The 57,671-nt window shown below is 39.8% G+C and carries 54 protein-coding genes and 1 tRNA gene (2 of these 55 running past the window's edge); 25 read left to right on the top strand and 30 right to left on the bottom strand.

The features are described 5' to 3' along the window. The 8 genes from ABD769_RS04955 to ABD769_RS04920 all read right to left on the bottom strand — a co-directional run. Nucleotides 1-748: the 5' portion of a TerC family protein gene (locus ABD769_RS04955; protein ID WP_344849892.1), read on the bottom strand. Its footprint begins 68 nt before the window's first position; only the first 748 of its 816 coding nucleotides appear in the window; its start codon is at nt 746-748; its stop codon lies off the left edge, out of view. A 139-nt stretch (nt 749-887) separates the two neighbouring features. Then, entirely contained in the window at nt 888-1,907 is a 1,020-nt protein-coding gene (locus ABD769_RS04950) for a WD40/YVTN/BNR-like repeat-containing protein (protein WP_344849890.1), read from the bottom strand. Nucleotides 1,908-1,913: 6 nt separating this feature from the next. After that, nucleotides 1,914-2,345 (bottom strand): DUF2147 domain-containing protein, encoded by a 432-nt coding sequence (locus tag ABD769_RS04945; protein ID WP_344849889.1) that lies wholly within the window; start codon nt 2,343-2,345, stop codon nt 1,914-1,916. A gap of 101 nt (nt 2,346-2,446) precedes the next feature. Next, a complete protein-coding gene (locus ABD769_RS04940) occupies nt 2,447-2,824 on the bottom strand; it encodes a DoxX family membrane protein (RefSeq protein WP_344849888.1) in 378 nt (125 codons plus the stop codon). A gap of 392 nt (nt 2,825-3,216) precedes the next feature. Beyond that, nucleotides 3,217-3,633 (bottom strand): VOC family protein, encoded by a 417-nt coding sequence (locus ABD769_RS04935; protein ID WP_344849886.1) that lies wholly within the window; start codon nt 3,631-3,633, stop codon nt 3,217-3,219. A gap of 132 nt (nt 3,634-3,765) precedes the next feature. Next, nucleotides 3,766-4,173, bottom strand: a complete 408-nt coding sequence (locus tag ABD769_RS04930; protein ID WP_344849885.1) for a hypothetical protein — start codon at nt 4,171-4,173, stop codon at nt 3,766-3,768. Nucleotides 4,174-4,187: 14 nt separating this feature from the next. After that, complete coding sequence (locus ABD769_RS04925; protein WP_344849884.1) at nt 4,188-4,694, bottom strand: DinB family protein; 507 nt, start codon at nt 4,692-4,694, stop codon at nt 4,188-4,190. Between the two features lie 131 nt (nt 4,695-4,825). Then, a complete protein-coding gene (locus ABD769_RS04920) occupies nt 4,826-5,191 on the bottom strand; it encodes a hypothetical protein (RefSeq protein ID WP_344849883.1) in 366 nt (121 codons plus the stop codon). Nucleotides 5,192-5,324: 133 nt separating this feature from the next. On the opposite strand from ABD769_RS04920, the gene ABD769_RS04915 reads away from it, so the two are divergent. Beyond that, a complete protein-coding gene (locus tag ABD769_RS04915; RefSeq protein ID WP_344849882.1) occupies nt 5,325-6,284 on the top strand; it encodes a GlxA family transcriptional regulator in 960 nt (319 codons plus the stop codon). A 374-nt stretch (nt 6,285-6,658) separates the two neighbouring features. Here the strand turns inward: ABD769_RS04915 and ABD769_RS04910 are convergent, their stop codons facing one another. Further along, the gene (locus ABD769_RS04910; protein WP_344849880.1) at nt 6,659-7,528 is read right to left on the bottom strand and encodes an AraC family transcriptional regulator; all 870 of its coding nucleotides are present in this window, start codon (nt 7,526-7,528) and stop codon (nt 6,659-6,661) included. A 328-nt stretch (nt 7,529-7,856) separates the two neighbouring features. Between ABD769_RS04910 and fucP the strand changes: the two genes are divergently transcribed. The 3 genes from fucP to ABD769_RS04895 all read left to right on the top strand — a co-directional run bounded on the left by fucP (nt 7,857) and on the right by ABD769_RS04895 (nt 11,800). Continuing rightward, nucleotides 7,857-9,167, top strand: coding sequence for an L-fucose:H+ symporter permease (gene fucP, locus ABD769_RS04905; protein ID WP_344849879.1), 1,311 nt, complete (start codon nt 7,857-7,859; stop codon nt 9,165-9,167). Nucleotides 9,168-9,174: 7 nt separating this feature from the next. Continuing rightward, complete coding sequence (locus ABD769_RS04900; RefSeq protein ID WP_344849878.1) at nt 9,175-10,812, top strand: UxaA family hydrolase; 1,638 nt, start codon at nt 9,175-9,177, stop codon at nt 10,810-10,812. A gap of 205 nt (nt 10,813-11,017) precedes the next feature. Continuing rightward, complete coding sequence (locus ABD769_RS04895) at nt 11,018-11,800, top strand: L-fucose dehydrogenase (protein ID WP_344849877.1); 783 nt, start codon at nt 11,018-11,020, stop codon at nt 11,798-11,800. 418 nt (nt 11,801-12,218) lie between these two features. Here ABD769_RS04895 and ABD769_RS04890 read toward each other — a convergent pair whose 3' ends face one another. Beyond that, nucleotides 12,219-12,848: a DNA-3-methyladenine glycosylase family protein gene (locus ABD769_RS04890; RefSeq protein WP_344849875.1), complete on the bottom strand. Its 630-nt coding sequence runs from the start codon at nt 12,846-12,848 to the stop codon at nt 12,219-12,221. A 331-nt stretch (nt 12,849-13,179) separates the two neighbouring features. Here ABD769_RS04890 and ABD769_RS04885 point away from each other — a divergent pair, with 331 nt between their 5' ends. The 5 genes from ABD769_RS04885 to ABD769_RS04865 all read left to right on the top strand — a co-directional run bounded on the left by ABD769_RS04885 (nt 13,180) and on the right by ABD769_RS04865 (nt 21,125). Next, the gene (locus tag ABD769_RS04885; RefSeq protein ID WP_344849873.1) at nt 13,180-13,857 is read left to right on the top strand and encodes a response regulator transcription factor; all 678 of its coding nucleotides are present in this window, start codon (nt 13,180-13,182) and stop codon (nt 13,855-13,857) included. Beyond that, nucleotides 13,858-15,210, top strand: coding sequence for a HAMP domain-containing sensor histidine kinase (locus ABD769_RS04880; protein ID WP_344849871.1), 1,353 nt, complete (start codon nt 13,858-13,860; stop codon nt 15,208-15,210). Between the two features lie 414 nt (nt 15,211-15,624). After that, nucleotides 15,625-16,890, top strand: coding sequence for a TolC family protein (locus ABD769_RS04875; protein WP_344849870.1), 1,266 nt, complete (start codon nt 15,625-15,627; stop codon nt 16,888-16,890). A gap of 5 nt (nt 16,891-16,895) precedes the next feature. Beyond that, on the top strand, nt 16,896-17,984 hold the full coding sequence (locus tag ABD769_RS04870; protein WP_344849869.1) for an efflux RND transporter periplasmic adaptor subunit: 1,089 nt from the start codon (nt 16,896-16,898) through the stop codon (nt 17,982-17,984). A 27-nt stretch (nt 17,985-18,011) separates the two neighbouring features. Then, complete coding sequence (locus ABD769_RS04865; protein WP_344849868.1) at nt 18,012-21,125, top strand: efflux RND transporter permease subunit; 3,114 nt, start codon at nt 18,012-18,014, stop codon at nt 21,123-21,125. An 88-nt stretch (nt 21,126-21,213) separates the two neighbouring features. Here the strand turns inward: ABD769_RS04865 and ABD769_RS04860 are convergent, their stop codons facing one another. Continuing rightward, on the bottom strand, nt 21,214-21,795 hold the full coding sequence (locus tag ABD769_RS04860; protein WP_344849867.1) for an outer membrane beta-barrel protein: 582 nt from the start codon (nt 21,793-21,795) through the stop codon (nt 21,214-21,216). 275 nt (nt 21,796-22,070) lie between these two features. Here ABD769_RS04860 and ABD769_RS04855 point away from each other — a divergent pair, with 275 nt between their 5' ends. The 4 genes from ABD769_RS04855 to ABD769_RS04840 all read left to right on the top strand — a co-directional run bounded on the left by ABD769_RS04855 (nt 22,071) and on the right by ABD769_RS04840 (nt 25,216). Beyond that, nucleotides 22,071-22,808 (top strand): hypothetical protein, encoded by a 738-nt coding sequence (locus tag ABD769_RS04855; RefSeq protein WP_344849866.1) that lies wholly within the window; start codon nt 22,071-22,073, stop codon nt 22,806-22,808. Between the two features lie 111 nt (nt 22,809-22,919). Continuing rightward, nucleotides 22,920-23,780, top strand: a complete 861-nt coding sequence (locus tag ABD769_RS04850) for an SDR family NAD(P)-dependent oxidoreductase (RefSeq protein ID WP_344849864.1) — start codon at nt 22,920-22,922, stop codon at nt 23,778-23,780. Between the two features lie 66 nt (nt 23,781-23,846). After that, nucleotides 23,847-24,770, top strand: a complete 924-nt coding sequence (locus ABD769_RS04845; protein WP_344849862.1) for a helix-turn-helix domain-containing protein — start codon at nt 23,847-23,849, stop codon at nt 24,768-24,770. A gap of 47 nt (nt 24,771-24,817) precedes the next feature. After that, nucleotides 24,818-25,216, top strand: coding sequence for a hypothetical protein (locus ABD769_RS04840; protein ID WP_344849861.1), 399 nt, complete (start codon nt 24,818-24,820; stop codon nt 25,214-25,216). 6 nt (nt 25,217-25,222) lie between these two features. Here ABD769_RS04840 and ABD769_RS04835 read toward each other — a convergent pair whose 3' ends face one another. After that, the gene (locus ABD769_RS04835) at nt 25,223-26,035 is read right to left on the bottom strand and encodes a helix-turn-helix domain-containing protein (RefSeq protein WP_344849860.1); all 813 of its coding nucleotides are present in this window, start codon (nt 26,033-26,035) and stop codon (nt 25,223-25,225) included. Between the two features lie 118 nt (nt 26,036-26,153). On the opposite strand from ABD769_RS04835, the gene ABD769_RS04830 reads away from it, so the two are divergent. After that, nucleotides 26,154-26,465 carry a hypothetical protein gene (locus ABD769_RS04830; protein ID WP_344849859.1) on the top strand — a complete coding sequence of 104 codons (312 nt, stop codon included), beginning with the start codon at nt 26,154-26,156 and terminating at the stop codon, nt 26,463-26,465. On the opposite strand, the gene ABD769_RS04825 is transcribed toward ABD769_RS04830, so the two are convergent. The 10 genes from ABD769_RS04825 to ABD769_RS04780 all read right to left on the bottom strand — a co-directional run bounded on the left by ABD769_RS04825 (nt 26,458) and on the right by ABD769_RS04780 (nt 37,081). After that, nucleotides 26,458-27,372 (bottom strand): AraC family transcriptional regulator, encoded by a 915-nt coding sequence (locus ABD769_RS04825; protein ID WP_344849858.1) that lies wholly within the window; start codon nt 27,370-27,372, stop codon nt 26,458-26,460. The two genes, ABD769_RS04830 and ABD769_RS04825, sit on opposite strands and share 8 nt — an antisense overlap. Nucleotides 27,373-28,237: 865 nt before the next feature. After that, nucleotides 28,238-29,590, bottom strand: coding sequence for an alkaline phosphatase family protein (locus tag ABD769_RS04820; protein ID WP_344849856.1), 1,353 nt, complete (start codon nt 29,588-29,590; stop codon nt 28,238-28,240). 4 nt (nt 29,591-29,594) lie between these two features. After that, nucleotides 29,595-30,767 carry a metabolite traffic protein EboE gene (gene eboE / locus ABD769_RS04815; protein ID WP_344849855.1) on the bottom strand — a complete coding sequence of 391 codons (1,173 nt, stop codon included), beginning with the start codon at nt 30,765-30,767 and terminating at the stop codon, nt 29,595-29,597. Nucleotides 30,768-30,770: 3 nt separating this feature from the next. Further along, complete coding sequence (locus ABD769_RS04810) at nt 30,771-31,934, bottom strand: 3-dehydroquinate synthase (RefSeq protein WP_344849854.1); 1,164 nt, start codon at nt 31,932-31,934, stop codon at nt 30,771-30,773. A gap of 24 nt (nt 31,935-31,958) precedes the next feature. Beyond that, complete coding sequence (eboC, locus tag ABD769_RS04805) at nt 31,959-32,843, bottom strand: UbiA-like protein EboC (RefSeq protein ID WP_344849853.1); 885 nt, start codon at nt 32,841-32,843, stop codon at nt 31,959-31,961. Between the two features lie 6 nt (nt 32,844-32,849). Further along, nucleotides 32,850-33,830 (bottom strand): TatD family hydrolase, encoded by a 981-nt coding sequence (locus ABD769_RS04800; RefSeq protein ID WP_344849852.1) that lies wholly within the window; start codon nt 33,828-33,830, stop codon nt 32,850-32,852. Nucleotides 33,831-33,849: 19 nt separating this feature from the next. Continuing rightward, nucleotides 33,850-34,728 (bottom strand): EboA domain-containing protein, encoded by an 879-nt coding sequence (locus ABD769_RS04795; RefSeq protein WP_344849850.1) that lies wholly within the window; start codon nt 34,726-34,728, stop codon nt 33,850-33,852. Next, a complete protein-coding gene (locus ABD769_RS04790) occupies nt 34,729-35,109 on the bottom strand; it encodes a transmembrane 220 family protein (RefSeq protein ID WP_344849848.1) in 381 nt (126 codons plus the stop codon). Between the two features lie 204 nt (nt 35,110-35,313). Then, complete coding sequence (locus ABD769_RS04785; RefSeq protein ID WP_344849847.1) at nt 35,314-35,568, bottom strand: hypothetical protein; 255 nt, start codon at nt 35,566-35,568, stop codon at nt 35,314-35,316. 646 nt (nt 35,569-36,214) lie between these two features. Continuing rightward, nucleotides 36,215-37,081, bottom strand: a complete 867-nt coding sequence (locus ABD769_RS04780; protein ID WP_344849846.1) for a LysR family transcriptional regulator — start codon at nt 37,079-37,081, stop codon at nt 36,215-36,217. Between the two features lie 72 nt (nt 37,082-37,153). Between ABD769_RS04780 and ABD769_RS04775 the strand changes: the two genes are divergently transcribed. The 9 genes from ABD769_RS04775 to ABD769_RS04735 all read left to right on the top strand — a co-directional run bounded on the left by ABD769_RS04775 (nt 37,154) and on the right by ABD769_RS04735 (nt 49,581). Beyond that, nucleotides 37,154-37,699 carry a GNAT family N-acetyltransferase gene (locus tag ABD769_RS04775; RefSeq protein WP_344849844.1) on the top strand — a complete coding sequence of 182 codons (546 nt, stop codon included), beginning with the start codon at nt 37,154-37,156 and terminating at the stop codon, nt 37,697-37,699. After that, nucleotides 37,699-38,601: a DMT family transporter gene (locus ABD769_RS04770; RefSeq protein WP_344849842.1), complete on the top strand. Its 903-nt coding sequence runs from the start codon at nt 37,699-37,701 to the stop codon at nt 38,599-38,601. The genes ABD769_RS04775 and ABD769_RS04770 overlap by 1 nt, the downstream gene beginning before the upstream one ends. Before the next feature lie 43 nt (nt 38,602-38,644). Next, nucleotides 38,645-39,832: a winged helix-turn-helix domain-containing protein gene (locus ABD769_RS04765; protein WP_344849840.1), complete on the top strand. Its 1,188-nt coding sequence runs from the start codon at nt 38,645-38,647 to the stop codon at nt 39,830-39,832. Between the two features lie 267 nt (nt 39,833-40,099). Then, nucleotides 40,100-40,684, top strand: coding sequence for an RNA polymerase sigma factor (locus ABD769_RS04760; RefSeq protein WP_344849838.1), 585 nt, complete (start codon nt 40,100-40,102; stop codon nt 40,682-40,684). Nucleotides 40,685-40,736: 52 nt separating this feature from the next. Continuing rightward, complete coding sequence (locus ABD769_RS04755; RefSeq protein WP_344849836.1) at nt 40,737-41,627, top strand: FecR family protein; 891 nt, start codon at nt 40,737-40,739, stop codon at nt 41,625-41,627. Beyond that, complete coding sequence (locus ABD769_RS04750; RefSeq protein WP_344849835.1) at nt 41,617-41,967, top strand: hypothetical protein; 351 nt, start codon at nt 41,617-41,619, stop codon at nt 41,965-41,967. The genes ABD769_RS04755 and ABD769_RS04750 overlap by 11 nt, the downstream gene beginning before the upstream one ends. Nucleotides 41,968-41,971: 4 nt before the next feature. Continuing rightward, nucleotides 41,972-45,217 carry a TonB-dependent receptor gene (locus ABD769_RS04745; RefSeq protein ID WP_344849834.1) on the top strand — a complete coding sequence of 1,082 codons (3,246 nt, stop codon included), beginning with the start codon at nt 41,972-41,974 and terminating at the stop codon, nt 45,215-45,217. 88 nt (nt 45,218-45,305) lie between these two features. Continuing rightward, a complete protein-coding gene (locus ABD769_RS04740) occupies nt 45,306-48,542 on the top strand; it encodes a TonB-dependent receptor (protein WP_344849832.1) in 3,237 nt (1,078 codons plus the stop codon). A 160-nt stretch (nt 48,543-48,702) separates the two neighbouring features. Beyond that, nucleotides 48,703-49,581: a glycerophosphodiester phosphodiesterase family protein gene (locus tag ABD769_RS04735; RefSeq protein WP_344849831.1), complete on the top strand. Its 879-nt coding sequence runs from the start codon at nt 48,703-48,705 to the stop codon at nt 49,579-49,581. A 208-nt stretch (nt 49,582-49,789) separates the two neighbouring features. On the opposite strand, the gene ABD769_RS04730 is transcribed toward ABD769_RS04735, so the two are convergent. The 3 genes from ABD769_RS04730 to ABD769_RS04720 form a co-directional block, all read right to left on the bottom strand. Beyond that, nucleotides 49,790-49,873 (bottom strand) — tRNA-Leu (locus ABD769_RS04730). Between the two features lie 42 nt (nt 49,874-49,915). Continuing rightward, the gene (locus tag ABD769_RS04725; protein ID WP_344849830.1) at nt 49,916-50,680 is read right to left on the bottom strand and encodes an MBL fold metallo-hydrolase; all 765 of its coding nucleotides are present in this window, start codon (nt 50,678-50,680) and stop codon (nt 49,916-49,918) included. Between the two features lie 49 nt (nt 50,681-50,729). Then, nucleotides 50,730-51,002, bottom strand: coding sequence for a hypothetical protein (locus ABD769_RS04720; RefSeq protein ID WP_344849829.1), 273 nt, complete (start codon nt 51,000-51,002; stop codon nt 50,730-50,732). Between the two features lie 56 nt (nt 51,003-51,058). On the opposite strand from ABD769_RS04720, the gene ABD769_RS04715 reads away from it, so the two are divergent. Beyond that, the gene (locus ABD769_RS04715; protein WP_344849828.1) at nt 51,059-51,562 is read left to right on the top strand and encodes a hypothetical protein; all 504 of its coding nucleotides are present in this window, start codon (nt 51,059-51,061) and stop codon (nt 51,560-51,562) included. A 292-nt stretch (nt 51,563-51,854) separates the two neighbouring features. On the opposite strand, the gene lolA1 is transcribed toward ABD769_RS04715, so the two are convergent. Both lolA1 and ABD769_RS04705 read right to left on the bottom strand, forming a co-directional pair. Then, the gene (gene lolA1 / locus ABD769_RS04710) at nt 51,855-52,505 is read right to left on the bottom strand and encodes an outer membrane lipoprotein periplasmic chaperone LolA1 (protein WP_025142915.1); all 651 of its coding nucleotides are present in this window, start codon (nt 52,503-52,505) and stop codon (nt 51,855-51,857) included. Nucleotides 52,506-52,565: 60 nt separating this feature from the next. Further along, nucleotides 52,566-55,160: an FtsK/SpoIIIE family DNA translocase gene (locus tag ABD769_RS04705; protein WP_344849827.1), complete on the bottom strand. Its 2,595-nt coding sequence runs from the start codon at nt 55,158-55,160 to the stop codon at nt 52,566-52,568. A gap of 758 nt (nt 55,161-55,918) precedes the next feature. Between ABD769_RS04705 and ABD769_RS04700 the strand changes: the two genes are divergently transcribed. Then, nucleotides 55,919-56,575: an ankyrin repeat domain-containing protein gene (locus ABD769_RS04700; RefSeq protein WP_344849825.1), complete on the top strand. Its 657-nt coding sequence runs from the start codon at nt 55,919-55,921 to the stop codon at nt 56,573-56,575. A 98-nt stretch (nt 56,576-56,673) separates the two neighbouring features. Here the strand turns inward: ABD769_RS04700 and ABD769_RS04695 are convergent, their stop codons facing one another. From ABD769_RS04695 to ABD769_RS04685, 3 genes are all read right to left on the bottom strand, one after another. Next, complete coding sequence (locus ABD769_RS04695; RefSeq protein WP_086545426.1) at nt 56,674-56,892, bottom strand: PspC family transcriptional regulator; 219 nt, start codon at nt 56,890-56,892, stop codon at nt 56,674-56,676. A 116-nt stretch (nt 56,893-57,008) separates the two neighbouring features. Next, nucleotides 57,009-57,224, bottom strand: a complete 216-nt coding sequence (locus tag ABD769_RS04690) for a hypothetical protein (protein WP_344849823.1) — start codon at nt 57,222-57,224, stop codon at nt 57,009-57,011. Nucleotides 57,225-57,279: 55 nt separating this feature from the next. Then, nucleotides 57,280-57,671 carry the 3' portion of a DUF2851 family protein gene (locus ABD769_RS04685; RefSeq protein ID WP_344849822.1) on the bottom strand. It continues 892 nt past the right edge of the window, so only the last 392 of its 1,284 coding nucleotides appear in the window; the start codon falls outside the window, past its right edge; it ends in the stop codon at nt 57,280-57,282.

Genomic DNA, 57,671 nt, shown 5'->3' with positions numbered 1-57,671 from the left:
AGTTGAACAATAAAGAACTTAATACCGGCAAAATGAAAATGGCTACGGTAAAAATAGATACAAAAAGATCTGTTTTTTCGCCTTCTATAGCATGAGAAATGGGTGACTCGGGATAGAAATGCGTAAATAACGACGAAGTAAGTTTAATCCCCAAAACACCAATTACGATGAAAGCCACCGTTTCTAAAAAGGTGAATTTTTCCATTAATTTCACGAAAGCCTGTGCCACAAAACGCATGGCCAGAATACCGATAAAAACACCAATATAAATTAACCAGATGTGATCGGTAAAAGCAACCGCAGCAAAAACGTTATCGATAGAGAAGGCCAAATCCATTACTTCTACCAAAGCAACGGTTGCCCAAAAAGTACCTACTAAACCCACTGTAGATTTATAGATCCAGCTTTTGCTTTTATCTACTTCCTCTTCTTCCTCGTTGTTTTTACTGTTCTTTTTTCTGAAATAATCGAATGCGAGGTATAACAGATATAAACCGCCAAGTGGTTTTAACCACCAGATTTTTACCAGCCACGCCGCAAGGAACAAACAGATACCCCTAAAAACGTATGCACCGATAATTCCGTATTTTAATGCTTTATCGCGCTGGTTCTTTGGCAAATCCATTACCATGGTAGCCAAAACCGCAGCATTATCAACCGAGAGCAAACTTTCGATTACAATCAGGTTTAAAATAATTAATAATCCGGCCTGTATATCATCACCTAAAATTGTGTGCAGAAAATCCATTGAGCGTGTGTATTTTTAAATTAAAGTTTTAGTTTTCATAACAAAGAAACAAAATTTTATCATTTCTGCTGTTTATTTATGTTATTGTTTTATTGTTAGAATGACAATTGTTAGAATTGTTACGTATTGGCGCCAAATATTAGTTAGTGGCATCTAACTGATAAATTACACCTTTATCTCCTGCCAGTATAACTAGTTTACCTTTTTTTGCTTTTTGAACAGCATTAAAACTCTTATCAGAAATGTGTTTCCAGTTTTGGCCGCCATCGGTCGAGATATCTGTGCCAGATGTACCGGTTGCAACCAATGTTTTGGCATTGATGTAGGTTACTCCCGAACGAAAACCAAAAACTGGTGTATTTGGCTTTTGCCAGGTTTTACCACCGTCGCTGGTTAACAAGATGTTATTGGCATTTTCTTTATCTTTTACATAGTTTCCGCCAACCGTTACACCATTTTTATTATTCAAAAAATCGATAGAGAAAGGACCTGTGCTATTTTCGCCCTGTAAAATAGGGCATTTAAACATTTGCCAGGTTTGTCCATAATCAGGCGAGTAATAAATATTTGATACTGTTCCGCCTGTTGCAATCCATGTTTTGCCCCCTGGTAATGTTTTTATCGTGGTGCCACTGGCTGCAAAACTCGCTTCGCCTTTGGCTAAACTTGTTTTTAAATTTGCGGAAATATCCTGCCAGGTTTTACCGGCATCAACTGTTTTCAGGAGTTGCAGTTTATCATTGATGGGATCGCCGAAAATAATTCCTCTGTTTTTATCCCAAAAACTAACTCCATCTAAAAATATGGCAGAATCTACATTTTTATAGGTTTCTGTCCAGGTTTGGCCTCCGTCAACGGTTTTTAAGATATATGCCGGCGAAGCAATCCCCACAATAACGGCCTGTTGATCATCAAAAGCTTCTATATCCCTGAAATCGATTTTCTCATATCCTTTAGGTTTTACCCAAGTCCAGGTTTTGCCGCCATCGGTTGTTTTACCAATTGAGCCGTTGCTGCCACTTACCCACACCACCTGATCGGTTACCACACTTAAACCCCTTAAACTGGTTTTGGCAGCCTCATTTAAGGGTTTAACAACGTACGACTGCGCAGCGCAAAAAAAAGGTGCCATTAAAAGGCACCATATTAATTTCTTCATTGATTGTTATTTAACTCGTCTAAAAGTTTCCGATCGGCCCAAAAGTGAAATACCCACATAACCGCGGATGTTTAATACATCAGCACTTTTTAAGGTCATGTTACAGCTGTAGGTTTTACCGCTTTTTGGATCGTAGATGGTTCCATCGGTCCATTTGCCGTCATCGTATTTAAAATCCTTAAGTATTTCAAGGTTTAACAAAGCACGTTTCTGCAGGTTTTCATTCGGGTTTTTAACATCTAATTTAGGTTTTCCGTTAATGTTTGGCTCTTTAATCCAGGCCAGTTTCCCGTAAAATTTATCGCCTTTTTTGTAAATTTCTATTTGTCCCTCTCCTGATGGATTAAGCCATTTGCCTACAATGGCATCTTTGTTCTGCGCAAAGGCAGAAAATGATACCGCTACAAAGAGCAGCATTAAAAATGGTAGCTTTCTCATATTTTTTATTTCTAGTTAGTTTTTAAAGATAATGAATTACACCTTATACCGAAACACTAAATAAAGAGAAAAAGTATGAGAAAGTTTTTTAAAACTGAAATTTACTTTGAAACGATGGGCAGGTACTTCGCCCTGTAAGCATAAAACAAAAACAGATTGAACAATAACATTACAGCAACCATTGGTAATTCTTTCGGCCCCAAAAATGCATGATACAGAAAAACATTTAAAGTGACCGGAAAAATAATGATAGCAGCCAAAGGCGCGGTACGGTTAATGAGCAATAATACTCCCCCGATTAACTCTGTTATCTTAATTAACGGAAAGAGATACACCGATGCCATTACGCCTGTCATAAAGCTGGTTTGTGTAGCCGTCATCTCTGGTGCCTTAGGCATTAAGTTAAGAAAATAGCTCACCGAAGCAAATAAATACATGGCGGCCAAAAGTACACGTACAATAATTACAGCAATTTTCATATTGGTTAAGTTTTAGTTTGTATTTTAAAAATAATATTTTTTGTTCATTTAATGTTGGTCTGTTGGGTTATTAGTCATTGGTTAATTGTTTAAACCGGTTAATTGTTGATGAAACGCGGAACTTCAAACCACCTGTTTGGTCAATAGTTTAATAGTCCAGGGTTGATAGTCGCATAGCTTACAATGATTACTAAAACCTTAATTTCCTTAACTTCTTAATGGTCTAATTATTTATAGGGTTAACTGGTTAATTGTTTAAACCGGTTAACTGGCGCTGAAAGCCGAACTGCTACTGCCCTTCGACTCCGCTTAGGGTGACTAATCTAGATAATCGACTACGGACTAAAGACCCGGTACTAAGGACTCATGACTATAGACTTTGGACTACCTCCTTATTTAAAATCATAATTCACCATCCACTGGATCCCGAACTTATCGGTAGTCATGCCGAAAAGTGCATTCCAAAAGGTTTTTTCTAAAGCCATGGTTACCGTACCACCTGCAGACAGGCTATCAAATAAGTGTTTAGCTTCTTCTTCGCTTTGCGCATCAACAGAAAGCGAAATACCTGTGCCTAATGTGGCTGGTGGCATCGGATCAGTAATATCGGTTCCCATTAAAATGTTACCACCTATAGGTAAAGCAATATGCATCAATTTTTCCTGATCACTCGCAGGCATTCCATCGCAGCCGGGCGAATCCTTATAGCGTTGCACTACCAGAAACTCACCGCCAAAAACTGATTTGTAAAAGTTGAATGCTTCTTCGGTGTTACCGTTAAAATTTAAATACGTGTTAAGTGTTGCCATTTTTATTTAGTTAATTGGTTTATTAGTCATTGGTTTATTGGTCATTTGTCATTAGTCTAATGGTCATTGGTATAGCTTTGCTATTAGTTGGCTTCGGACTTCAGACTTGAGGCTTCCGACTTCCGACTTCATCTATATCCTGGTTAGTTTTATATCCATCCATTCTACCCAGTTTTTACCATCAAACTGCTCCCACAGTCCTTCTATTGTATCAGTCTTAAAATTCCCTTTAAACCTTTCTGTATCCGCAAATATTAAAATGATATCATCATAAATTTTAAGTGTAGAGATCGAAATATTTCCTTCGTTATCAAACGACTGCGACCTGAACACATCCTCCATATCATCATAATGGGTAATTTCTAAAGATTGCATTTTCTTTTTGTTAAACGTTACATCTACTTTATGTGTTAAAAAGAAACTGCCTTCAATCCATTCGTAGGTATCCGTTCCGGTAATTACTTCGCCCGATTTGGTTAAACCTTCGGTTTTCCATTTACCTATATAGGGATTGAGTAAATCAAGCCTGTTGTTTCTCATAAATTTAGTTAAAATCAATTGGGATTTAAGCCACTATAAATATTTTTTAATTGGTGTACATGTCTTTGTGTATGATAAATCACAAAATAAATTGCCTCTAAACGTGTTAAATAGCCATATCCCGGTAGTTCATAAGAAACACATGTTTTAGTTAAATCTAAACCAGTTGCGGCATTCGAAATTCCCGCCCTGATCTGCTTTAAATTTTCTAATAATTCCGGCTGGTTATAAGCTTTGTTTTCAGGATAAATCTCTTTGGGCGAATTGTACTTCACATTAAAATTTAAAAAATCACTTTTAATCTGACTTACCATTAAATCTGCAGGTTTATCGGTTTCCGTAACCGTTCCGTTAATTACCTGCAAAAAACCACCATTCGATAATATCAAATGTTCTGCAAGTTGTCCGGCAGTCCAGCTGCCTTCAAAAGGCACTTTGTTAACCAGATGGCCATCAAATTTTGAGAAAACGTTTTCCAGTGCCAATAAGGTTTCTTCGGTTTCTTTAATTAATTTTTCCATAGCCTACATATAATTCATTCCTGGATAGTTCAATAATCTTCGCCACAAGGCAATCTGCCCGATGCAGTTCGCATCGCGGTAAGTGCTAAAGCTGATCATTTCGAAAAGGGTAATTTCCATTCCCGGGATGGTTAACTTTTCCTCCAGCTTTTCATCCGTAGCTGCGTTAACGCTTCCTGCAGCCTTGGCGAAATGGCTAACCAGTCTTTTTTAAGGTCGGCAATCGATGGATACACCGCATCATCAACAATGCCCTTATTATTAGCAAAAAGTTCGTCGGTGATGGAAGGGAGATCAATTCCGAACGATTTAGCCAGAAAATACCTCCCCTGCACTACACTGCCCGTAATCCAGGCGATGTGGTTGGCCTTGGTTTCCAGTCTTTTCTGCGCATCCTTTTCATCTATACCATCTAAAGCCTTTAATAAAAAATCGGTATGCATTTCGTAGAGTACAATCAGGCCGTACATCCTGCTACTTTTTGGTGTGGTTTTCATGTTGTTTTGTTTAGGTGATTAACTTAAAATAAAGTTAAAGCTTAATATTGAGGCACACCCTTGCCGTAAAAGTCAATATTAAGGGGCATTTCAGACAATTTTTATATATTTACTATTCCCAAATTTTAACCAAATGATACAAATAGGTGTTTTAATGCCCCAAAACTTCAGATTATTAAGCGTAGCGGCTATTTTAGATGTTTTTGATACCGTAAATGGATTCTACAGGAAAGATGAGCTCGAAACACCCTTTAATATCAGTTTAATTACTGCTGATGATAAAAATTATAACTTTAGCGAACACCCCTGCATCTCCTTACAAAAGGCCACCGATCTTGATCTTATTTTGATTCCATCTTTTGCCACCAATGATATTAAGGAATGCATTTCGGCCAATAAAAGTTATATTCCATGGTTAAACAAACAGCATCACGCCGGGGCAGAAATCGCAACTTTTTGTACCGGTGCATTTTTACTGGCCGCATCGGGTTTGTTGGATGGTAAAGCTGCTACCACACATGTTGATGCCTGTCCTGCATTTTCGACCGCTTTTCCGCAGGTACATTTAAAAGCCGATAAAACCGTAACACAGGATGGAAAACTGTTTACCAGTGGCGGTGCAACCTCTACTTTTCATTTATTGTTGCACCTTTTACAGATCCACTGCGGAAAAGATATGGCGGTGAAAGTTGCCAAAGTTTTCGCCATCGATATGGACCGCGTAAACCAGTTGTACTTCAGCACTTTTCAGCCCATCCGTCACCATAACGACGACCTGGTAGCCTCGGCACAGGAAAAAATTGAAAGCAACTACCAGGATGTGGCTACTATTGAAGAAATGATCAAGGATATTCCTTCCAGCAGAAGAAATATTGTACGCCGTTTTAAGCAGGTTATTGGCATTACGCCCATCGAGTACCTGCAGCAAACCCGCATTGAAGCAGCTAAAAAACTTTTAGAACAAACGGCTCAGCAAATGACGGAAGTGATTTACAATTCGGGGTATAACGATCCAAAAGCATTCAGGAAAGTGTTCAGAAAATCAGTTGGGATGACGCCTACACAGTATCGGGATAAATTCCAGGCGAGGTAGGAAACGCCGTCATTTTGGCCGCAATAGAGAAATTTGTGCATTTATTTTAGGGTGAGCTATTTATTTTTTTGAAGCGCAAAGCCTGTGGTTCTTGGTCAACTGCAGTCCCGCTTTTACTCCAAGTCCTCACTACGCTCCGGGCTTTCCGTGCAATCGGGGCTATAAATGGTTGGTATTTGTTCCAAAATTTAAATTAGACATCAGGCTAATTTAAAGACATAAAAAATTCAGGGTGAATTATTTATTTTTTTTGAAGCGCAAAGCCTGTGGTTCTTGGTCAACTGCAGTCCCGCTTTTACTCCAAGTCCTCACTACGCTCCGGGCTTTCCGTGCAATCGGGGCTATACAGGGTTGGCCTGCTTTACTAAAAAACATTACTGCTTAGAAAAGGCCTGCTGATATTTAAGCGGGGTTTTTCCGGTTATCTCTCTAAAATATTTATGAAAACTGGTAAAATTATAAAAACCGCAATCATAACAGATTTCTTTTACCGTTAAATCATTTTCTATTAAGAGCTTACAGGCCTGCCCCACCCTAATCTCGTTCAGAAACTGCGTGTAGGTTTTCCGGCTTTTGGTTTTAAAGAACTTGCAAAACGAATTCGGACTGATTTTAGCCACTGCAGCGATTTCTTTCAGCTCTATTTTATTTTTGTAATTGCTGATGGTATAATTATAAATCGATTGAATTCTGTCTTTTTCGTTTTCCAGAAAATTAGGTTTAAAACCCAGCGAAACCAATGTTTTTTTCTCTTCGCAGCTGGCTATTTCAGTCAACACCTCTAACAGTCTGATAATCCGCATAGTACCCGTAGCCTCAATAATTAAAGGCACCAATCGGGCTATTTTTTCTTTCGCATTCCCTGATAGCTGGATTCCCTGTTTAGATTGTGCCAGCATCTTTTTAAGTTCCTGGTTTTCGGGAAGATCGATAAATCCAGCGCCTAAAAAATCTTCTTTAAAGTGGATGGCATACACATCAACAGATTCGCCCTCCTTTTTTTCGAAAAACTCAGGATCAAATCGCCAGTAATGAGGCAGGTTACTGCCAAGCAATACCACATCGCCCTCGCTAAAATTTTTAATGCTGTCGCCAATAAACTGCGTTCCCCTGCCTTTTTTGATGTAAATCAGCTCCAGAGCAGAATGGTAATGCCACAGGTTGTTCACATCTGGCATAATATCCCTCCGGGCGCTAAAAGAATCCACCGTATTGGTAGATACATTAAGTAAATGCGGTTTCATAAAATCTTAAAAAATCACTCTAATATGCAGTAATATTTCGCAATGTATAAATTAGAGACAATATCATTTAATAATTAGATCATAAAGTTAAATTTTTATTAGTACTTAAGGGCTTAATTTGTAATGCAACAACTAACCAATAACACATTTATGAAGGTAGATTATTTATTCCTTGTTATACCGAAAGATACCGGATACGGTGCATTTATAGCCTGACCTTCCAAAACAGCAGATATTGAACAATCTTTAGTAATTGGTGCAACGGAGCCCGAAGTTTAACTACTTTTATTTTGGCATAACCAGCTTCACCAATATAACCAAACCAAATATGAGCCACAACACCACAACGAATTTTCAGGTATCCGATACACCAAAAGGCGGCAAAGGGTACCTGTTTCCATTAATTTTAGTTACCAGCCTCTTTTTTTTCTGGGGTTTTGTACATAACCTCGATCCGGTTTTAATTCCACATTTACGCAAAGCCTTCCAGCTGAATGTTTTCGAATCTACCCTGGTCGATTCGTCTGTTTTTATCGCCTATTTTTTATTGGCACTTCCTGCAGGTTACATCATGCGCAAGTATGGCTATAAAAGCGGCATTATATTAGGACTTGTTTTATTTGCCATAGGTTGTTTGTTGTTTATCCCCGCAGCAAATACCGCACAATACATCTTTTTCTTAGGTGCACTTTTTATCATTGCCTGCGGTTTAACCTTTTTAGAAACAGCTGCAAATCCTTACGTTACCGTGCTTGGTCCGCCGGAAACGGCTACCCAACGTTTAAACTTCTCTCAATCTTTTAATGGTTTAGCAGCATTTTTAGCACCTGTAGTTGGAGGAAAATTGATTTTTACTGAAGCAAAATATACTGATGCGCAACTGGCGAAATTGCTTCCATTAGAAAAACAGGCTTATGTACTTGAGGAAGCTTCAACAGTAAAAGCGCCTTATTTAATTTTGGGTGTCCTGATTATTATAGTAGCTATCTTATTTATTTTTACCAAGCTGCCGGATATTAAAGAAGAAGAAAGTGCTAATGAAAAAAGCTCTTTTGGGCATGTTCTGGGGCACAGTCATTTACGTTGGGCAGTTATCGGGCAGTTTTTTTACGTTGGCGCACAGGTTTGTGTATTAAGCTTATTTATCAGTTTCGTAACCTCATCTGCTGGTATTACCCCGGCGCAGGCGGCATGGTATTCTGGCGCAGCAGGCTTGGCTTTTATGCTGGGTAGATTTGCCGGGACCTTCCTTATGCGATTTGTCGCTCCACACAAATTGTTAATGTTATATGCTTTAATCAGCGCGCTGCTTACACTGGTATCCATTTTTGCTACCGGAATGATTACTGTTTATGCATTAATAGGCGTGGCCTTTTTTATGTCGATTATGTTCCCAACCATATTTTCACTAGGAATAGCTGGTTTGGGTAAAGATACCAAGCTGGGTTCATCGCTAATTGTAATGTCGATAGTAGGTGGTGCATTTTTGCCGCCGGTATTGGGCTTAATATCAGATGCCACACACAATATACAATATGGTTATTTGGTTCCCTTTGTTTGCTTTTTAGTGGTATTCTACTTTGGCTGGAAAGGCTGGAAACCCAATCATATTGAAAAAGAAATAAGTTTAGAAGTATAAATTAACAATGAAAAAATTAGTCATCAGGATTAATAATGCCGATAATGTTTTGGTTGCATTACAGGATTTACCTCAGGGAACCGAAATTGTTTACGAAGGAATTGCCTACCTGACTGTTGATGAAATCCCCGCCAAGCATAAATTTTTTATGCAGGATATGAAAACCGGCGATGAAGTGATTATGTATGGTGTTCTAGTGGGGAAAATCCAGTTTGAGGTAAAAGCAGGTATGCGCATGAGTGTAGAGAACACCAAGCATGCAGCTGAGCCATTTGCCTACCGAAATGTTGATTTTAAGTGGGAAGCGCCCAATGTAAGTCAATATGCCGATCGCAAATTCTATGGTTATCACCGTAAAAACGGCGCGGTGGGCACTGCAAATTACTGGTTGTTTATCCCAACGGTTTTCTGCGAAAACAGAAACCTCGATATCATTAAAGAATCCCTTTATAGCGAACTCGGTTATGCGGTTGATGCGCAATATAAATCTTACACGCACAAACTTGTTCAGGCTTACGAAAGTGGTGAGAGTATTGATAACATCAGTTTCGAACCCAAAGTAAATAAAGCCAACCGAACCTTTAAAAATGTGGATGGTATTAAATTCCTCACACATAATGGTGGTTGTGGCGGCACGCGTCAGGATTCGAATACTTTGAGCAGATTGCTGGCCGCTTATGCCAATCACCCCAATGTGGCAGGTGTTACGGTTTTAAGCTTAGGTTGTCAGCATTTACAGGTAGACGATTTTAAACGCGATCTTTTGGCGCTTGATCCCAATTTTGATAAACCCTTATTAATTTTTGAACAGCAAAAAACACAGAGTGAAGAACATTTAATCCAGAATGCAATCAAAAGCACTTTTGAAGGCCTGATGCTTATCAATAAACAAGAACGTACAGAAGCCCCTTTAAGCAAATTATGCGTAGGCGTAAAATGTGGCGGCAGTGATGGTTTTAGTGGCATTTCTGCCAATCCGGCTGTAGGTTACTGTGCAGATTTATTGGTGGCATTGGGTGCAAAGGTGTTATCGGCAGAGTTTCCCGAACTTTGTGGCGTAGAGCAGGAAATGATCGACAGGTCTGTAGACCAGCCCACTGCCGAAAAATTTATCCGTTTAATGACAGAATACGATGACCTGGCACATAAAGTTGGCTCTGGTTTTTACATGAACCCTTCGCCAGGTAATATTAAAGATGGTTTAATTACCGACGCGATAAAATCAGCCGGGGCAGCACGTAAGGCGGGTTCTTCCCCTGTGGTTGATGTGTTGGATTATACCGAGCCTGCCACTAAACCGGGTTTAAGCCTGGTTTGTACGCCCGGAAATGATGTGGAAGCCACTACCGGTAAAGCGGCTGCCGGAGCCACGCTTATCCTGTTTACCACGGGTTTAGGTACACCAACCGGAAATCCGGTTTGCCCGACCATTAAAGTGGCCACAAATTCGATTCTGGCTAAACGCATGAGCGATATTATCGATATCGATACCGGAGCGGTGATTAACGGCGAAAAAACCATAAACGAAATGGGTGAAGATATTTTAGAATATTGCATTAAAGTAGCCAGCGGAGAAGAAATCCCTAAAGCAGTGCAGCTTAACCAGGATGATTTTATCCCCTGGAAAAGAGGAGTAAGTCTGTAGAGGATGGATGATGTGAAATGGAAGAGGTAAAATAGAAGATGGATGAGGTAAGATGGATAATGGGGGAAACACTAATTGGTCCGTCATTTCGACTGGAGTGAAATCCCGAGGTTAAGTCGGGAGAGAAATCTATACAGACAAAGTCTCTCTCTATGTCCTCAACTCCTGGCACTATACTTAAATAAAAACAAAAACATAACCGAATATGAATTTAAATTTAGACGGCAAAATAATACTGGTTAGTGGTGGTGCAAAAGGCATTGGAGCAGCAATTGTTAAAGCTTTGGCCATTGAAAACGCATTTCCAATCATCATCGGCAGAAATGAAGAAGATAACCAGAAAATGCTTCAGGAAGTAAAAAATTCAGGCTTAAAAGCCGATTATTTTACTGCAGAACTTACTGCACCAGAAAGCTGTAAATCTATTGTTGATGCCATTTTAGAAAAATATAACAGAATTGATGGCCTGGTGAATAATGCCGGTGTTAACGACGGCGTAGGCCTCGAAAGCGGCACTTATGAAGCTTTTATGGAATCGCTGCATAAAAATGTGGTGCACTATTATCTTTTAGCGAAGTACGCCTTACCTGCATTGAAAGAAAGTAAAGGTTCTATTTTGAATATCGGCAGTAAAACAGCAGAAACCGGACAAGGCGGAACATCAGGCTATGCGGCATCAAACGGTGCCAGAAATGCTTTAACACGCGAGTGGGCGGTGGAATTATTGCCCTACAGCATCCGTGTTAATGCGATTATTGTTGCCGAAGCATGGACACCTTTATACGAGAAATGGATCAGCACTTTTGAAAACCGTGATGAAAAACTGAAAAGCATTACCGATAAAATTCCATTTGAAAACCGGATGACTACTGTAGATGAAATTGCGAATACCGCTGTGTTTTTATTATCAGATAAATCGAGCCATACTACCGGCCAGTTGATCCATGTTGATGGTGGTTATGTACATTTGGATAGGGCGCTGTTGTAATAAATCTCTGTCATTCCAAACCCCACACCCTCGGTCTGTGTCCTCACAGACCGAAAGAAAAAACTAATTTAAATGGCCTGTGAGGACACAGACCATGGAGTTGTCTAATATTACTTTTTCTTCCTTTCTTCCAAATAAACATGCCATAAGAACATCGTAGCAATGGTGCGGTAAGGTTCACACTCTCGGTCTGTGTCCTCACAGACCGAAACAAAAAACTAATTTAAATGACCTGTGAGGACACAAACCATGAAGTTGTTTAATATTACTTTTTCTTCCTTTCTTCCAAATAAACATGCCATAACAACATCGTGGCAATGGTGCGGTAGGTTCACACTCTCGGTCTGTGTCCTCACAGACCGAAACAAAAAACTAATTTAAATGGCCTGTTAGGACACAGACCATGAAGTTGTTAATATTACTTTTTCTTCCTTTCTTCCAAATAAACATGCCATAACAACATCGTGGCAATGGTGCGGTAAGGTTTAAACTGATCTGCAACCGCCAAAACTTCCTCTTTACTCACACTGGATATCAAACCTTTTATTTTCTTTAGTGAGTTTACCGCAGCCAGGTCTCCTATGGGGAAAACATCCGTATGGTGCAGCATAAAAATCAGGTAAATATCTACGGTCCAATCTCCGATGCCTTTAATGGTTTTGAGTTGATTTCTAATGGCAAGATCATCCATCGTTTCCATTTCACTAAGTGATAACGTTCCGCTAACCAAACTTTCAGCCAAATGCCGCACGTAAACTGTTTTTTGCCTGCTGAAATAACAATCCCTCAATTCCTGGTCAGTAAGCAATAACAAGCGTGCCGGTGTAACCTCCCCTATTTTTTCTTTCAGTTTATTCAGCGTAGCCAATGCCGAAGCCAAAGAAACCTGTTGTTCTAAAATAATATGCACCAGTGATTCAAAGGTATTTGGTCTCGACCAAAACGGAGGGTAACCGTATTTATCCAAAATCGACTGCAAATCTGCATCCCTGCTACCTGCTAAATCGCAAAGCTGATGAAAATTGGTCTGATCAAATGTTTCGAACATGGAAATGTTTTTATTCAAATATAATAAGGATTAAGATAGTATAACCTATGCTTAAACTTCTTTGTAGTTATTCTGAACGCTACCTGTCCCGAATATTCGGAGCGAAGAATCTTTCTGATTTTTGATCTGTTTTCGGGTTCGGTTTTCCATCGCTTGCAGATTCTTCGTTTCACTCAGAATGACAACCATTTTTTTAGTCTGTGCGGGCTAACACGTCATTTCAGCTACAACATAACTCATTTTGGATCATCCGGCCCTGAAAATCTGCTCAAATAACATAAAGACCATCCATTTTAATCCCGTTTTAAGATGAGATGGTTACTTTTGTTACATGCTAAAGATTGGAATAGCGGAAGACGATCCTAAAATTGCGGCACTTTTAAAATCTGCACTCGAAGAAAACGATTATCAGGTACTTACCGTAGCCAATGGGATTGATGCGCTGGAACTTTTTTTGAGCGAAAGTTTTAACCTTCTGATTATCGACGTAATGATGCCCGGCCTCAACGGCATCCAGCTTTGTAAACACCTCAGGGAAAACAATTTGCAAACACCAATCCTCATGCTCACTGCTATGGGCACCATTGATGATAAAGTTACGGGCCTGGAAGCCGGTGCAGATGATTATCTCGTAAAACCCTTCCACCTGAAAGAATTGTTGGCCAGGGTGGCAGCACTTTTGAGGAGGCAACCTGCTGCCGAAACTAAAGCAGACCATAAATTATATTTCGAAGACCTGGTATTAGATACCTATAGTAAAGAAGTAAGTCGTGCAGGGAAAACCATTGAGTTAAGTGCCAAAGAATTTGTGCTGCTCGAACTTTTTATGCGTAACCCCAAACGCCTACTCTCCAGGCAGTTTATTGCTGAGCAAGCCTGGGACATCAATTTCGAAACCGGAACGAACGTAATTGATGTTTATATCAATTTCCTGCGAAAAAAAATCGAAAAGGATTTTGAACGCAAACTTATCCACACCAAAATCAACATGGGTTATATTTTGAAATAAATGAAAATAAAGGATCGTATAGCGTTATATTTTACCCTGATCAGCACGTCAATGCTGTTCGCGGTGCTCTGTACGGTGTATTTCACCTTTATGAAATTTTTGGAAGCCGATTTCTTTGAGCGCCTCACAGACCGTACCATGGTTACGGCAAAACTCTACCTCGAAGCAGATGAAATCAGTCGCGATGCATTAAACACCGTACGTCATAAATACCTGCAAAAGCTAAACGGCGAAGTTACCCGCATTTACGATAAGAAGAACAGGGCCACCTTTATCGGCGATACCGCACAATACTGGGCACCCGCCACCATCGATGAAGTACGTCGGAAAGGACGCTTAAAGTACACCGACGGTCAGCGGCAGGTGGTGGGTATTTATTATAAAGATAATCAGGGTGATTTTGTAATCCTGGCTTCGGCCGACGATCAGGGCTCACACAACAGGCTCGATAAATTGTTGAAGATCATGATTTTTATCTTCATCCTCATTTCACTGATTGTATTGTTGCTGAGCCGGTTAATTGCCCGGAAAATGCTCGAACCCCTGCAAAAATTTATGCTCGAAGTAAAACAGGCTGGTTCGCAAAACATGGAATTCAGGGTAGAAGAAAACAACAATAAAGACGAGATTAACCTCATTGCCCAAAGTTTTAACCATTTAATGGAAGAACTGGAACAGGCTTTTATCTTGCAAAAAACTTTTGCTGCCAATGCTTCGCATGAATTAAGGACGCCTGTTACCCGCATGATGATGACCTCCGAACTTGCACTATCAAAAGAAAGGGATCAGGAAGCTTATCAAAAAGTGATCGCTTCGATGCTTGAGGACGCCGAAAAAATGGGACACATCATTACCGGTTTAGTTGCCCTTGCAAAAATGGACCTCGAACTGATCAATTCGCAGCTTGTTCCGATCCGGCTGGATGATTTACTTTCCAAAATCCAGATTGAATGGAAAACACAGAAAAACCTTGATCTTAGAATTATTGATCAAAATCCCATTGAACCAAATTCTGAAATTTTGGCCAATGCCGTTTTATTACAGATTGCCTTGGATAATATCATTTCAAACGCTTTTAAGTTTTCGGATAATCAGGAAGTTAATATTCTTGTTGAAAGCACTGAAAATGATTTCCTCATCCACATCACCGATCAGGGAACGGGTATTTCTACCGAAAATCAGGCGGATATTTTTAAACCTTTTTACACGCGTGCAAATGAACATGGCCACAACGGTGAAGGCATGGGACTTTATATGGCACAAAAAATTATCGATCTGCTTAAAGGCGAAATAACCGTAAAGAATATTGATAAGGGTGGCTGTACTTTTACGGTGAGGTTGACAAAGTTTTAGATAGTACTGCTCGTTTCTAACGAGCCTTGAATAACATATCATTTACAACGATAAAAAATCGTATAACTATTTATACACTCGTTTGGAAACGAGCGCAAGCATGAAAAGTTTTAGTTATTACTTCATGAGTTCGTCATCTCGACTGAAGCGCAGCGAAACGGAGAGATCTATCTCGAGACAGATTTAGCTTCGCTGAGTACTTTGTGGTTCTCGGCTACGTTGCACTCCGCTCGAAATGACGGAACGAATAAAGAAGTAATCCCCCAACGCGTTTAATAGTATATCATTTACAACGATAAAATCGTGTAACTATTTATGCACTCGTTTGGAAACGAGCGCAAACGCTAACCAACTTTAATCCCCTTTTAAGCCCGATTTAATCCCCTTTTAATTCGGCGGGAATAGCTTTGCAGGATGACAAGAATATCTACGTTGCTTCTTCTCTTTTTAGTCCTTATAACCAGAGCAACTTTCGCACAAACCGATACACTAAGCTTAAATCTGAACCAGGCAGAAAACCTCTTCTTAAAAAATAATTTCGATCTCCTGGTCAGCAATTATGACATCGACAAAGCTAAAGCCGAAATTATTACCGCCAAACTATTCGAAAATCCTACTCTCGAATATGAAAACCTTTTCTACAACCACGAAACAAAGAAATTTCTGCAAACCTCCTATGCTTACGGACAATTTGCAGGGTCTATTTCGCAGTTGTTTAAACTGGCAGGCAAGCGCAATAAAAACATCAAACTGGCCCAAACAGGGGTTAAACTGGCCGAATACGAGTATTTCGACCTGCTAAGAACACTCAAATTCGAGCTGGTTAATACTTTCTATAAGACCTATTTTGCGGCGCAATCGGTAAAGGTTTACCAGGAACAAATCAGTTCTACTGATCAACTGCTAAAAGCTTACGATCTTCAGTTAAAAACGGGCAATGTGGCCGCAAAAGATGTGATCAGGATTAAATCACTGCTGATCAACCTCAAAGCAGAACAGGCCGGATTATTGAATGAACTGGAAGACAATTACAAAGATTTAAAAATACTTTGTGGTATCAACGCTACAACCTCAATTAACTTAATGTTAGATCAGGTAGATCACGTATCACCCGATAAAATTCCTTACAGCGCATTACTCGATTCGGCCAGAGCTAACCGCGCCGATCTCAAACTGGCCAAAACTGATCTGCTTTATAACGAACGTAATTTAAAACTGCAAAAAGCTATGGCCATCCCTGATATAGAAATTGGTTTGAGCTACGACCTGAAAGGCAATTATCCCGAAAAATATACCGGTTTGGGCATCAAAATCCCTATTCCGCTTTTCTCCAGGAACCAGGGCGAAATTAAAAAAGCACAGGTTGGCATAACCGCAGCCGATTTGCACCTAAAAAGACAGGAAGCCCTGCTCGAAAATGAAGTATTTAACAGCTACAAAACCGCTTTACGCAACGAAAAACTGTATGCAGAGATCGATCCCACCTTTAGTACCGATTTCAATACGCTCATTTCTGGTCTGATTAAAAATTTCAAGGCAAGAAACATCAGCCTGATCGAATTTTTAGACCTCTACGATGCTTATAAAGAAAATACACTGCAACTGAACAAAGTCGAATTCGAAAGAATGAGCAGCCGTGCGGAGCTCAATTATGTAACCGGTTCTAATCTTTTTAAATAAATCTCATGCAAAATCTCTATAAAAACACCGTATTCATTGCTACTGTCAGTTTAATATTTAGCTGTAGCGAACATAAAACGGCAGCCCCAGCCGAAAAATTTGCGATCACTGATTCATTGATCAACCGTTTATTAATCGATACCGTACAACAGGCCAACAGTAAAACCGAACTGATTTTTTCGGCCAAAATTGCTGCAAATGAAGAACGTCGCTCAGAACTTTTCCCCATGGTTAGCGGAACAGTAAACCGCGTTGGCGTAAGGCTGGGCGATCAGGTTTCAACTGGCCAGACACTAGCCACCCTCACCAGTTCCGAAATGGCTGGTTTTGATAAAGAAGTTATCGCCGCCAATGCCGAACTTAAAAATGCAGAACGATCGGTAAAACAGGCCGAGCAGCTTTTTCAAAGTGGTTTATCATCTGCTAAAGAACTCGAAGAAGCCAAAAACGATTATCAGATCAAAAAAGCAGAGGTAAAAAGAGCCAATTCTGTATTGAAACTCAATGGCGGTAGCAGTACGGGATTATACGCCATTAAATCGCCCATAAATGGTTTTGTGATCGAAAAAAACGTAACCCAGAATATACAATTGCGTGGAGATAACGACAAAAGCCTTTTTACCATTGCCGATCTCTCTAACGTTTGGGCCATGATCAACATTTATGAATCTGATATTTCGAGGGTTAAGGCCGGGGATGAAGTGAGTTTATCAACCCTCTCCTACCCTGATAAGATTTTTAAAGGCAAAATAGAGAAATTATATAACCAGGTTGATCAGGAAAGTAAAGTAATGAATGCTAGGGTGGTAATTCCTAATCCGGGCTTCCTTTTAAAACCAGGCATGCTCGGAACGGTAAAGGTTTCGGCAAATTCAGCTATCGATCTACCTGTTTTAAATTCGAGGGCCGTTATTTTCGATGAAAACAAAAATTATGTGCTCGTTCTGGGCCAGGATCATAAGGTGAGGATTCAGGAGATCGAAATTGGCCGCAAAACCACCGATAAAACCTACATCAGCAAAGGTGTACAGGCCGGCGACCGCATTATTGCTTCCAAACAGGTTTTCTTGTTCGAAAGCCTGAAAACACAATAATTTCTTTTCATCACCTAGATTTTAACAATGAATAAATTCATAAAAAGCATTATCGGCTTTGCACTGAAGAATAAATATTTCATCTTTTTTGCCACCTTTATTTTAATCCTCGCCGGTTATTTAAGTTTCAAACACACCACAATAGATGCCTTCCCCGATGTAACCAATACCAACATCACCATCATTACCCAATGGCCCGGCCGTAGTGCCGAAGAAGTAGAAAAGTTTGTAAGCAGGCCTTTGGAAATTGCCATGAACCCGACCGAAAAACGCACCAGCATCCGTTCTTCTTCCCTCTTTGGTTTATCCATCGTAAAAGTAAGTTTCGAAGATGATGTAGATTATGCCGAGGCGCGTGTACAGGTAAATAATCACCTCGAAGAAGCCGATCTGCCCGAAGGGATTCAGCCTGAGGTACAGCCACCATACGGACCAACCGGAGAGATTTTCCGTTATACCTTAACCAGCGATAAAAAATCGGTCCGCGAGTTAAAAACCCTGCAGGATTGGGTGATCCAGCGCGAACTTTTATCTGTTTCGGGCATTGCCGATGTGGTGAGTTTTGGTGGCGAGGTAAAAACCTATCAGATTACTGTTGATCCGCAAAAAGCCATTCAATATGGCGTAAGCGCAACCGAACTTTTCGAAGCGGTATCTAAAAGCAATATTAATGTGGGTGGCGATGTGATTGTGCAGAGCGGTCAGGCTTATGTGGTGCGTGGTATCGGCGTACTCAACAATATCGACGAAATCAGGAATGTGGTGGTCGATAACATCAATGGCACACCCGTTTATGTGAAAACCATTGCCGATGTCGCCGAATCGGCCCTGCCACGATTGGGTCAGGTTGGCCGCGACAGAGATCCGGATGTAGTGGAAGGCATTATTGTAATGAGAAAAGGTGGTAATCCCAGCGAAGTAATTGCAAGATTGAAAGAAAAAATCAACGCCATAAACAGTACTATTTTACCAGATGATGTAAAAATAAAACCCTTTTACGACCGTGAAGACCTTGTCAATTATTCGGTACATACCGTAATGGGCAATATGCTCGAAGGGATTTTGTTCGTAACCCTCATTGTGTTCCTTTTTATGGCTGATTGGCGCACCACCCTAATCGTTTCGATCATTATTCCACTCGCATTACTTTTTGCTTTTATCTGCCTCAAATTAAAAGGCATGCCGGCCAACCTGCTCTCTATGGGGGCAATCGACTTTGGGATCATTATAGATGGTGCCGTGGTAATGGTTGAAGGGATTTTCGTCGTACTGGATGCCAAAGCCAGAAAACTGGGCATGGATAAGTTCAATAAAATGAGCAAGCTCGGTTTCATCAAAAAAGCCTGTCTCGAAAATGGAAAAGGCATTTTATTTGCCAAACTGATTATCATTACCGGTTTGCTGCCCATTTTCACCTTTGAGAAAGTGGAAGGTAAAATGTTCTCTCCTCTGGCCTGGACGCTAAGTTTTGCCTTACTGGGCGCTTTAATCTTAACCTTTACCCTCGTGCCAGCCATGGCCAGTGTGCTCTTAAAAAAAGATGTAAAAGAAAAGCACAATATTTTTTTAGAATGGATTACCAAAGCAACCCTTAAATTTTACGATGCCTGTTTCAAAAAAAAGAAACTCGTTTTTGGCATTTCTGTCATTGTGCTCCTGTCAGGTGCCTTTAGCTTTAAATTTCTCGGCACCGAGTTTCTGCCCAGCTTGGATGAAGGTTCTATTTATGTGCGTGCCACCGGGCCTCTAAGTATTTCATTGAATGAAACCAAAAAGCTTTCGAACGAGATGCGAAAGATCTTTTTAAGTTTCGAAGAAGTAAAACAGGTAATGTCGCAAACCGGCCGGCCAAACGACGGAACCGATGCCACCGGCTTTTACAATATGGAATTTCATGTGGATATTTATCCGCGGAAAGAATGGAAGCGCAAGCAGACCAAAGAACAGCTGATTGAGCGGATGCAGGAAAAACTGAAGAGTTTTCCAGGCATTAGCCTCAATTTTTCGCAACCCATTTCTGATAATGTGGAAGAGGCCGTTTCGGGTGTAAAAGGTTCGATTGTGGTAAAACTTTTTGGCGAAAACTTCGAATACATCGAACAGGAAGAAGAAAAAATAGAAAGCATTTTAAAAACGGTTGAGGGTATTGAAGATCTGGGGATTTTAAGAAATCTTGGTCAGCCGGAACTGCAGATCAATCTCGACCAGAAAAAAATGGCGCTTTATGGCGTAAGCACAGCAGATGCCAATGCGGTAATCGAAATGGCCATCGGTGGAAAAGCGGCTACCCAGATTTATGAGGGTGAACGCAAATTCGACCTGATTATCCGTTATCCGGAAGATTTCAGGAATGACGAAAGTTCGATCAGTAAATTGCGTGTGCCTACCCTATCCGGATCGAACGTACAGTTGGGCGAAATTTCCAGCATCCGCAAAATTACCGGCCCCAGTATGATTTACCGCGACAAACACAAACGTTACGGTGCCATCAAATTCTCCATCCGCGGCAGGGATATGGGCAGCGTAATTGCCGAAGCCCAACAAAAAGTAAATGCAAAAATCAAATTGCCACAAGGTTATCAATTGGAGTGGGCCGGCGATTTCGAAAACCAGCAAAGGGCCATCGCCCGTTTATCGCAGGCTGTTCCCGTAAGTTTGTTATTGATCTTTTTTATCCTCTTTGTACTGTTCGGAAACATCAAAGATGCTTTATTGGTGTTAAACAATGTCCCTTTTGCCATGATTGGTGGCATATTAGCCCTGTTGGCCGCTGGCGTAAACTTTAATATTTCAGCGGGGATAGGTTTTATTGCCTTATTTGGGATCTGTGTCCAAAATGGAGTGATCCTGATTACCCGTTTCAAATCCAACATTTCCGAACTCAAACATCATCCCGGCTGGACCTTTACCGATGCCATGCGTGATGGAATTGCAAGCAGGTTCAGGCCGGTATTGATGACTGCTTTAATGGCCGCGATAGGTTTAATGCCCGCAGCACTTTCTACCGGTATTGGGTCAGAAGCATCAAAGCCATTGGCCATTGTAGTAATCGGGGGATTAATCACCAATACTTTATTTAACCTTTTTGTTTATCCGATCGTATTTTATTGGTCGTACCGTAAAAAAGTAAATAGTCTATAAATATCAAGGGCTGTTCCTTTTTCATTAGGAACAGCCCTTATCGTCATCAGAATAATACCTGATTCTTTAACTTAATGAATGAATTATATTAATTCACATCACCTTTAACTTTGTTTGCCGTTCTTTTTCCAGGAAGATAAATCTGGAATCCAAAAGACAGATTTAGGTTGTTTTGCGTGGTAGCATTACCAAAGCCTACTAGGCCTTTATACTTAAGCAAGGTTTCTAAACCAATGTTAGGCGTAATAAAATAAGCAAAACCAGGACCTACACTTAAATCTAACCCATTAGTGTTTGCACCGCCTCTGTTAACATTAACACCACCAACACCTACAGTTGCTTCTGCAAAGAAACGGCCGTGTTTCAATACTTCAACATCTTTTCCTGTGTAATAACGGCCCAATGCACCTACACCATAGCTGGTTGTGGTACTTGAGTTTTTAGCCGTTTCCAGACCAAAATTTACGTAACCACCCACCGCTACATTATCCTGAATAAACCAGGCAGCTTTTGGGGTAATGTCAACACTGAAAACATTTGGCGCATCTAAACCAAGGTTAATGTTGGTAAGATTTCCACCAACCATTACATTACCTTTTTGGATTTGTGCCTGTGCACTGCCCGCAAATAATAATGTGGCAAATACAAGTTTTAATAGATTTTTTTTCATGATAGATAACTTTTTATTATCCATCTCTAACACTCTCCTGTGCATATAGTTTAAAAAAAACGCACTCACGCTATTAAATCACTGAAAAAGAGCGCCATAAAATCATTTCAAAAACTACTTTTTATCATAAAAGTTACTAACAATAATAAATCTCATCTTCAGGTAACTGCGAAGTGCTTATTTTGAAACGGGCTTTTATCTCAAAAAACCGGCAAAAAACATACTGCCCGAACATTTGTTATGCTCTTAAGTAAATCTATTTAAACGAACAAATTTTGAACCCACAGCATATCATTTACCTGTTTATCGGACTTGCATTGCTATGTATCGCGGTAATGAGCATCGTAATCCGGCAGCGGAATTTAAAATACCAGCAAGATCTCATTAATGCTCCTGTAAAGCTACCCGAAGCTTATGGTCTTGGTCAAAAAATGTTTAGTGTACACCTGAAATGCACAGATTTAAAGCAAGGTAATTCTATTTTAGGCATTGTTTTCAATCTGCTTACGATTTTAATGCTGGTGTTGGTAACCGGAGGATTTGATTCTTATAATGCACTTCCTTATCCAAAAATTGTTGATGCGTTACTTAACAAGAAAACTTTAGTACCCATCGGGATCGGCATAGTTGTATTCTTAATGTATAATGCTTACCACCGCGTAAACATTACCTGGGAAAACGGGCCTGTTGTAGCAGAATCTCCAGTAAACGTTACGCATTATGAAATCAAGAAAAATGGCTTGCTTTTAAATGTAATTTACCTGCAAACCGATCAGAAGCTATGGATCCTGGTTCCGGGTACTTCGCAGGATAACACAAAGTTTAAAGATTTTAACCGGCTCAGAAAAGAGCAGCAGGAGAATGAAAAGTACATACAACAACTTAAAGAAAACTTAAACCATTATGGTGCGCAGGAAAGAAAATTCCCTTTTTTCACCCTCTATCTCAAGCTTTCCTTTTTCGCCTTCATCCTAAGCCTTGTTTTGATACTGGTTATTCTAAACTTCCAATAATCCATTCGTTTTTCTATTTTCTCATTTTGGCTACAAAAGCCCTCAATTAGGCTACAAATTTGCATCGCGTCGTCCTCACCTTTGGTTTATCATTTATTCAGATAAAAAATTATGGAACATCAACAAGAAAATCAAAGTAACCTCAACTCAACAGCTCATAAAGTTTGGTTTATTACCGGTACCTCGCGTGGATTTGGGCGTGTATGGGCTACTGCCGCCTTAGAACGGGGCGATAAAGTAGCGGCAACCGCACGAAATCTCTCCAGCATTGCCGATCTTCAGGAAAAATACAAGGAAAATATACTAACCCTGGAACTTGACGTGACCAATCATGATCAGGTTGAAAAAGCAGTTAAACGGGCCCACGAGCATTTTGGGAAATTGGATATCGTGTTAAACAACGCAGGTTATTCGCTTGTAGGTACTGTTGAAGAAGCCACGATTGATCAGGTAAAGGCCATGTACGATACCAACATTTTCGGGGCAGTTGCGGTTATTCAGGCAGCCTTACCAATTTTACGCAAACAAGGTTACGGACATATTTTAGGCACATCAAGCAACCTCGGCCACGTGGTGCTACCTGTAATCGGCTATTACGCTTCTTCTAAATGGGCATTCGAAGCCATTCACGAGAGTCTGGCCGAAGAGGTAAAACCATTTGGCATTAAAGTTACCATTATAGAGCCGGGTGCATATGCCACGGAATTTGGCAGTCAGGAATCGTTGAAATTTGCAGACGGACTGGATATATATACCGACTTCAAAGCAACATTTTTTGAAGGTTTACAGCACATGGAAAGAGGAAATCCGGATGCTACACCAGATGCCATTTTCAAAATTGTCGACATGGAAAACCCACCTTTACGCCTTTCGCTCGGCAGCCATAATCTGGCCTGGGTACGTAAGGCCTATGCTGAGCGTATGGCAAGCTGGGAAGAATGGGAGTCTGTATCGAACGCAGCACAAGGTTAATTAACCAAAAAATCAACCATATAACCGGTAAACAAAAGCTTATCGGTTATATTTGTATTAACTAATATGAAAAAGGAAGACCATAGCCCATATAAATTCAGTTCGCTAACCGAAGCACACCGGATGATGGGCTTGCCGCAACCGAAACACCCGCTCATCAGCCTGATCAATAATGAAGATCATCCGGTTGAAATGAACGGACAGCCCAATTCGCATATCCTCAACTTTTATAAAATCTCGTATAAACCAAAATTGAGCGGCAGGCTTAAATACGGCCAGAGCTATTATGATTTTGACGAAGGTGGTTTATTATTTGCCGCTCCAAATCAGATTATCGGTCATGAAGAAGATTTAAGTTCCAGTGTTTGTTCGCTATATACCTTATTAATCCATCCTGATTTTTTACTATCGTATCCGATAGCCAAAAAAATCAAAAGTTATGGTTTCTTTTCATACTCGGCCAATGAGGCATTGCATTTATCAGAAAAGGAAAAGGTTACCATCATTACCATCTTTAAAAGCATTGAAGAGGAACTGAACAGCCGGATTGACGATTTTAGTCAGGATGTGATTATTACGCAGATCGAACTGTTGTTAAATTACAGCAACCGCTTTTACAAACGTCAGTTTATTACCAGAAGGGTGCTGAACAGTGATTTGTTGCAAAACCTGGAAGAACTGTTGGAAGATTATTTTAACGATAAAATGCCCATGTTTAAGGGCTTGCCAACGGTTCAATACCTTTCCGGTCATTTAAATGTTTCGCCCAGTTATCTAAGCGACTTATTGCGCTCACTTACCGGGCAGAATGCACAACAGCATATCCATCAAAAACTGATCGAGAAAGCAAAGGAGAAATTATCCGGCATCAATTTATCAGTAAGTGAGGTGGCCTACGAGCTGGGCTTTGAACATCCGCAATCTTTTAATAAACTGTTTAAGGCAAAAACGAAGGTTTCGCCACTGGCATTTAGAAAATTATTTAATTAAGTAGCGTTTTTGTTCTTTCGCACGTATAAGCTGTAAATTAAAGCTTTATGAAAAAGATATCACTCCTTCTATTGACAATTGCATGCATGATTTATGTATCATGCAAAAAAACCACAATCGACAACGATGGTCCGGGTGAAGTTTTCGGCAAATGGAAACTCACTGAAACCATGTTCGATCCCGGTGATGGAAGTGGAAAATATAAAAAGGTAACCGGCGATGCCAAATACCTTACTTTAGAAAAATCAGCAGACAAAGCAGGAAAATTTAGCGGAAATGCCGTTCCGGATATATATGCATTCAGGATTTTAGACAGTGTAAAAATGGAAGTTTTCAGCAATACTTATAAAATGCCATTAACTTACTACTATAAAGTTTCGGCAAAATCGCTCCTGCTTAATCCACCCTGTATAGAAGGTTGTGGTTACAGGTTTGTGAGAGAATAAAGGTAATCAGCCCCTCGGGTTGCAGATCTCCTGCTGAAATCTCAGGTATTTAGATGGGCTTAGGTTAAGGTAATGTTTAAAATCGTGGATCAACTGGCTCTGATCATAAAAACCACAGGTTTCAATTACCTCGAACCAGTTAACAGGTTTGTTATGGAGTAACAGGTGCTGTATAAGTTCAATTGCTTTTAAAAAGCGCATATACCGGCCAATCTCGCGTGAGGAATAACCCAGGTGTTTTTTCAGGTTCATCTGTACCGATCTTTCCGAAAGTTTTTCCTGAGCAGAAATTTCTTTTACCAGACTTATCGGGCCATTGCCCAGAGCAATAATCTGCCTGGTTAAAGGGTGACGGTTTTGTATATACGGGCGGCTAAATTCGAGCAGCTGCGTTACCCTTTCACTTATAGTATCTAAAGCATTAAGGCTTGTCCATAGCGTGGTAAAACAGTTGTCATTCAATAAATCATCCGGATGAAGATACCCGGTAAGTGATGCCGTACCAAAAAAGCGGAAAAAGGCATCATCTTTAAAATTTACGACCAGCATTTCGCCTCCTGCGGGAAGAATGTAAGTAAAAGCCTGCTTAACAGGACCTAAAACCAGGCATTTATCCATTGATATTGCTTCATTTTCCTTGCTAAGCAAAGCAAGTGAAGCACCAAAACTGAATACCATCATGGTTTGAAATGCAGGCAGCAAAGTTTGGATAATTGGAGCATCAGATTTATTCTCTGCGAAATAAAAATGAGAAAACAACTCCTCAAATTCAGCAGGAACAGTGATCCGGTAGCCGTGATATGCCTCATTATTTTTCATGATCAAAGATGATCATTTTTAGGAAAAATTACCATTTAAGTGGCTTATCTAATCTAACCAAAAGCCCCGAAATTGATACGCTTATTAATTTAGTGGGCTGGGGACACAAACCACGGTTATGGTAAGGCCCGCAACCGCTGCTGTAAACCTCGCAATTGCATGTGCAAACCTCGCAAACGCATGTGTAAACCTCGCAAACGCATGTGTAATCATCGCAAATACATGTGTAAACCTCGCAAACGCATGTGTAATTATCGCAAATACATGTGCAAACCTCGCAAACGCATGTGTAAACCTCGCAAACGCATGTATAATTACCGCAAGCGCTACTGCAAACCTCGCAAACGTATGTATAATTACCGCAAGCGCTACTGCAAACCTCGCAACCGCATCTGCAATTGTCACTAAAGAAGCACAAGAAATCAATTAAACGATTGCCGGAATGCGATCGGAGATAGATTGGTTTTTGATTTAAACAGCTTACTGAAAGATTGAGGATGCCCAAAGCCCAACTGGTAAGCAATTTCGCTAATGGTAAGCGTGGTAGTTGATAGTTTTTCTTTCGCCCTTTCAATCAGTTTATCATGGATATGCTGCTGCGTGCTCTGTCCGGTGGTTACTTTCAGCAGACTGCTGAGGTAATCAGGCGAGAGGTTTAATTCTGCAGCAAGATCGTTTACCGTTGGCAAGCCATTTTCTACAGCGTTTTCTTCGAAATAACGGTTGAGGAAACTTTCTACCTGATCTAAAACCTGGTGGTTGGTAATGCGCCGGGTAATAAACTGGCGATGATAAAAACGTTCTGCATAATTAAGCAGCACCTCAATTTGCGAGATAATAATCTGCTGACTGAAGTTATCAATATTGGCCTGATACTCCTGCTGAATATTTTGTATGATACCTGCCATGGTGGTTTCCTCTTTTTCAGAAAGAAACAGGGCTTCATTTACTGAATAGCTAAAATAGGCGTATTTTTTAATGGTATTGGCCAATGGAAAATTCCATAAAAAATCAGGGTGAACAAGCAACATCCATCCGGATTTATCGGGTGCGTCTCCTGTTACCTCGATCCTGAAAACCTGCCCTGGTGAGATAAAAAACAAAGTGCCTTCGTCGAAATCATATTCCTGCTGACCGTATTTAAACCGGCCGTTCATGTTCTTCTTTAAAGCAATGAAATAGAAATCGAATACCCAGCTCACAGTATTAATGTCCGTCGAATGTTTCATATCCGCATAATCGATCAGGCTGATTAGCGGATGTTCAGGTTTTGGAAGTCCCCTCACCTTGTGGTATTCGCTGATGCTTTTTATGCGTTGAACGTGTTGATTGGCCATTGATTGAGCTGGTTATTGATTACAAACTAAGAAAAATTCCTGAGAACCAGGTTTAAGTATGCAAATATCTAATTTCCCGGGGTAACAGCTGTAGGCAAATCCTTTGGATTTGTAGCCAAATCCGGTTCCTCCTGCACTGTCATCCTAAGCGATAATTTATTTTATAAAAATTAATATGAATGACAGATCTTTATGGCAAAATGTTAGGCTGCGCGAGATCGTCATTGCGAGAAAGGCTTTTTCAGCCGACGGCCTGCCCCGATTTCGGGGAAGCAATCTTTCTAGCAAGGATCGCTAGCAGGAAAGATTGCTTCGTCGTTCCTCCTCGCAATGACGACTTTTCTTTGGATCTGTCAATGGTAGCGCAGCGAAGGATTTTTTGAAGAGAATTAATCCAGAAATAAAGCCGTTTTTATTTGAAAACGAGCGTTCTGTTCCCCATGGACAAAGTAGCCCCGCCATCGCTTGTAGTCCTCGTTACGCTGCGCTTCACTACGGGCTACCCGCTCTGTCGGGTTTATTTAACAAAGATGGGTGCTGCGATGCTATAAAACCCCGAATAGAATTACTGGTTTTGCCAGCTAAACCCGACTACAGTGTAAAACCCACAGCCCGAAGCATGAGGGCGAGGATTTGGAACGGAGGGCGGGACTGCCTGAACCAAATAGCACTGTGATTGCTTTCCAAAAAAAAAGTGAGTTGAGGTTGTCTCTTACCAATAATCACGACTTTACTATGGAATCTGTCAATGGTAGCGCAGCGAAGGACCTCCAACCGATGAAAAGCAAAACCTAAAAAACACTTTACTCAAGGATGTGCAATTATGAAACAGATTCTTCACTGCGTTCAGAATGACAAACTAAGTTTATTTAACCGTCAAGCTCTCCCATATCACCTCATAAATATCAGGTGCATGCAAAGTTTTACCCACAGGTTTAGAAGTTACCAAAACAGGTTTATATTCATCTGTAACGTTCGTGCGCCCGTGCGATCCTTTAACCAGTGTTGCATCAAGCGGAATTACATCCATTACATAACGGAAACCTGCTTTTTTCCTCAATAATTTATAACCTGCCCTCAGTTTAGAAGTCATAAACATTTCTACCGGATCGTAACCCGGTTTTTTATGAATATCAACCACCCTTGCATAATCGGGTGCTTTGGCATCATCGAGCCAGAAATAATAGGTAAACCAGCTGTTCTCTTTGGCTACCAATACCAGGTCGCCGGAACGTTCGTGGTTGATGTGGTATTTTTTCTGTTCTTCTTTATCTAAAACCAATTCGATGCCCGCAGCATTTTTCAATAAAGTTTTCACCTGTTCGGTTACGCTTTTATCATTGATATACACATGCGCAATCTGATGGTCGGCCACAACGAAAGCTTTTGATGCCCCAGGATCCAACAACTCCAATCCCCTTTCTTCGCGAATCTGGATCAATCCGTTTTCCCTGAACAAGCGGTTTAAATGGATCGGATTATTTACCGGTGCGATGCCATATTCGGAAAGTAAAATGATGCGTGCACCCTTTTCTTCATAAAAACGCACCAGCTCTGATACCACCTGATCAATTTCCTGTAATTCGGGTTTGATTTTTTCTAAATCCGGACCGAATTTTTGCAGGCAATAATCCAAATGTGGCAAATAAATCAAAGTAAGCGTAGGATGATGGAGTTTCTCGGTTTCCATTGCTGCATCAGCAATCCATCTGGTTGATTTGATGTTGGCACCCGGCCCCCAAAACTGGAATAGAGGAAATTGCCCTAATTTATCCTGCAGGTAATCGCGCAGTTCGGCTGGTTGCGAATAACAATCGGGCAATTTACGTCCATCGGCCAGGTAATTCGGTCGTGGTGTTACCGAATAATCAACGGTAGAATACATGTTGTACCACCAAAACATATTGGCACAGGTAAAATTCGGATCTTCTTTTTTGGCCTGATCCCATATTTTTTCAGCATTAACGAGCTTGTTCGACTGTTTCCAGAATTTGATTTCAGCATCGGCATGATCATACCAGCCATTGCCTACGATCCCGGTTTCGGACGGAAATTTCCCGGTAACATAACTCGACTGCACGGAGGTGGTTACCGCCGGCAACAAAGGCTCGATGGTGGTAAAATGATTTTCAGAAATGTATTTTTGGATAAAAGGCGTGTGTGCCCCAATTACGGATGCAGACAGGCCTACTATGTCGATAACAACTGTTTTATGCATGCTTTTATTGTTCTAATAATGTTTTCACCCAGGCCAGTTCCCTGATGATGGAATCGTTTAAGGGAGCTTTTAAAGCGGCTGGCAAAACTTCCCAGGTATAGGTTTCTACTTCGAGGTGATTTGTAAAAGGATGGTGTTTCTGCAGGTTTAACACCTCGGTTATATCACTTTGGGTTGATTGGATCAGCCCCATATCTTCTACAAAAATCGGCACATGGAAATGCGCCCGCCACTCTTCTACTGCCGGATCTTCACCTTCTGCCAATGCATCAGCAAGATCGGGATAACGAAGTAAAGTGCCATCGTTTTTGCGTGCAATCACCTGGTGCAGGTAAGTTGGCTCATCAAAACGGCTTAACTGATCCAATACAGTCGTTCTTTCAGGTGAAGAAGCCGGCAATTTGGCTTTCAAGGCTGCACTGATCTGTATTTTACCAATCTGAATGCCTTTCTCCTGCAGTTCTTTTATAATTGAGGTATGTGGCTCGTAGCCGATGGCAAAATGACACACATCGTAACATAAACGGATGTGGTTTTTAATCAGCGCTTCATCATTTCCGGAAGGTAGAAGTACATCCTCATACCAATCAATAAATTCCGGACCAGATTCAAGAAAACCATCGGGTTCGGGCTCGATATCGATGTGGATAACTTTGCCACTCTGTTCCTGGATCTGATGTAAACCTTCAGCAACTTTTAAAATATTGGTTGTGGCGGTAATGGTAGCATTTTCTCTTGCTTCAGCATTGGTAAACCAGGGTTTATAACTCAAAGGAGAAGTTGAAATACCGCCATCCATACCATCAGGAAGCAGTTGCGAAAGAATGTTAGCCAAACGGAGCGTATAATTTACCCGGTCATCCGTAGTCCAGTCGGGTGCATGTACCTGATCTTTAACCCTCGTATGATGAAAACCACCATATGGAAAACCGTTCATGGTAAATACATAACCACCTTCATCTTCGAGCCATTGTTTAAAAATGGTTAAATGGTTTTCCTCCAAAAGTTCGATACTGGCCAGGTTAGAAAGGCGCAAACCAATTCCCATTGGTGCATCAGGCGATAATTGCCCTTTTAATTTTGGAAAACTGTCTTTCAACACCGCAAAATGTGCTTCCCAGCTTTCTCCTGCATAAATATTGGTGCAGAAAGTTAAATGTCCGGAGTTTAATTTCATCTTTTAATGTTGAATGGTAACCGTCTGGGTATTTAAAATCTCAGCAGCCTGTTTTAAAATTTCAGCATCAATTTCATGTACTTCTTCACCACTGCCAATACCGGTAAGCAGGGTAATGGTTAGCTGGCCGCCAAGGTGCTCGCGAAATTCTTCCAGCCCCTGTAAAATCGGACTATTGCCTTCGGTAACCTGTAGTAAAGGATGCGTGAGTTCGAAACCCAATTGCTGGATCAGGTTAATTACCCTTTGTGCTTCATCAGCTGTAATTCTTCCAGATAAGTTGGAATAAACACTATCTAAAGCAATACCCATGGCTACCGCTTCACCATGCCGTACCTCAAAATTGGTGAGATATTCTAATTTATGAGCACTCCAATGACCAAAATCCAACGGTCTGGCAGAGCCATTTTCGAAAGGATCGGCACTGCGGATATGCTCCATGTGCAGTTTAGCACATTTCCAGATCTGGTAATTCATGGCAGTTGTATCGCGGGCGGCAAGTGCCGCTGCATTGGCTTCGAGCCATTCAAAAAATTCAGCGTCTTTAATCAGCGCCACTTTAATGGCTTCTGCAATGCCTGAACGCCAATCGCGGTCGGATAAAGTGCTTAAAAAAAGTTCGTCGTTAAAAACAGCCACGGGTGGCGAAAACGTGCCCAGGAAATTCTTTTTATTAAAATAGTTGATGCCGTTTTTTACGCCCACGCCAGAATCATTCTGCGAAAGTACCGTGCTTGGAATCCTGATGTGTTTAATCCCCCTGTGGGCAACCGTAGTGGCATAACCCACCATATCGAGCACGGCACCACCGCCAATTGCGGCAACAAACGAGTGCCTGTCGATACCGTGAACATTGATGGCTTCCAATACCTGATCGAAATAGCGGGTATCATTTTTCACCACTTCCCCACCCGGGATAATCAAAATATCCTGAACCAGCTGTGTTTTATTGTAGCTGGAGAAATAGGTTTTAATCTGCGCAACAAGCTCCTGATGTGCATTGGCTACGCCTTCATCTATCACAAATAAAATTTTCTTTACGGTAACCGCCGGATTTAAACTGAGCAAAAAGCTGTTCAGCAATTCGTTTTCAGGCGAAAAAAGTGATGAAGTAAAGAAAACGTTGTAGTTATATTGTACGGTGAAAGATTGATGTAAATGTTCCATATCAATTTGATAGTGTAAGTTGAATTAAGTTACGGCAAACAATTTAGAGAGCCATAACGATAAAGGCAATAAAGCGGCAATTACAAAGGCCATCATCAGCGCATCGAAAGTTACAGCCCAGGCAGCATCCATTAAAATTAAGGATATTACCCCTGCTTTAACCGCAGCACCGATATTTTTGCCAATGGGCTGATTAATCGCTTTTAAAAGTGGCCTGAAAATCATAAAGGTAAAAGGCACCAGAAACAACAGCGACCATAATAAGCGATCGTTTATGAAAGCGAAATAAGCAATCGCAAAAATCACAATGGCATATAAACCGGCGGCGATGTATAAATTTTTGGTATTTCCGCCATGTACTTCTCCACGGCTGGTAAGGGTAATGGAGAATATATATACCACCGGAATAATGGCCAGGTAATAATGACTATATAACATTTCGGGCACAATACTGATGCCCAGCAATAAATTAAAGCCGCGGCATAAGCCCATATTTAACGGGCCAAAGAAAGAATGGTGCTTTCCGAATTTATTATAAAGCAAAGCAAAAATTGCCACCAGAAGCGCCAGTATGCCCGATGTTAAACTGTTTAAAGCGGCCAGTGCAATTCCGGCAAAAAGTAAAAGGCCTCCAAAAATAGCTGCATTTTGCAGGCTGATCAATCCGCTGGGAATGGCCCGTTCCGGACGTTCGATTTTATCAAGCTCAGCATCAAATACATCGTTAAAAACGATGCCCCCGCCATACAAGCAGGCAGTAGATACAGCTAAGAACAACATTGAAAGCCATGGAACTGAAAATCCGCTGCTTAAAACACCGGAAATGGCAATACCAGCTAGAATATCAGCTACAGATGTAACGATATTGGCAGGGCGCATCATGCGCAGGTACACAATTAATTTTTCCAATACAATTTAGCTGATGATGATCGAAGATTTATCGGGTCTCGGTTGTTGTCCGCCGCGCAGAATGGTATTGCCTTCAAATTTCTGGGTAAGATCTGCCTGTGCATTAAAATCGGCTTCATCAATCTGTCCGCTTTGCGCAAAAGCCGTAATGGCATTACGGTAAGTTACCAGTTCAATATCCTGATCACTTATACCACGCATTTTCATTAAGGCTGCCGTTTTAGGCACGGCTAAGGGATCGCTGATGCCCCAATCGGCCGCAGAATTTACCATAATGCGTTCTGCACCATATTGCTTTACAATCTCAACCATACGCTCGTTACCCATTTTAGTAAAGGGATAAATGGTAAAAGCTGCGAAAAAACCCCGGTCTAAAACCTCTTTTACCGTTTCTTCATTGTTATGGTCGATAATAACCTGATAAGGATCAAGGCCATGCTCCAGGGCAATATCCATACTACGCTGAGTACCCTTTTTCTTATCGCGGTGCGGGGTATGTACCTGTACCGGCAAACCGGCTTCTTTAGCCAGTTCGAGCTGCAAACGGTAATATTTTTCTTCAGCAGCAGTCTGATCGTCGAATCCAATTTCGCCGATCCCTACTACACCTTCCTTATAAATAAATAACGGCAGGATTTCCATTACCTGTTCGGCTAAACTTTCATTATTCGCCTCTCTCGAATTAAGCCCGATGGTGCAATAATGTTTAATACCAAATTGTGAGGAACGGAAACGTTCCCAACCAATCAGGCTGCTGTAATAATCCCTGAAACTATCCAGGCCCGTTCGGGGCTGGCCCAGCCAAAAAGCCGGCTCAATAAGCGCAACAACGCCTGCGTCGGCCATAGCCTGATAATCATCTGTGGTTCTCGACGTCATGTGAACATGTGGATCGAAGAATTTCATTCCCTTAACGGCACTGATATCAAAAGCCTCGGGTTCTCCCATCGTTGCTTTATCTCTTGCGATTGAACTGCTACAACACATATCTATTTGATTTTTTATTTTATAATGAATTCCAGTTTAAACTTCCATCGGCCAGGGCCAGTTTCAGTTCCGGAAAGGTATTAATATAATCTTTTGCCGGCTGGTAATCTGATTCGGTTACGGCCAGTGCAATGGCGCGCTGCTCTGTCTGATCGTAATGTTGCAGACCAGTTTTAAGGTCTTCAAAAATTTCAGCATTAATGAATTTCCCCACTAAACGCCATAGCTGTGGGTGTACCTGCCTGCCGGCTGCCCAACGCTCTTTAGCATAATCAATCAAAGTTAAAGCCAGCTGAAGATTAGCGCGTTCATCTAAACCAGCAATGAGTTTAATGTTTTTTTCGGTGAAGAATGCCTTTAATACGAGCTGGTTCCAGGCCGATTCATCCAGGTATGCTGCAGGATAGGGATTGTTTTCCATAATTGCTTCTAAAACCGAACCAATATTACTCCTGATGCCCTCTGCACAGCGCTTAACCCAAATTTCCGGATAAGGTAAAAATGGCAACGCCGAATATAAAGCCACCGCTTCGTTCACCTCTGCCGACAGAAATAAACGGTCGAGAGTAGAGTATAATTGTTCTTCATCAACCGCTGTAAAATTGCTCAGCAACCACACCCGGCTAAGCCTGTCGATGGTCCAGTTACGGATATAACCGAAACCCGCTTTATCGAGTGCTTTTTGCTGATCATCGTTAACTGCAACCAACAGTTTGCCTGTTTTACGCGGCAGCATCACAAATACTTTGGCTATTTGCGCTGGCTGATCCGGCGATTGTATAAAATCCTCCAGCCACTTTTCGGGCTCTAAACTTATATTGTTTTTAACAACAGACCATATTATTTCTTTTACTGCCTCCATATTATTACCGCTCATAAATACAATTGCCCAGGACATTTATGCGGTAATGCCCGCAGAAACAAAATAATTGATCAACAATGCACCTGCAATAATTAACAGGCCAAAAAACTCTCGGGTTTGTTCGATGTAAGGTTTTGTAGCCTGCATGCTCTGCACCAGGCTTTCGCGGCGGTATTTTGTAATCCAATCGCGTACACCATCTTTTGCAAAGAAAAGAATAATGGCGTAAACCAGGTAAAAGGCAATTAAAAACAAGTACACAAAAGGATAAAATTTGCCGGCTGCCGCTAAACCGCATGATATGGCCGCGCTTAAATAGATCGATACCCATAGAAAAGCATCGTTATCGTTTAAATTTACATAGGCAAAGCCCAAAAAGGAGATGCAAAAAATAATGTTGAGAATAATTAAAAGCATTTTGAATTATTTGGTTTAAAACAAGCTAAATCGATTTCCCGACTCAATCACTGAAAAACAAAGTTATTTAAACTGAACACTTTTTTAGTATTAAAATATGTAAATTATATACTGCTATTAAATATTTTTTTGATTAAGAAAGTGAATGATAAAAGCTAAATCCAAATCATGTGCAATGAAAAAATTCTCTGTTAGGCCATGCATCTAACTTAGTGAAGGAAAAATAGTATCGAACATGATGTTTGCCTGTTCCTTAATTAAATCAATATCTTCATGTTTATTATTAACCAATAAATAGGTGCTGTTTTTTTCTTCCATAAAATGGCTAAAATACTCTTCGCCAATAAGATTGTAAACGGCATAACGATATATTTTAAAATGTTTTGTACATTCCTTACTCTCCACATAAGATCTTTTCGGATCAAAAGTATGAGATCCCAGAAAGCCAAAGTTGGCCATAGGGTTCTTTTTTAGGATCTGTAATATTAGTTGAATACAGGTTGCCACAATTTTACCCACCTTATTTTCACCAGTGAGAATGTTGAACCTTCTGGGGTGCTTTTTTAAACGTGCAGGAAAAAATTTAAGCACATAAATGTTGAAAAGATACTCTTCAACCTCTAAATGATATTTTTCTTTCTGAGTTTTAAAAATATAAGTTGTTCGCTCTTTTAAATACTGAGCCCCTTAAAATTTGTCGGTAAAATGTTTAGTAAATGGGAATGAATTATCAAACATTAAGGTATCAAGTGCTTGTATGCTTGTGAACGTCCATTATTGATTTGACTGGAAGTCACGCGTACAAGATTTGATTTTGATGCAGAATTGATTTTAACACAGGATTTTCCGGCCGGAACAGCACTGTTAGCGTGCATTTTATTTTGTCCGTATGAATTGTTATTGCTTCCCATGCTAATTCTTTTGAGTGTAATATAATAACAACAATTAATTTAAAATGTTATTATATTTTCTGCCTACTTATTGAGAGTGACTAATTTTTATCAAAGTTATGGCATTTTCATCATATTTCAATACAATTTAGATTTTTATATATTTCTAAATAAATGTCATTCAAACCTTTATCAATAAATTAAGTGAGGTTATCCTAATCTCCAAAAACAAGTTTTAAAATATTTGCCAGCACCGGATTATGGTCGTCGGCCCGCCAGTTGATTAACAAATCAGTTTTAAAAGGCAGTGGGATAAACCGCAGTCCCGGGCTCTGGTGATGCATGTACGAATCGGGCAAAATAGCAATTCCCAAACCTTTCCTTACCAGGGCAATGATGGTAGATCCAAATTCGGAGTGCAGAAATACATCCGGAACAAAATTATAGGATTTAAAAAGTGCCTGAATAATTTCACTGTAGCTACTGCCCCCGTCATTGGTGGGCAAAATAAACTTCTGCTGCCTGAGTTTTTCTGCAGATAAATCTTCGAACCTTTTAAAAGGATGTTCTAACGGAACCACTAAAGCCAAATGATCGGTATATATTTTTTTCGACATGATCCCCGGTTCACTGGTAATATCGCGGGTAATGGCTAAATCGATCTTGTAATTTTTTAAAAACTCCAGTTGATTTTCATATAAAACCTGCACCAGTTTAATCTGTAGCTGAGGAAATGCTTCGGTAATTTTAGCCAAAATATCGGGCATAATGGAAGCCGATATCGAATCGGGATGCGCAATCGTAATGGTTCCGCGTTCGCCCAAATGGAGCTGCTTTGCAAACTGATGAATATATTCGAGCTCACTCAGTTCTACTTCCCATTTTTCTTTTAAAAATTTACCGGCCGGAGTGAGCTTAACATTGCGTTTATTGCGTTCGAAAAGCTGTAATCCCAGCTCACTTTCGAGTGATTGAATCTGGCGGCTAAGCGCTGATTGTGTAATGTTTACCTTCCCGGCTGTCTTCCAGTAATGAAGCTCCACAGACAGGGCTAAAAAATATTTAATTCGCTGCAGATCCATTAATGCAAAATACGCATTAATAAATGAAATAATAGCATTTTATAACATTTAAAGAGTGCTTACATTCGTGCCATGGAGCAGATCACAATCGAAAGGGCAACAATTACAGACCTCAAAAAATTACAGGAAATTGGAAGAAATACATTTTTTGAAGCTTTTGCTGAAGTAAACAGCGAGGAAAACATGAAAGAATACCTCGAAAACAGTTTTTCGGAAGAGAAACTGAAAGCTGAACTAAACAATAAAGATTCACAGATCTATTTTGCGGTACTTGAAGGAAAAGTGATTGGCTATCTTAAAATTAACCTTGGAGCAGCACAAACTGAGCAATTAGACCCGGAGGCGCTCGAAATTGAACGGATTTATCTCCTGAAAGCATTTTACGGACAAAAAGTTGGTCAGTTACTCTATCAAAAAGCCATTGATATTGCCCACCAAATACGGGCATCTTATGTATGGCTTGGCGTTTGGGAAGAAAACTACAGGGCTTTAAAATTCTATAAAAAAAACGGCTTTAAAGCCTTTGGAAAACATTCATTCTGGCTTGGCGACGATGAGCAAACGGATTTGATGATGAAAAAACAATTGGTAAACGCTAATGAATTAAAAGTATCTTAATGGAAAAAAGAAACCTCTTTCTTATTTTACTGATACTGGGTACAGCTTTCTGGGGAATTTCCTTTTCGGTAACCAAACTAGCCATAGGACAAAACCAGCCCGTTTTATTTCTATGCTATCGCTTTATGCTGGCCACCATGGTTTTATCCGTCATTTTCTGGAGGCAGGTAAAAAAACTTAACCTCGCCATAATTAAAACCGGTGCCAGTTTAGCCATTCCCCTGGTATTGGGCATCTATTTGCAAACACTGGGCATCACCCATACCTCGGCCTCGCAATGCTCGTTTGTTGCCGGGATAACGGTAGTAATGATTCCTTTAATCAAACTCATCATCTACCGCAAATCTGCGCCTTTAAAAATATGGATAGCGGCATTTACCGCATTAGTTGGTTTATTTGTAATATCGATAACCGATAACCTTAAAATCGGTACCGGCGATCTCTACACCATTGTTGGTGCATTTTGCTTTGCGATTTATCTGATTCAGATCGAAAAGGAATCAAAAGCCGGAGACATTGTGCCTACCATTGTACCCATGTTTGCCACCTGCGCCATATTAACCTTTTTATTGGCATTGTTCCAAAATGGAACGGTTTGGATACCGCAGGAGCATACTTTTTGGGCAGGTATTATTTTCTGCGCATTATTCTCAACGGCATACATGTACACGATATCAAACATTTCGCAGAAATACATCAGTGCCGAAAGGGTATCCATCATCTATCTTTTCGAACCGGTTTTTGGCGCCTTTGCAGCACATTTTATTTTGGGAGAAGAAATTACATCCCGGTTATTAATGGGCGGCGGACTGATTTTTATGGCTACCCTGATATCAGAACTTAAATGGAAAATGCCACGGCAAATGGCAATATCGAGCCTGTCGAAGTGGAAAAAGGATTAATCCTGATTTTTGATGCCCGATAAATGATCGGTATATTAGTGCGATGGAACCTATTGTACTCAACAGATCGCAGGCACGGAAAATCATTATACACGCAGCAGGACTCTCAAAAAAAGCACAATTCGGAACGGGAACAGAAGCCGTTTACAGGGTGATAGACCACCTGGGATATGTACAGTTAGATACCAATTATGTGGTAGAACGTGCACACCATCACGCCATGTTTGCCCGTGTTCCTGATTATCAAACCGAATGGCTTGCAGAGCTTGGCGAACAGGGCGATATTTTCGAATATTTTACCTCGGATGCCGGATTTTTGCCCATGCACGATTTCCGTTTTTCGTTACCGGTAAAAAAAGCATTTGAAACACAAGGCGCTTCTTTAACGAAAAGAGAATCGGACCTAATGAATCAGATTTTAGACCATGTGGAACGTGATGGGGCAGTAATGGTAGGAGATTTTGAGAACGACCGCGTAGAGGCCAGTTCGGGCTGGTGGGACTGGCGGCCGGCAAAGGTTGCGCTCGAAAGGCTTTACCTGGAAGGGAAACTGATGATCAGCCGCAATAGCGCTTTTCAAAAAGTTTATCACCTGCCTCTGGATGTAATACCTCAGGATACTGATCAAACCATGCCTTCAGATGAGGAATATGCGCGTTATGTGATCCTTCGCACGCTTGGCGCACTGGGAATTTCTTCTGTAAAGGAAATGGCCTGGCGTGCACGCCGGGTAAAGGGAAATCTGGTAAAAAAAGAACTGGAAAAAATGCTTCAGTCAAAAGAGGCGCTCACAGTAAGTGTTGATGGTGTAAAAGGCCCGCTATACATGCGCTCCGACACCGACATTAACATTTCCATTGAAGATGAACTTTTCATCCTGTCCCCATTCGATATACTGAATGTATTCCGTGCCCGCTTAAAAGATTTCTTTGATTTTGATTACCAGATTGAATGTTTCGTGCCGGCGCCAAAGCGAAAATTCGGTTATTTCTCACTTCCAATTCTCTCCGGAGAAAAATTTATTGCCAGAATGGATGCCAAAGCAAATCGTAAACAAAAAGTACTGATCATTCATAACATCCACTTTGAACCCGTTGAAATTGGCCAGAAAACCATCAATCAGTTAGTGCAAAACCTGAAAGAATTTATCCTATTCAACAAATGCCAGGATGTTACCTTCGGAAGATCGAATAACATTACTTTGCTGGAATTAATTAGTCAGGAATTTTAGAATAAAAAACAAAAAGGATTGCTCAATAAGTTTAGCTAACAGCTCTGGATATTGCTTTAAGTTTTTGATATAAGTTACGCTTTTCATTTTTTCGATATGTAATTCAATCAATCGACGCTGTTTGCAATCAAGGTCATTTATAGTAAAGATAGTTCCCAATCTTCAGCCTAACCATTAAAAAACATTAAATTAACACTCTAATTTTAACAAAACCATTTTTTTGTTAACTTAAACAGGTGGCAAATCTGATTTAGCTGATTACCCAATATGGATTCGAATTACAATAAGGACAAATTGATTGCTGAAATTAAAAATGGTTCAGAAACCGCATTTAAATGGCTGTTCGATGCTTTCCATTTGAAGATTTACACTGTTGCAAAAAAAATGGGCATGAGCGATGAGGAGGCCGAAGATGTAATTCAGGATAGTTTTTTACAGCTGTGGAAACAAAAAGACTCCATTAAAGAAGATTTATCTGTAAACGGTTTACTGTACACCATTGCCAAAAGAATTGTACTGAAAAAACTGGAAGAAAAAAAACACTACTATACCGATGAAGATATTGAGCAGTATAGCCATGCAAGTACCAATACCACACAAGATGACATTGCTTTTTTAGAAACGAACAAATGTATAAACGATACCATTAACCGCCTTCCGGAACAGCAACGCATCGTTTTTTCGATGAATTACAAAAATGGCCTTTCGGCTGAAGAAATTGCCGATAAACTTGGTATCTCGAAGCGGACAGTAGAAAATCAGATATTCAGGGCAAGAAAAATTTTAAAAACAGCCTTAACAAATGCGGGCATCTTATCCCTGATAGTTTATTTTATTTGCAAGGCAATATGAGTATAATTTGTTTTTTTTCATAATAATAAGTTAATGCTAACTACACATTAAAATGTCTGAAAGTAATAAAAAAGATAAATTAACCAACGAAGAACGGTTCGACCAGCTTTGGAACGAAACGGATAACTATATTGAAAATCCAAACGCCGGCCTGGTTTATCAAAAATTAAAAGATGAACTTTTTCCATCAGCGCAACCAAAAATACTTAGATTAAATAAAATGGGTAAATGGCTGGGCTATGTGGCCATTTTTGCAGTTGTTGCCGGCGCATTTTGGTTTTATCAACATCAAAGCCACAATAGCCTCGTTCAAATTGTAACAGCCAGGGGCGAAAACAGGATCATTAACCTGCCTGATGGTTCAAAAATAGCGCTACAGGAAAATTCGGGCATAAGCTATAAAAAATCGGCTAACCGAGAAATTGAACTGAAAGGCAATGCCCAGTTTACCGTGGTGCACAACAGTTCAAAACCATTTATAGTTACGGCTGGCGAACTGCTGGTAAAAGATGTGGGCACGGTTTTTAAAGTAACCATGCAGGATGATCAAGCCTCTTTAAAATCAATAAGGGTAAGTGTAAGCGAAGGAAGTGTTTCCATTTTAAACAAAAAAACATTAAAAACTGAGCTAACTTTAGCGCATGGCGAAGAAGCCGTGTATGATAAGCGAAACGGAATGATCAGCAAAAAAAATACTGGCCCGGAGGTTAAATCTATAACATTCGACAACGCGACGATTACAGCTGTTTTGGAAAAAGTATCAGCCACCTATGGCGTAAAACTGGATGTTGCAAACCAGAATATCACCCAAAAAACCTTTACGGGAAAATTTGAAGGGGAAAATATAGACGAGGTGTTAGATATGATTGGTTTCACCCTAAATTTTAGGCATATTAAAAAAGATGGGAAAATTTTAATTTTATTTAATGGCGATGGCAAATAAGGTATTTATTATACTTCTTTTAATATCCTTAACAGTATTTGCAAATGCCCGGCAAAAAGCATCAATTAAGCAAACGAGGGTAAGTTTTATAGCCAAAAACCAAACCGCCAGCCAAATATTTAAGATTATTGAAGCCAAAACAGCCTATCGGTTTTCTTATAGTCCATCAGATATTTCGGGCAAACTATTGCTTAATTTTAGTTATCATCATCAAACTTTAGAAAAAATTCTGCAGGATTTGGCGCTAACCAGTAATTTAAAATTCCTGGTACATGAACATGCTATAGGGGTATCGGTTAATTATCCGCCAACCAGCAATGTTATACGCATTAAACCATAATACAATGGCAAAAAACAACACAGGTAAAGCACTTTACCGCTGTGCCTGCTTTTTAATGCTGTTATTTGCCACATCTGTTTTACCTTACAAAACCCTTGCACAAACCATCACCACAGCATCATTATCGGGCACGGTTTATATAGATAGCGCTAAAGCTATTGGCAATGTAGTGGTTATTGCAGAACATGTTCCATCGGCAACCAGGTACGTAACCATTAGTTTTGGAAATGGAAAATACGTGCTCCCCAATTTGCGCATCGGCGGGCCATACAAAATCACCGCCCGGCTAATTGGCTATCCCGAAGCTGTTTCCTATATCAACCAATTATCTCCACAAGATTATCCGGGCTACAACATCAGGCTAAACAGCAATGTTACCAATTTAGAAGAAGTAACCGTAACCGAAGTAAAAAAACAGGTTTTAAAGAATGATGGCACTGTATTTTCCATCAGCCAATCCTTAATCAGCAAAATACCATCAATAAACAGAAACATACAGGATATCATGCGCCTCTCGCCTTTTGCATCTGGTGGCGGAATAATGGGCGTTAATCCGCGATTGAATAATTTTACCATTGATGGTTCGCTGTTGATTACTTACGGATTGGGCAAAACAGTAATTGTTGGAAACACAACCGGCACCGACCCCATCGGGCTTGATGCTATTGAAGAACTGCAGGTAAATGTAGCTCCTTTCGATGTACGGCAATCGGGCTTTACCTCTGCCGGTATTAATGTCATCACCAAAAAAGGCGATAATAATTTTCGTTTATCCGCATTTAATTTTTTTAATGGCGCTAATTTAAAAGGCACTAAAATAAACCATACCGATATTAAAGGGCAAAATTATCAAGAAAACCAAACAGGCTTTAATTTAGGGGGTGCCATTGTAAAAAACAAGCTTTTCTTTCAGCTCAACTACGAAAAAAGGAACAATATCAGTTCGGCAAGCAGTTATATTGCCAATACAGGTAGTACTGCCGAAGAAAATAGCACCAGGGTTTTAGCCACCGATTTAAATAACCTGAGTGCCTTTCTGAAAAAAAATTACCAATATGAAACAGGCCCTTATCAAAATTACAACCTGCACAGCAATAATGATAAATTAGTGGCCCAACTAGATTGGAACGTGAGCGAAAACAGTGCGCTGGGCCTCAGGGTGCTTTACCTCAATTCTTATCAGGGTAAAACATTAAGCAACGATAATTTTGTAGGCCTTGGAAACCGGAACAACAACCCATATGCCATGAGCTACCAGCGCAGTAATTTCGTTAGGTTTTCGAATGCCTTATCGGCAAGGTTGGCCTATACCAGCAAACTAAACAAAAATATAGCCCAGCAACTTACCGTTAGTTATGCCAACCTGCCAGATTACAGACAACCTACGGGAGATTTAAAACCGCTTGTTGATATTTTAGATGGCGAAAAAAACTACATCTCTTTCGGCACAGACATTTTTGCTCCGCAGAATAATTTAAAAACAAATATTTATCAACTACAAGAGCATATTAATTTTCATATACTTAACCATAATTTTATTGCCGGTGCAGATGCAAATCTGGTAAGCGTAAAAAATACTTTTGTACCTGTAATGCAGGGCTATTACCAATTTAACTCCTTAAACGATTTTTATAACAGCACGCCCGCCGGCACAGCTACACCGGCAGGCGCCAGTTCGGGTTTAGCCCGGCCGGCAATGTTCCAAAAAGGGTATTCACTATTACCAAACGGGCAAATCCCAACTTTTAATTTTGGTTATGCTGAAACCGGTATTTACCTTCAGGACAGCTGGCAAATTAGCAACCAATTTACCATAACACCTGGCTTAAGGCTCGATAGAAATTATTTTATTGGCAAGCCCGGCAACAATGCATACGTTAGTGGTTTAACTTTCCAAAAAGCCAATGGCAATGCCGAACAGCTAAATACCGGGCAATTGCCCCCTAACCAATTTAGGTTTTCGCCCCGCATGGGTTTTACACTTCAGCTAAAACAAATCGATTTTTTAAAAATCCATGGGGGCATAGGTGTTTTCAGTGGCCGGTTACCCATGGTTTTATTGGGCGAACAGTTTAGGAACAACGGACTTGGAAGCGCCACTTTCTTTACACAAAACACTCAAAACAATCCATTTTTATTTTCGCCTGATGCTTACACACCAACCAATACAGCCCATACCAGCTACGATATTGTTTTGTTAGATAAGAACTTTAAATACCCCCAGGCGCTTAAAAACAATTTGTCCTTTAATTTTTATGCAAAACAAAACTGGATCATATCAATAGAAGGTTTGTATAACCACGATATTTCTGGCTTTTATGCACGTAATGCCAATATAGACAATACCAGTTACACCATTAATGCCGATGGCAGGGAGCGTTTATTAAACAATGCCATTAACGCACCAATCATTCAACACGCCTACATATTGGCCAATACCAAAGGCGGAAGACAATATGCAATCAGCGTAAACGCAAAAAAATCTTTTAAGGATGACTTGTACCTGTTTTTAAATTATACCTATGGAAATGCGAAAGACAGGGGCAGTTTTACGGGTACCGAGCCTGCATCCGAATTTATTTCGGCACCCGTAAACGGAAATCCAAATCAGCCTAAATTAGCTTATAGCGCTTACGACCAAAGGCATCGTATTTTCGCTTTTTTAACTAAATCTTATCATTTTACGGCAAAATCTACCACTACTTTTTCTGTAATTACCGAATTTAACCAAACTGGCCGGTTTTCTTATACCTACGCCGGCACTGGCGACGTAAATGGCGATGGAGCACCTGGAAATGATTTGATTTTTGTACCGGCCAATAGCAAGCAAATCAACTTAATTCCCTATACCAACAACAAGGGCATTTTGGTAACCGAAGCCATGCAGTGGCAATCATTAGAAAAATTTATACAATCATCGCCCTATCTCAATAGTAAAAGAGGAAGTTTTGCAGAGCGTAACGGTAGCATTTTACCTTTTGCCACACAGGTGGATATTAAAATTTCGCACGAATTAAAAGTAAATAAACATAGCTTTCAGTTGAGTTTAGATTGTATCAATTTACCCAATTTAATTCATTCGAGTTGGGGAGTGAAATACCTTCCGGCCAATACCCAACCCATAGAAGCGGTTACTTACGATAGCTTTCGGGTATATCCCGATCATTTGAACAAGGCCTTTACACCCGATAACGCTTTGTTATCGGTTTGGCAAATACAACTTGGGCTAAGGTACCGTTTTGGGAATTGAAGAGAAATGATTTAGCCCTAAATTTATTTTCCTGATGAGTATTATGGCGATTTGTTTGCAATTAAGGAGTAAACAAAATAACCAAATTATGAAAAAAGGATTTTTACTCTTATTTGCCGTGATGATGCTGTTTACACAACATTTGCTGGCGCAAGGCTTAACTACCGGGAGTATCTCTGGAAAAATTACCGACAACAAGGCATTGGGGCTTCCGGGCGCAACCATTATAGCCATCCACCAACCATCGGGTACAAAATACGCTACCAGTACACAAAAAGATGGCCGGTTTAACCTGCCAAGCGTACGCATAGGCGGGCCTTATACCATCACCGTAAGTTCTATTGGCTTTACCACAGAAACCCTTACTGATGCAAAAGTTGGACTGGGAGAAAACCTATCGATAAATATTGCAATGAAAGATCAATCATCTCAATTACAAGAAGTTGCTGTAAAAGGGAGCAGAAGCAACAAAGTGATGAACAGCAATAAAAATGGCGCTGGTTTATCGTTAGACAGGACTACATTGGATGCTTTGCCAACCATTTCTAGGGGCTTAAACGACTTTACCCGGCTGGTGCCACAGGCCGGCTCGCAAGGCATGCTGGGCAAAGGAGGCAAAAGCAACAACGTTTCGGTAGATGGGGCTAGCTTTAACAACGCTTTCGGTTTAGGGAGCGAACAGGCAGGTACCCCGGGCGCAAATGCGAATGCCCAGCCCATAAGTTTAGATGCAATTGACCAGGTATCGGTAGAGTTATCGCCCTACAATGTTAAAGTTGGTGGCTTTACAGGCGCCAGCGTAAATGCAGTTACCAGAAGTGGCGATAACGAGTTTAGAGGCTCTATCTATAATTTTTACCGTAACCAGAGTTTAGTTGGCAATAAGGTAAAAGATGCTGAAATTACCCGCTCAAAATTCAATGAAAATACATTTGGTTTCCGTTTTGGTGGCCCCATTATCAAAAATAAACTGTTCTTTTTTGCAAATTACGAACAGTTTAAAAATACTCAGCCCGGCGCTTCATTCCAAGCCAATACAGGGCTTTCGGGCGGAAATATCTCCAACATTAAAGCTACAGATTTAGATGCTTTGAGCAATTACCTCAACACTGTTTATAAATATGATGCAGGCAGTTACCAGAATTATACGCTACCCACCGAGAATAAAAAATTCCTTATAAAGTTGGATTGGAACATCAATGATAAAAATAAGATGAGCGTGCGCTATAACCAGCTCAATGCAAGTACCAGCTTTGGCGCTACCAATAATTTAACAACCATGGGCTTCAGTAATAATGGTTTTTCCCGTAACAACGATATTTACTCCATTACCGGCGAATTGAATACCACCTTTAACAATAAAATAAGTAACCGTATTTTCGCATCGTACAACTCCATGCCAGATTACCGTAAATATTTTGGAGATTTGTTTCCCCAGGTTGCAATTAGCGATAATGGAAACACCTATATTTTTGGCACCAACCCCGCCGGTCGCGATAATCGTGTTGACCAAAAAATATTGCAAATACAAGATGATATTACCATCAGTTTAGATAAACATAAAATTTCTACAGGCATCAGTTACCAGTACATCAACCTGCAAAACCAGTTTACCTATAACCCACAGGGTATGTTTAATTTCGGTTCTCTGGCTAAATTTTATAACAGTTCTCCGGCAGGTACACAAACCCCTGTGGGTGTAAGTAACGGAGAAGGCCGGCCAGAGAGTTATGCTTTAAATTATACCTTACAACCCGGCCGTACCGTTACCATCGATAACCCAAAATTTGCACAAACAGGCTTATATGTTCAGGATGAGTTTTTCCCTGTAACCAACTTAAAAGTAACAGCAGGTTTAAGGGCCGATTTTACAACTTTTTTAAACACACCGCAAAATAACCCTGCCGTAGCGGGCTATCAATTTCAAAATGCTACCGGTGGTACCGAAAATTACAGCACCACAAATACACCCGGTACAAAAGTTTTATTTTCGCCCCGTGTAGGTTTTAATTGGGATATAATGGGTGACCGTACGTTACAATTAAGAGGCGGTTCTGGTTTATTTGCCGGCAATATTCCCTTTGTTTTTATAGAAAAAGCCTATTCTATTAACGGTTTAAATGAAGGTAGCTTAGCACCTACAAACACCCAGACAAACCCAAATGTTACTGCCCCTTACCCTTTCAACCCCGATCCCAGGGCTTACATTCCGGCCAACGGTACCCTCGCCCAAAAATACGAAGTAGATTTAGTTTCGCCCAATTTTAAACTGCCACAAAGCTGGCGTACTACTTTAGGGCTCGATGCAAAACTGCCTGGCGGTATTATTGGCTCAATAGAAGCCATTTACAGTAAAGATATTAATGCACCTTATTACCGAAACGTGAATTTTGATTATAATACCGCTACAACCGCTCCAGATGGCAGGTTAAAATATACATCAAATAAAATTAACCAGAATATCAATGGCGCATATGTTTTGGATAATATTAACCAGGGCCACCAATTTTTCTTAACAGAATCAATCAACAAGCAGTTTAACAAAGCTTTTAGCACATCTCTATCTTATACCTACGGTTCATCAAAAGATGCCTATTCGTTTAAAAGTACCACGCCCAACACCGCATTTAATGCTATTCAGGTAGTTGGCAATCCGAATATCCCGGTAAATGCCTATACCGATTTCGATTTAAGACATAGAATTGTGGGAAGCGTTAATTACAAAATAGCTTATGCAAAAGAAAAGATGGCCACCACGCTAGGGCTGTTTTTTGAAGGCGCACAACAAGGTAGGGGCTCGTATATTTATGGTGGCAGTGGCGATGTAAACCAGGATGCCGTACCCGGTAACGATTTGATTTTTGTACCAAAAGATTTAGCTCAAATTAATTTAGTGCCATCAGCAACTGCAACCGTACAACAACAATGGGATGCATTGAACACTTTTATCTCAAACTCTAAATACTTAAATAGCCGAAGAGGACAATATGCCGAACGCAATGGGCTTATTTTACCCTGGTATTTTCAGGCTGATTTAAAATTTGCCCAGGATTTTTCGGGCTTGTTATTTAAAAGCAAAAACACTTTGCAGTTAACGGTTGATATTTTGAACGTTACCAACCTCATCGATAAAAACTGGGGCGTACTCAATACCATGGCCAACCCTGCGCCAATTACAGCAGTAAGCGCTAATACTTTCCAGGTAAACCCCGCATTATTGCAAAAAGGAGAATTTATACAAGATAATGGTTTAAGCTCGGTAATTAATCCTGCATCAAGCTCTCGCTACAGGATACAATTTGGTGTAAGGTATTCATTTAATTAAATTGATGTGAGGTTAGTCAAATTCGTCATTGCGAGAAGGCTTTTTCAGCCGACGAAGCAATCTCTCTAACAAGGATTGCTGGCAGGAAAGATTGCTTCCCCAAAAAGTCGGGAAAGGCTGTCGCTCCTGCTAGCACCCCATCATTTTTATAAAACAACAAATGAAAAGCATAAAATATTATTCCATAATTTTAATTTGCCCGGCATTTCTTTTGCTCGCGTTTAAAATTCAGCCATCAGCATGCCCTAAACCCGGTCAAACCCTTCAGGATTATTTTAAATGGAGGGCAGGACGAAAAATGCCATTAATTATGGCGCATAGAATGTCTCCCGAAACCGGATACCCGGATAATGGCCTGAAAACATTGAAATTTACACACCAGCTAGCACCCTGCGTGATCCAGGAAATGGATGTACGCATGACCAAAGACAGCGCTCTGGTAATGTTGCACGATGCGACACTGGATAGGACAACAACCGGAAAAGACAGCTTAAATAAATTTACCCTTAAAGAAATTGCACAATATCAACTCAAAGACATCAATGGCACTTTGATAAAAGGAGAGCGGATTCCGAAACTGATGGATGTGCTCCACTTTGTTAAAAAAAATAAAATTATTGTTGCTTTGGATATGAAACCGGGTACCGATCCTAAAAAATTAATGAGAGAAGTTGTTTCTTCACGAACATTAAACCAGGTGATTATTATTTGCTATACCATTAAGGATGCGCAATTACTGAATAAAAAATATCCCACTTTAATGATGGCGCTGGGCTTTAACAGCTGGGAGAACATTAAAGCCATTGAACAATCCGGGCTTCCGTTTCAGAATTTAATTGCATTAACCCCATCTCAACTACAAGAAAAATCATTTTACGATAAAATACACAGCATGGGCATTATGGTTTCATTTGGTGCACAAGGTGGCGTTGATGTTTACCCCAATAACACGCGTAAAGCTTATCAAAACGTATTTGCCCGTGGTGGTGATATTATCTGTACCGATAGCCTTAGCAATGTTTTTAAAGCTTTTAGGTAAGAAATAGGTTATCTTCTTTACAAAAATTGAAATGTTGCCCAAAAGAATATTTTATGTAGATGTTTGTTCAAAGATAATCCAGTACAGTATCAGTTTTCGTTTAGAACAAAATCTTCAAAACCTTTCACAATAATCTACTGAAAATCAAAAAAAAATGGTTGCTTTTTAACGAGCAACCCTTACGAAAACAGGATGATAATCCGCTTAGTACCCAAGAGGAGATTCGAACTCCCACACCCATACAGGCGCCAGCCCCTCAAGCTGGTGCGTCTACCAATTTCGCCACCTGGGTTTGTGCTGCAAATATAATTTAATTTTGGATTTTAAAAAGCGTTTAAATTTCTATTTTCAAACTATCGTATGCCAATCTAATATTCGCAGGCAAGTCTTTTTCTATATCCTCATGTTTACCTAAATTATGGCTGATGTGCGTGAGATAAGTGGTTTCTGCACCAACTTTTTCCGAAAAAGCAATGGCTTCGCTCAAAGTAAAATGCGAAATATGAGGTTCTTTCTGCAAAGCATTAATCACCAGTATTTTTGATCCTTTTATTTTATCAAAACTTTCTTCCGGGATGGTTTTAGCATCAGTGATATAAGTAAAATCACCGATCCTGTATCCCGTAATGGGTAACAGGTGGTGCATTACTTCGAAAGGAATAATGGTGCTTTTTCCGATTTTAAAATCTTCACCATTGGTTACCGTATGCAGGTTAATTTGTGGCAAACCATGATATTTGGTTTCTGCAAAAATGTAATAAAACTCTCTTTTTAATGCCGTTTGAACCCTTTCTGTAGCATACACATCAATTACCTTATGCAAAAGATAATTAAACGGCCTGATGTCATCTAAACCAGCAATGTGATCTTTATGCTCATGTGTAAATAAAACAGCATCCAGGTCTTTTACGTTTTCGCGCAGCAATTGATAACGAAAATCCGGTCCGCTATCTACTACAATGGTTTTATCGGCGGTTTCAATTAAGATAGAAGTTCTTAAACGCTTATCTTTTTTATCAGGAGATGTACAAACTTCACAACCACAAGCAATTACCGGAACGCCCTGCGATGTACCCGTACCTAAAAAAGTAACTTTCATCTGCTTAAACTTTCCTTTCTATGCCTATAATTTCTGTCGTGTATCTCCATTAAAATAATTCGGTTTGTTGTAAAGATTGATAAAACTGGCGCTGTTTTTCATCCAACTGATTTTCATCAGCGTTGGTCTGTTTTACCAGGGTAACCAATGCCGCAATTTTTCCTTCCAGGTTAGAAAATTTATTTACCACAATCACCTTATTATGTTCCAATAAACAAGAGCCTGTTTTAAAGTTCCCTTTTTCGTAGCGTACCTTATAGCCCATTGCAAAAAGCAAGGCCTCTAATTTCTCTAAAGTATGGTTTGTTAGTGGCAAAGACATTGGAACAAATGTAAACAATACAGATTTAATTAGGTAAGTTTTTATAATTTTAGCCCATGGAAATCGTCATCAACAGAAACGCTCAGCAACAAAAGGCCCTAATCAAAACCATCCAAAAACAATTCTATTACAAACAATTTGCAATTGCATTTGGGCTTTTTATTATTGCTTTGCTTCTCATGTTCATGAAATTAGATGTAATGAATAAAACGTTACCTTTCTGGAATCCATTTAGTGCATTTGCCATGGGCATTGTTATGATAGCTGTATTGCGGATGCAAGGCTTATACAAACAATATAAGCAAGCCAGCAAATTAAAATCTGAAAATGTTCATATTACTATAAGTGATGTAGCAATTACCTACCGCGCAGAAACGCATGAACTAAAATTTCTATGGCCGTATTTTAAATTTTACCGATTAAATGGCACGTTGATTATTATTGCGAAAGATATAACGAATAAAAACACATTAGTTATTGATAGAAATGAAATAAACGAAGATGAATTTAAATTTCTTCAAAGTTTATTGTTTGATAAAAAGATTTTAAACCGTAAATAAATAGCTGATAAATTTAATTGATTTACCATTTAACTTATTAATATCAGGTGGTTATTTTTTACTATTGTGGTTTTTCCACCACCTAATTCTGAGACCATTTTAGTTTATAAATCCTCAGCATGGTCAAATTGAAAAGCAATAACAATTAATCAGTTTTCAGTTGGCAATTTGCAATCACCAATAAACTAATGACCAATGACTAATGAACGTTATTAAGTCTGTTAAACAAAAAAGGTTCAGCTGTTTCCAACCGAACCTTTCAGGTTTCATTTCGCATTTGCGAAACTCACTATTATCTTAAATCTACTACTTCAACACCAGGATATTTTTTAGCGTCAAAAGCAAAAGTAGTTTCCGGTACATTTACATTAGGAGAAAAAGTTTTCACGTTATAGGTATATTTATTTCCGTTTTTATCAAACAATACCACGTTTGCAATCTGCTTAGCCGCTTTATCAATGCTTAAACGAACTTTAAAGATCGATTTTTTAGCATCAACAGGTGTTAAATCAATCATTTCATAGGTTTTACCACCTACTTTCTCATCGCCGGTGTAAACGTATTTAAATCCTTTTTCGTAAACGGTAAAAATTTTAGCAGGATTAATGGCGTCACCACTGTTATCTACATTACTTACCTGCACCTCTTTATCTTTTTTTAGGTAAGTCCACTGGCTTTTACCATCACTAAACAATTCCTGATTCGTCATGGCTACTTTATATTTATTAGAGTTAGCCTTAACATATAAAGTACCTTGCTGGGTTTCTTTTACTTTAGCTTTTGGATTATCCAAAGTAAAGGTAAAGTCTGTTTTTACAATATTGTACGATTTGTATTTTTTACTCACATCAGCTAAAATTGCTTTAGCCTTCGCATCAGTTTGAGCATAAGTTGAAGTTGTAAAAGCAACTACAACCATTAATGCTGAAATTAATTTCTTCATCTTTTCTTTTTTAAGTTTTTCTTTGAAACGTTAGAGTAGATTTTCATTAAATAGTTTAATCTAACCTTTGTCATCCATACTGTTCAAGAATTGTTCCAAAGAATACTCGTCAGGATATAAAACTTCTCTTGCTTTACTCCCTTCAAACGGACCAACAATACCGGCGGCCTCCAATTGATCAATAATCCGCCCTGCACGGTTATAACCCAGCTTCAGTTTACGCTGTATTAATGAGGTAGAACCCTGCTGGTGCATCACAATCAGCCTGGCAGCATCTTCAAAGAACTTATCACGCTCGTTAGGATCAAAATCAGCCTTGCTTCCCTCTCCTGCTTCATCTATATATTCGGGCAGCTGGTAAGCATCTGCATAACCGCGCTGGTTACCGATGTATTCAGAAATCCGGTCTACCTCGGGTGTATCAACGAAAGCACACTGTAGCCTGATTAAGTCGCTACCGGTAGATAAAAGCATATCCCCGCGACCAATTAACTGATCGGCACCACCACTATCTAAAATAGTCCTCGAATCGATTTTCGATAAAACCCTGAATGCCAGCCTGGCCGGGAAATTCGCTTTAATAGTACCCGTAATAATGTTTACGGACGGACGCTGCGTGGCCAGTACGAGGTGGATCCCGATAGCCCTTGCCAGCTGTGCCAAACGTGCAATAGGCGCTTCAACCTCTTTACCCGCAGTCATCATTAAATCGGCAAACTCATCCACCACCAAAACAATAAAAGGCAAAAAGCGGTGTCCGTTATTCGGGTTCAGCTTACGTTTAATAAATTTATCGTTGTATTCTTTAAGGTTCCTCACCTGTGCATCTTTTAACAGATCATAACGCTGATCCATTTCAATACAAAGCGAATTTAAGGTATTTACTACTTTTTTAGTGTCGGTAATAATGGCATCAGCTTCTCCCGGGAGTTTAGCCAAAAAGTGTCTCTCGATCCGGTTAAATAAGGTTAATTCTACCTTTTTTGGATCTACCAACACAAATTTCAGCTGTGCAGGGTGTTTTTTAAATAATAGTGATACCAAAATGGCATTAATACCCACCGATTTACCCTGACCCGTAGCACCTGCCACTAATAAATGGGGCATTTTGGCCAAATCCGCAATAAAAACCTCATTACTAATGGTTTTACCTAATGCAATAGGCAGATCCATCGTCGTTTGGCTCCATTTTTCGGTATTTAAAATGCTGCGCATCGGCACCATTTCAGGGTGTTGGTTAGGTACCTCAATACCAATTGTACCTTTACCAGGCATTGGCGCAATAATACGGATCCCTAATGCCGCCAATGAAAGCGCGATATCGTCCTCCAAATTTTTAATTTTCGAAATCCTTACACCAGGAGCCGGAATAATTTCATAAAGGGTAACCGTAGGGCCAATTGTTGCCTTAATCTTATCAATTTCGATGTTATAGTGGTTAAGCGTTTCAACAATTTTATTTTTGTTGGCCTCCAGTTCTTCGGCATTAACCGAAATTTTATTGGTACCGTAATTTTCCAATAAATCAATGGTTGGGTACTTATAACCTGCTAAATCCAGTTTTTCGTCGTAATTACCAAACTGCTCAACCAAATCTTCTGATTTTTTTTCTTCTTCAGTTTTTTCGATGGTAAATGCAGGTTCTTTTTCGGCTTCAACTGGTGGTTCTACCGTTAAAGGCATTGTAGCAGCCGCAGCAGTTGCCAGAGGTAAATTAGTAGCTAAAGGAGATAATACAACTGGTGGAGCAACTTCTTCCTCTTCCTTTTCTTCGTAACGGCTTGGTTGTAATACCACATTTTGTTGTTTGCGCTCGTTGCTTACCGGAGGTTTATCTCGTACCGGAAATTCAATCGGTTCAGGAGTTTCTTCAACAATTTTATTTTTGGTTGATTGCTCTCTGATATCATTCACATAATCAGGAGTTTCATTATCCAGATAAACTTCTTTTGCTTTACGCTCGGGAAATTTAAAATCGATGTTATATGCAATAATCAAAATGGTTAATCCGGCAAATGCGATCAAACCCGCAACACCAGCCGCGCCAATCTGGGCACCTAATAATTTGTTGCTCCAGTAACCAAATTCGCCTTCCAGATAATGTGGCGATTCTGACCAGAAACCATGCACAAAACCTAATGTTAAAGATATAAAGAGTAAAAAGAAAAAGCTATAACCCAGTGTTTTAGAAATAGAAAGGATTTTAACTTTAAATAATAAACGGTAACCGATAATAAAAAAGGCTAAAACAAATAAGAATGAGGCAATACCGAACCATTCGTAAATAAACTGATGTGACAATAAAGCGCCAAACTTGCCCAGCCAGTTTTGAACAACCGGTGTAGTAACGCCTGCATTTTTTAATTCTTCGGATGTTTTAAACAGATTCCCCCAGCCGCCATTTGCGTCAATTACATAACTCTGGTCATCCTGCCAGGTAAAAAGGTACGAAGTAAAGGCAATTAGAAAGTATAAGGATAAGATCACAAAAAACAGACCTGCAATTTTAATTGCACGTCCATCTGCCAGATCGAACCTTGGTAAAAATTCTCTTTTTTCTTTTGGCTGCCGACCCGATGAAGATCTGCCTGGTGCATTTTCTGCACCCTTATCTCTGAATGTATTGGTTTTAAACTGGTTACCCCGTACCGACATTTTCTTTCCTAAATAATTTAATATTGAACAAACTTAGATAAAACTGCGCAGCATTAATAAAAAAAATAATCACAAATCGCCTCTGTAAATAATTTTAAATAATCTGCCTTAAATTAAATAAAAATATCCACCGGGCATTAAACCTTAAACAGAAATTATCGTCTATTATTTTAACAACGCACAAGTTGTTACGTTTTTGTAAAATGAAACGGATTTTGTTTTAGGTTTTATCCCGTTTTACCTGGAGAGGTTAAACGGGATTTTTTATTAATAGACCTCGCATGTTTCGCAAATCTGCGAGGTCTGAAAAAAAAATAAATGCCCTAAAATTATTTTGAAAAGCAAGGTTCAGTTCATTTTGGCCGCGATAGTCCTGCTAGCACTTCAAGTCCTCACTCGTACCTCGTTCCGGGCTTTTCGTTTTATCAGGTTTATTTACCAGGGTCTGTCTTTCTTAGGATTTTAGACTCATGATCAAGACCTCGCAGGTTTTGCGTTAGGGATTGTAAGGGTTCAGTACCGATCCTTCATCGGTACCGGAGCGAAGCGAAGCCCTGAAAAGCCCGGACCCAATCCCGATTTTTTATCGGGATTGGATAACGCCCACATCAATTAGTTATTGATTTTTTTTGCAGATGGCTATTTTAAAAACCTGCGTGGACTAATCTTGATAATTTGCTGTACACTATATATATTTAGACAATAAAGTTTACAATTCCTTAATTTTTGGTAATTTAAGTCGATTTTTAAATAATATTATGGGTATAGCGCAGCTCGAAGAACAAATTGAGGCAGGAAATTTACAAGCCGTAAAAAAAATTTTGGTAGAGAACCCAAAATTGGCAAATGTTGATACATCCCATCATATTTCGCCATTATTATTGGCCTGTTATTATAAAAAGCAGGAAATTGCCGATTTAATTGCCGAATTTGTTGATGATTTAACCTTATTCGAAGCCTGTGCAGTTGGTAAATTTGATGCTGCTACCCTATTGATTTTTCAAAATCCCGGCAGTATAAACGAATTTTCTGAAGATGGTTTTACACCTTTAGGTTTAGCCTGCTATTTCGGACATGAAGATTTAGCCCGTTTTTTGGTTTTAAAAGGTGCTGATGTTAACCTGGCTTCAAAAAACGGATTTAATGTATTCCCCATCCACTCGGCTGTTGCGGCCAATAATTTTAACATTACCAAAATGCTGTTGGATGCCGGTGCATACCCCAATGTTTGCCAGAAGGCAGGTTTAGCACCATTACATACTGCAGCGCAGCTTGGAAACATAGAAATGATTATTTTACTTTTAGAGCATGGTGCCGAAGTATCTTTACGCATGGAAGGCGGAAAATTACCGGCTGATTTAGCCGCAGAAAAAGGATTTAACGAAATTGCAGAAATTTTAAGAGACGATGATTAGTCAGTCCTGAGTCTAAAGTCATGAGTCTTGAGTCCAACAGACCTTAGCAACCATTTCCCATTTTACATTATCCATCTTACATTAACCATCTTACACACTTATTCCCATATCCTCAGCCGCATTCTTTTCATATAAGTTCTGATATCCAGTACCACTGCAGCCAGAAAATAGAATAAGATTGGAAAGCCTACCGCTAAAAACGACGAATAAATAAAAAACAAGCGGACTTTTGCCGTACTCATATTCAACTTGCTGGCTAAATAAGTAGAGACACCAAAACTCTGCTGCTCAAAATAAGTTATAATTCTCTGGAACATTTCAAGCTTATTTTAAAAATCATTTTAACGGTAACTCAATATAAATTATTGCAAACCAGGTTATGATTTTGTTTTCAAACCCTAATTTAGCAAAATTAATCGGTTAAATCTGCATATTATTCAAGAACAAGCTTTTCAAAATCCTGTTTATCCTCGTGTTTAATAAAAAGAATCTGCTGCTCCTCCAAGCCTGAAAATTTCTTAATTAATTCAGCTTTAAATTTATGAAGATCAGCCTCTTTTTTCAATATAACAGTTAAGGCATCTGCATTACCTCTAACTTCGATAATCTGATCAGGATAAAGTTCTTTTAGTTCGTGTGGGAATTCCATAGTTGTTAAAACGGATTATTGGTTAGAAAGTTTTCTACTGGAAAAATTAATCTGATCAGGCTTGTTTTAGAATTTTAATTCCAATACCACAAGATAGGCATTTTTTCTCATCACAGTATTGCTTTTTCAACTGTAAAATCCCTTGCGAAGCAAATGCATGATGGATTTGCACTCCTGCCCCTTTAAATTTATCAATAATTGCATTTTCTTCGGCAGGAAGGCTTTCTAACAATTTTACAGCCCTGTTGATGTAAAACTGTGTTGCCGTGTGTTTGCCATAAGCAAATAAAAACAAAACAACAGTATTTAAGAGGATATTATCTACAGAAGCTTTACCGATCTGCAGGTTTATACCTGTAGTTTCTTTTTTAAAATGATAATGTGTTTTCCAATAATCGTTAACGGGCAGGTTTTCGAATAAGGCCCGTAACAGCGCTATATCTCTTA

This window comes from Pedobacter jeongneungensis (assembly GCF_039538295.1).
Lineage (GTDB): Bacteria > Bacteroidota > Bacteroidia > Sphingobacteriales > Sphingobacteriaceae > Pedobacter > Pedobacter jeongneungensis.
This window is presented reverse-complemented; position numbering and strand designations above follow the sequence as displayed.

Bases quoted from the DNA above. Each gene is read 5' to 3' on its own strand.
- fucP (WP_344849879.1), top strand. From the start codon at position 7,857: ATGAGCCACAACACCACAACGAATTTTCAGGTATCCGATACACCAAAA.
- ABD769_RS04760 (WP_344849838.1), top strand. From the start codon at position 40,100: ATGGATTCGAATTACAATAAGGACAAATTGATTGCTGAAATTAAAAAT.
- ABD769_RS04755 (WP_344849836.1), top strand. From the start codon at position 40,737: ATGTCTGAAAGTAATAAAAAAGATAAATTAACCAACGAAGAACGGTTC.
- ABD769_RS04895 (WP_344849877.1), top strand. From the start codon at position 11,018: ATGAATTTAAATTTAGACGGCAAAATAATACTGGTTAGTGGTGGTGCA.
- ABD769_RS04720 (WP_344849829.1), bottom strand. From the start codon at position 51,002: ATGTCTTTGCCACTAACAAACCATACTTTAGAGAAATTAGAGGCCTTG.
- ABD769_RS04850 (WP_344849864.1), top strand. From the start codon at position 22,920: ATGGAACATCAACAAGAAAATCAAAGTAACCTCAACTCAACAGCTCAT.
- ABD769_RS04725 (WP_344849830.1), bottom strand. From the start codon at position 50,680: ATGAAAGTTACTTTTTTAGGTACGGGTACATCGCAGGGCGTTCCGGTA.
- ABD769_RS04820 (WP_344849856.1), bottom strand. From the start codon at position 29,590: ATGCATAAAACAGTTGTTATCGACATAGTAGGCCTGTCTGCATCCGTA.
- eboE (WP_344849855.1), bottom strand. From the start codon at position 30,767: ATGAAATTAAACTCCGGACATTTAACTTTCTGCACCAATATTTATGCA.
- ABD769_RS04835 (WP_344849860.1), bottom strand. From the start codon at position 26,035: ATGAAAAATAATGAGGCATATCACGGCTACCGGATCACTGTTCCTGCT.
- ABD769_RS04700 (WP_344849825.1), top strand. From the start codon at position 55,919: ATGGGTATAGCGCAGCTCGAAGAACAAATTGAGGCAGGAAATTTACAA.
- lolA1 (WP_025142915.1), bottom strand. From the start codon at position 52,505: ATGAAGAAATTAATTTCAGCATTAATGGTTGTAGTTGCTTTTACAACT.
- ABD769_RS04900 (WP_344849878.1), top strand. From the start codon at position 9,175: ATGAAAAAATTAGTCATCAGGATTAATAATGCCGATAATGTTTTGGTT.
- ABD769_RS04745 (WP_344849834.1), top strand. From the start codon at position 41,972: ATGGCAAAAAACAACACAGGTAAAGCACTTTACCGCTGTGCCTGCTTT.
- ABD769_RS04875 (WP_344849870.1), top strand. From the start codon at position 15,625: ATGACAAGAATATCTACGTTGCTTCTTCTCTTTTTAGTCCTTATAACC.
- ABD769_RS04840 (WP_344849861.1), top strand. From the start codon at position 24,818: ATGAAAAAGATATCACTCCTTCTATTGACAATTGCATGCATGATTTAT.
- ABD769_RS04890 (WP_344849875.1), bottom strand. From the start codon at position 12,848: ATGTTCGAAACATTTGATCAGACCAATTTTCATCAGCTTTGCGATTTA.
- ABD769_RS04750 (WP_344849835.1), top strand. From the start codon at position 41,617: ATGGCAAATAAGGTATTTATTATACTTCTTTTAATATCCTTAACAGTA.
- ABD769_RS04880 (WP_344849871.1), top strand. From the start codon at position 13,858: ATGAAAATAAAGGATCGTATAGCGTTATATTTTACCCTGATCAGCACG.
- ABD769_RS04950 (WP_344849890.1), bottom strand. From the start codon at position 1,907: ATGAAGAAATTAATATGGTGCCTTTTAATGGCACCTTTTTTTTGCGCT.
- ABD769_RS04705 (WP_344849827.1), bottom strand. From the start codon at position 55,160: ATGTCGGTACGGGGTAACCAGTTTAAAACCAATACATTCAGAGATAAG.
- ABD769_RS04825 (WP_344849858.1), bottom strand. From the start codon at position 27,372: ATGGCCAATCAACACGTTCAACGCATAAAAAGCATCAGCGAATACCAC.
- ABD769_RS04790 (WP_344849848.1), bottom strand. From the start codon at position 35,109: ATGCTTTTAATTATTCTCAACATTATTTTTTGCATCTCCTTTTTGGGC.
- ABD769_RS04860 (WP_344849867.1), bottom strand. From the start codon at position 21,795: ATGAAAAAAAATCTATTAAAACTTGTATTTGCCACATTATTATTTGCG.
- ABD769_RS04885 (WP_344849873.1), top strand. From the start codon at position 13,180: ATGCTAAAGATTGGAATAGCGGAAGACGATCCTAAAATTGCGGCACTT.
- ABD769_RS04920 (WP_344849883.1), bottom strand. From the start codon at position 5,191: ATGAAAACCACACCAAAAAGTAGCAGGATGTACGGCCTGATTGTACTC.
- ABD769_RS04865 (WP_344849868.1), top strand. From the start codon at position 18,012: ATGAATAAATTCATAAAAAGCATTATCGGCTTTGCACTGAAGAATAAA.
- ABD769_RS04830 (WP_344849859.1), top strand. From the start codon at position 26,154: ATGGTAAGGCCCGCAACCGCTGCTGTAAACCTCGCAATTGCATGTGCA.
- ABD769_RS04735 (WP_344849831.1), top strand. From the start codon at position 48,703: ATGAAAAGCATAAAATATTATTCCATAATTTTAATTTGCCCGGCATTT.
- ABD769_RS04780 (WP_344849846.1), bottom strand. From the start codon at position 37,081: ATGGATCTGCAGCGAATTAAATATTTTTTAGCCCTGTCTGTGGAGCTT.
- ABD769_RS04740 (WP_344849832.1), top strand. From the start codon at position 45,306: ATGAAAAAAGGATTTTTACTCTTATTTGCCGTGATGATGCTGTTTACA.
- ABD769_RS04910 (WP_344849880.1), bottom strand. From the start codon at position 7,528: ATGAAACCGCATTTACTTAATGTATCTACCAATACGGTGGATTCTTTT.
- ABD769_RS04870 (WP_344849869.1), top strand. From the start codon at position 16,896: ATGCAAAATCTCTATAAAAACACCGTATTCATTGCTACTGTCAGTTTA.
- ABD769_RS04915 (WP_344849882.1), top strand. From the start codon at position 5,325: ATGATACAAATAGGTGTTTTAATGCCCCAAAACTTCAGATTATTAAGC.
- ABD769_RS04795 (WP_344849850.1), bottom strand. From the start codon at position 34,728: ATGTCCTGGGCAATTGTATTTATGAGCGGTAATAATATGGAGGCAGTA.
- ABD769_RS04785 (WP_344849847.1), bottom strand. From the start codon at position 35,568: ATGGCCAACTTTGGCTTTCTGGGATCTCATACTTTTGATCCGAAAAGA.
- ABD769_RS04775 (WP_344849844.1), top strand. From the start codon at position 37,154: ATGGAGCAGATCACAATCGAAAGGGCAACAATTACAGACCTCAAAAAA.
- ABD769_RS04765 (WP_344849840.1), top strand. From the start codon at position 38,645: ATGGAACCTATTGTACTCAACAGATCGCAGGCACGGAAAATCATTATA.
- ABD769_RS04810 (WP_344849854.1), bottom strand. From the start codon at position 31,934: ATGGAACATTTACATCAATCTTTCACCGTACAATATAACTACAACGTT.
- ABD769_RS04940 (WP_344849888.1), bottom strand. From the start codon at position 2,824: ATGAAAATTGCTGTAATTATTGTACGTGTACTTTTGGCCGCCATGTAT.
- ABD769_RS04770 (WP_344849842.1), top strand. From the start codon at position 37,699: ATGGAAAAAAGAAACCTCTTTCTTATTTTACTGATACTGGGTACAGCT.
- ABD769_RS04930 (WP_344849885.1), bottom strand. From the start codon at position 4,173: ATGAGAAACAACAGGCTTGATTTACTCAATCCCTATATAGGTAAATGG.
- ABD769_RS04845 (WP_344849862.1), top strand. From the start codon at position 23,847: ATGAAAAAGGAAGACCATAGCCCATATAAATTCAGTTCGCTAACCGAA.
- ABD769_RS04935 (WP_344849886.1), bottom strand. From the start codon at position 3,633: ATGGCAACACTTAACACGTATTTAAATTTTAACGGTAACACCGAAGAA.
- ABD769_RS04715 (WP_344849828.1), top strand. From the start codon at position 51,059: ATGGAAATCGTCATCAACAGAAACGCTCAGCAACAAAAGGCCCTAATC.
- ABD769_RS04800 (WP_344849852.1), bottom strand. From the start codon at position 33,830: ATGTGTTGTAGCAGTTCAATCGCAAGAGATAAAGCAACGATGGGAGAA.
- ABD769_RS04690 (WP_344849823.1), bottom strand. From the start codon at position 57,224: ATGGAATTCCCACACGAACTAAAAGAACTTTATCCTGATCAGATTATC.
- ABD769_RS04695 (WP_086545426.1), bottom strand. From the start codon at position 56,892: ATGTTCCAGAGAATTATAACTTATTTTGAGCAGCAGAGTTTTGGTGTC.
- ABD769_RS04925 (WP_344849884.1), bottom strand. From the start codon at position 4,694: ATGGAAAAATTAATTAAAGAAACCGAAGAAACCTTATTGGCACTGGAA.
- ABD769_RS04945 (WP_344849889.1), bottom strand. From the start codon at position 2,345: ATGAGAAAGCTACCATTTTTAATGCTGCTCTTTGTAGCGGTATCATTT.